Below are 57671 nucleotides of genomic sequence, written 5' to 3' on the forward strand. Positions count from 1 at the left end.
CAACTGGAGGGCGCGCTGGAACGTTTCCGACGCCGCGTCCAAGTTCTTGTCGAGCATAAGGCACATCCCACGAACAGCGAGGCACCTGCTATCCTCGCCGTCGAGCCGCACAGCGAGTTCTGTTTCTGTAGTTGCTTTTTCCAAAGCATGTGGGGCGAGCGTTTGCCAATAGACGCGAACGTGCATATGGCCCACCGCTGCATGAGCGCGGGCAAAGTTTGGATCAAGCTTCACCGCACTTTCGAATTCTGCCGTGGCTTGAGGAATATCATCGTTGCGCCAGCGATTGACGATTTCCATACCGCGCAAATAATGGTCGTAGGCGCCCAGGCTCTCAGTCGGTTTGCGCCGCGATGCTTTCAAGACGTCGGATTCAACATACCCCGGAACGGCGGCCACGATGCTTCGCGTCACTTCGTCCTGAACCGCGAAGATGTCGTCCAGGTCCCGGTCATAGCGTTCCGCCCAGACGTGACCACCGGTTTTTGCCTCAATCAGCTGGGCGGTTATGCGCACGCGCTTGCCCGCCTTGCGAACGCTGCCCTCCACCAAGTAGCGCACGCCAAGCTTTCGCCCCGCTTCTGCGATGTCGACGGGAGTTCCCTTGAACATGAAGGACGAGTTCCGAGCAATCACGAGCAGCGAACGGAAGCGCGACAGTTCCGCGATGATGTCCTCGGTGATGCCGTCCGAGAAATACTCCTGTTCCGGATCGCCGCTCATGTTGTTGAAGGGAAGCACGGCGATCGACGGTTTCTCATTGGCGACGGACTCTACTCCGACCGGTTGCAGTAGTGGCGCGTCGGGAAAGAGGTTGACGTTATAGACACGCACCGGTCGCTCGATGTTCTTGAGCGTCTGCTCGCCCATATCTTCAAAGGTAAGTGCGAGTCTGTTGCCGAGACTGTCCCGGACAGAGCCGGATACGGCAACACCGCCCGGCTTGGCGATGCTCTCGATCCGCGCCGCGATGTTTACGCCATCGCCGAAGATGTCGTCGTCCTCGATGATGATATCTCCGAGGTTGATCCCAATGCGGAACTCGATGCGCCTGTCCGCCGGCACGTCGGCATTACGCTCGCGCATCTTGTGCTGGATGTCGGTGGCGCAGGCCACGGCATTTACCACGCTGGGGAACTCTACCAGCAAGCCATCGCCGGTCAGCTTGACGATCCTGCCCTGATGCTCGGCGATCTTGGCGTCCACCAGTTCGTGGCGATGCGCCTTAAACGCCGACAGGGTACCGCTCTCGTCGCGACCCATGAGCCTAGAGTAGCCGACCACATCGGCCGCGAGGATGGCGGCAAGGCGACGCTGATTGCGTTCTTCGGCCATTGGCAATGCGGCAACCTAGAGCGAAGGAAATTGCGCGATTGTATGGGCCTTGAGGTGTGGAGTCTATCACACCTCTTGGCTGCTATAGGTTAGCTTCCACCTCGGTCGCACGGCGCCGAACGTCCGCTCTTGTACTTTGGACGCCATAAGTCGACGTTCCGAATCCGGCCCAGATTCGGTCATTCGGGTGCCCATCTTCATCCTGTCGGGTGAATCTAGAAACGGCTGAAAACCGCGATTCCTGTGGAATGGCGCGCCCGGCATAGCGAAGATGGGCACTCAGACCATTGGCAAATTGCGGTGTCACTTAACTCGTTTGCATGCTGATCGGCAAAGCGCAGCAGACCCGCTAGGTCAGGAGCCATTGATGTGAGGCGCGTGATCTGATTCAGGCTCCGCGACCCTAGACCCGCCTTTATCGTGGTCCCCAACCAGGCTTCCGATCAGGTTTCGGACCCAGCGGTGGCCCGCATGCCTATGACATCTCTCGTGCCAAATCAGACTGACATTGAATTGCTCACCTAGCCAGGGCAGATCAACCATCATGAGTTTTTCTGATTGCCTAATAAATAGGCGCCTTGGCACGAGTGCAACCAAATCACTATCTAAGACGATCTCCGGCAAGAGCAAAAAGGAGGCCGCTGACACGACGACATTGCGTCGGTAACCAAGTGTCGCCAAAGCACTGTCCACTGGCGTTTCGAAGTCGCCGCCCCGCGGTGACACCACGACGTGTTCCAATTCGACATATTCGTCTATTGTCATACCCGATTTTAGCCGAGGATGACCGTGTCTTGCTATGAGGACATAAGTTTCGTCGAATAAGTGACACGTCCGTAGGTGCGGGGCCGACCGCTCGGGAGTAGCGATAACAAGATCGACTTCTTTATTCCCCAATTGCTGCTCCACCAGCTCGGGCACCAGATGCCGTACGGCCACCCGTACTCCCGGCGCCGTCTGCCGGAGAGCCAAGACGAACGGCATCACCACTGCTGCCTGGATATAGTCAGAACAGCCGATCGATACGGTAAGCTCGGCCTTGCCGGGATCAAAGTCCTGATGAGAATGTAACGCGTTGCGCACGTGATCCAGCGCGTCTCTCAGTTGCGGTGCAAGTTCGATTGCCTTGGCGGTCGGGATCATGCCTCGACGAGTCGGGAGCAGAAGCGGGTCGTCAAACAAATCCCGAAGCCGTGCTAGTTGCGCGCTTACAGCCGGCTGACTGAGGTGCAGTTGATCTGCCGCTTTCGTTACGTTTTGTTCGGCAAGCAGCACTTCGAGCGTCGCCAAGAGATTGAGGTCGATGCGACTGTCATTCACCGTGTCTATTCCTAGTCGCCGTTTAATCATTTCTATATATGATGATCGCGGCGCTGCCCGTCAACGGCTTGGCCGCCTAATGGGAAGCTGTCTGTGTTGGCGTCGGGCCGCTGGCGCGAAAGCGATCGCTGCTGTTCTTACGATTGGTAGAGAGCCGCCAAACTGGAGCGGAGGGAGCCGTGCGGCACCGACGGGCCAATCGAACGCCCGCGTGAAAGTGCCAACGTGGCGATCAGCGGTTAGATATCCGCTATCTGGATAGCACGGGGCAAGATAATCGATTTCACAAATCTTAGTCAGATACTCATGTTGAGGCCAGCCGGGCTTCCAATCCCGAGCCGGAGGCATCGAGTGATCTCAGTCAGCATCCCATACACGACTAGCTTAGCGCGCGCTTTGGCGCGAACTGCTGCAACGAAACAAGCATTCTGCTGGTGATCGAGGAGCCTCGCCGCGCCGTCAACAGTGTAAGTATCGAAATCGATTTCGGCATCATCGAGCCGAGCGCGCCCGGGGGGGCACGCAAAATCCCCGAAAACGTCTGGGTCACCAACGCGCAAGCCCTGGCGCGCAATTGATACCGATCGGGAACATCAGACACAGCTCTCAACAACTACGGAGACCATCTCGTGAAAAGAAATATTCTCATCGTTTACGCACACCCTGAGCCCACTTCGCTGACACGGCAGCTGGTCGACGTGACCGCTGAGATGTTGTCGGCAGCGGGGCACACCGTGGTCCATTCGGACCTCTACGGCATGAAGTGGAAGGCGGGGTACGACGCCGATGACTTTCCGATGCGCAACAACCCTGAGCGACTGTCGTTCATCATGGAATCGGGCCATGCTTACGCAAGCGGGCATCAGACGCCCGACGTGATCGCCGAGCAGCAGAAGCTGCTCGCGGCCGATGCTGTGGTCCTGCAATTCCCGCTGTGGTGGTACGGCGTGCCCGCGATCTTGAAGGGCTGGATAGAGCGAGTCTATGCCTTCGGTTTTGCCTACGGCTATCAGAATGGCTCCAACGAGTTTCGCTTTGGCGACGGCATCCTCAAGGGCAAGCGAGCGCTGGTCAACGTGCAGGCAGGCGGCCCAGTGGCCGATTATGGCCCGCGGGGTATCAACGGGCCGATAGAGCAACTGTTGTTCCCGCTGACTCATGGCGCGCTGTTCTATCCCGGCATGGACGTGCTCCCGACGCACGCGGTCTATGGCGCGGGTCACGTTTCCACGGCGGAGCAAGTGGACGCGATCAAGGCAGCATGGCGTGTACGTCTCGCCGGGCTATTCACCGACAAGCCGATTCCCTTCCGTTCGCAAAACGGCGGCGACTTCCCCGATCGCCACACCATGGCCGACCACGTTGCGCCGGGCCAAACCGGCCTCGCCGCGCACTTTGCCGATCTGATCGACGCATAAAGAGCAACACTGATGTCGCCTGCATTGTTCGCGCTTGCCGTGGCGGCCTTCGCCATCGGCACGACGGAGTTCGTCATGATCGGGCTTGTCCCGGATGTCGCGCGCGATCTTACGGTAACGATACCCCAAGCCGGTCTGCTTGTGACTGGCTATGCCCTGGCCGCGACCGTTGGGGCGCCGACGGTCACGGCCCTTACTGGAAGGCTTCCCCGCCGCGGGCTTGTGGTTGGACTGATGAGCCTGTTCACGCCCGGTAATCTGCTTGGCGGCGCTGCACCGACTTATGAAGTGCTGCTGGCCGGGCGGATCGTGACAGGAGTGGCGCACGGCGTGGTCTTCGCCGTCGGCGCGCCGATTGCGATGAGCCTGGCGGATCGTGAGCGCGGCGCGCGGGCGGTGGCGACGATGTTCGCAGGGCTCACCCTTGCAATAGTCATCGGTGTCCCGTTCGGCACAATCGTCGGACAGAGCCTTGGGTGGCGTGCACCGCTGCTGGCGGTGGCTGTGCTCGGCTGCCTCACGGCAGCGCTATTGCGACTTTTGTTGCCGCGGGAAATTCCCCACGCTCCGCCCGCCAGTTTAAGGTCGCAGTTCGCCGTATTGGCGAAGCCCCGCCTCCTGGCGCTCTATTTCATCGCCATGACCGGGTTCGGCGGATCATTCGTGGTTTTCACCTTTCTCGCACCGCTGCTGACGGAGGTAACCCACGTGTCTCCTGCCGCAGTCAGCTTGGCGTTCATGGCATTCGGCGCAGCTGCGGTGGTCGGGAATTTTGGTGGGGGCCGGCTTAGCGATGCACTCGGCACGCGGCGCAGCCTGATGGCAGCGCTGGTCGGTCTAGTCCTGGCCCTTGCGACGCTGCCCTTTTCGGCCCCGCACGTCCTGACAATGTTCGCCAACCTGCTCCTCTGGTCTGCCTGCTGCTTCTGTCTTGGCCCGATCGTTCAGTCTGGCGTGGTCGCGGCCGCGGAAGAGGTCGCGCCCGACGCCGTCGCGACTGCTTCGGGTGGAAAGCGGACATTGCGCCTACGGCAACGCCGACCTGCATAGCAGACGTTTTGCCGTGGCGCCGTTCGCAAAAAGGATGGCGTTTCAGGAAACGTTGTGCGCAGCTTTCAGTTCAGTCGGTATTACCCTTCGGCGGTCAACGTCGTCAGCCGTTTAAGCGGAGAACATCATGATTTCACCCTACATAATAAACATTCCTGACGAACGGCTCGCCACGATCAGAGCCAAGGTCGAGGCTTATGACTGGAGCCAGCTGCCGAATGCGGGGGGCTGGTCAGCGGGGGTCGGGGTTGATGACCTCAAGCGACTCGCCGCGTATTGGCGGTACAGCTACGACTGGCGTGCGGTCGAACGGCGCCTCAACGCGCTGCCCAACTTCACGGCCGACGTGGAAGGCGAGCACCTCCACTTCGTTCATGTGAAGGGCGACGGCTCCAAGCCGCCCGTACTGCTTCTCCACGGCTGGCCGGGCTCGTATCTCGAGTTCGAGCGGCTGTTGCAGCCGCTCGCAGCGGACGGGCACGACGTTGTCGTCCCCTCGCTTCCTGGCTTCGCGTTCTCCAACCCGATCACGCGCCCGATCGGCCCGCGGCGGGCTGCTGCACTCGTGCATGGGCTGATGATACAACTTTTCGGCGACGCGCGGTATTTCGTTCAAGGGGGCGATTGGGGCCACGGCATCGCGGCCTGGGCAGCGCATGATCGACCGGACGCTCTGCTCGGCATTCATATCAACATGATGACCGTGCGTGCGGAGGATGCCGCTCCGACGACCGACGAGGAGAAGTCCTTCGCCGCCAAGCGTGCCGCGATTGCCGATCGGGAGAGCGCCTACTTTCACGAGCAGGAAACCCGTCCGCAGACGCTCGGCGTCGCGATGGCCGACAGCCCGGTCGGAGCGGCGGGCTGGATACTCGAGAAGTTCGGCAAGTGGGCCGATCTTCCGACAACCGCCGATGGCGACCCCGACATCTGGAGCAAATTTTCCGAGGAGGAACTCCTCACCAACATCATGCTCTACATCGCGCCGGCATCGTTCGTGACGGCAACCTGGATCTACTACGGCAGCCGGCTTGAGGAGTCGCGGATGCTTCCGGCCGGCACCCGCATCCAGGTGCCGACCGGCGTTGCGGCCTTCCCCGATCCAGTGTTCTTGCCGCCGCCGCGCTCGTTCGCGGAGAAGACCTACAACATCGTGCATTGGACCGACATGCCGCGGGGCGGGCATTTCGCCGCGCTGGAAGAGCCGGAACTGATGCTGGCCGACCTGCGCGCCTTTATCGCGACGGTGTCGGGAGCGCGCTTTGGCTGCTTTCGGGACCATGGATTGACTGCCTAAACGTCTCCAATTGGAAGCTTCCTGCCATTCGGAAGTGCCCGCCGCGCACGGCAGTTATCCAATCGCCAAGACCCGAAAGCTGACTGTCCGCTCACGGCCCCATTTCGGCCATCGAAGTCAAACCACCTTCCCACCCCTTCTCCGGATCACGCCGTCTCCTTGACCCGTGCGGCCAGAAAATCCGGCAGGTCGGCAACCGAATCCAGGATGACGTCGGCGATCTCGGCCAGCGATTCGCGGGTGCCGGTGCCGGAGAGCACGCCGACCGCGAGGCCGCAGCCGCCGGCGCGCGCCATTTCGAGATCGTGCCTGTTGTCGCCGACCATGGCGATCTCGCTTGGCTTCAGGCCGGTGAGGTCGCAAAAGGCCTGGATGGTGTCCGGGGCGGGCTTGGGATTGGCGACGGCGTCATATCCGTAAGCGGCGACGAACAGTTGCGCCACGCCGAGCGTGACCAGCGTTTTTTCGGCGCCGCTGGTCGAATCGTTGGTGGCGACGCCAAGCCGGTAGGATCGCTTGTACAGCAGGGCCAGCGTGTCGACGATATCAGGCAGCGCCACCGCCATCGCCGAGCCCTGAACCGAAGTGATCTCGTTGAAGCGGGCGACGGCCAGCATCTGATCCTCGTTGGACAGGCGCGGAAACCACAGTTCGACGACGTCGAGATTGGTGCCGGAGGCAAAGATGGAGTCGGGCTTGAAGCGCCGGTTGGCGAAATCGAAACCGGCGGCCGCGAGCAGCCTGTCGGCCTTCCAGCGATCGCCGTCGGCTGCATCCATGGCCATGAAATCGGCAACGTCGAGCCAGGTCGCGTTGAAATCGACAAGTGTCCCGTCCTTGTCGAACAATATTCCCTTGATGTCTGCCAAACTTTTCACTCCGAACCACGCAATTGGCGGATGTATCCCACAAGGCCAGCGGTCGACGCGTCGCGCTTGGCGGCACTTTCCTTGCCTTCCACGACAGGCAGGAGGCCGGTCGCCAGTTCCTTGCCGAGCTCTACGCCCCACTGGTCGAAGGAGTTGATGTTGAACAGCGTTCCCTCGACGAAGACGCGGTGCTCGTAGAGCGCGATCAGCCGGCCGAAGGTGCGCGGGTCGAGCTTGCGGTAGAGGATGGTCACCGAGGGCCGGTTGCCGGAGAAGACACGGTGCGGCGCGATGCGGTCGACATCGGCCGGCTTCATGCCCTTGGCCAGCATCTGCGTGCGTGCCTCGTCCAGCGTGCGGCCCTTCATCAAGGCTTCCGACTGCGCCAGGCAGTTGGCGAGCAGCAGGTCATGCTGATGCTTGAGATCAGGCTCGTGGCCGACCGCGGCGGCGAGGAACTCGACCGGGATCAGATCGGTGCCCTGATGCAGCAGCTGGAAGAAGGCGTGCTGGCCGTTGGTGCCGGGCTCGCCCCAGACCAGCGGCCCGGTCGGCGTCGTCACCGGCGTGCCGTCAAGGGTGACGCTCTTGCCGTTCGATTCCATGTCGAGCTGCTGCAGATAGGCCGGCAGCCGTGACAACCGCTGGTCGTAGGGGATGACCGCGCGGGCCGGATAGCCGCAGATCACGCGGTGCCACCAGCCGACCAGCCCCAGGAGCGCCGGCAGGTTCTTCTGGAGCGGCGCGGTGCGGAAATGCTCGTCCATCTCGTGCGCGCCGTCGAGGAAGGCGCGGAAATTCCTCGGGCCGATGGCGATCATGACCGGCAGGCCGATCGCGCCCCACAACGAATAGCGGCCGCCGACCCAGTCCCAGAAGCCGAAGACGCGATCCGGCGCGATGCCGAACTTGGCCACCAGGTCGAGCGCGGTCGAGACGGCGGCGAAATGCTTGCCTACGGCTTCCTTGCCGAGCGCTTTCTGCACCCAGTCGCGCGCCGTCTGCCCATTGGTCATCGTCTCGACCGTGGTGAAGGTCTTGGAGGCAATGATGAACAGCGTGGTTTCGGCGGACAGCCCCTTCAGCGTGTCGTGGATATGGGCGCCGTCAATGTTGGAGACATAATGCGCGCGCGGACCGTCATGATAGGGAGCGAGCGCCAGCGTCGCCATGGCCGGACCAAGGTCAGAGCCGCCGATGCCGATGTTGACGATGTCGGTGATCTTCTTGCCGGTGGCGCCTGTTGCCTTGCCCGAGCGGATCGCATCGGCGAAGGCGCCCATCGCGTCGAGCACGGCAATGACATCCGCCTTGACGTCCTGGCCGTCGACCGTGGCCCCCTTGCCGCTGAGGTTGCGCAGCGCCGTATGCAGCACGGCGCGGTCTTCGGTGACGTTGATCTTCTTGCCGGCGAACATGGCGGCGCGGCGTCCTTCGAGATCGGCGGCGGCGGCCAGTTTTTCCAGCAAATCCATGGTCGGCGCGTCGACGGCGCATTTCGACCAGTCGAGCAACAGGTCATCATCGGTGGCGGAAAATGTGTTGAAGCGCTGCGGATCGGCGGCGAAGACCTGGCGCATGTCGCCAGGCGCCGCGGCGCGATGATCGCGCAGGGCGGCAAGCTGTTTCTGGAAGGCTGACTGATCCACTGGCGGGGACTCCTGGCGTTTTGGACGCACCATATCAGACCGGATGTTTCCGGCGCGTGTCGTCGCGCCACAACTATTGAGCCGAATTCCATCCGGTCAATACGCGGCGATGACGCAGCGCATCACGATGCGATGACACAATGTATCGGGTGGCGAGGTGGCCGCGGCTTATTTCGAGCTTGAAGGATCACTGGCATAAATCCCAAAGATCAGAAAAATTGATTGGCGCAACCCCTTGTGCCACGGTTACGTTCGGCTGGTCCAGCCAAGCAAAAAAAGCTGGCCATCGAGGAACATCTTCCATGCCACAGAGAAACGACACGGCGATATGGTCCGGCCTGTTCCGGATTTCGGCTGAATCCGGCCAAACCCTCCAGGCGCAGATCCGCCAAGCCATCGTGGCCGCCATTCTGGACCGCCAGATCGCCGCTTCGATGCCGCTTCCCTCCTGCCGGATCCTGGCCGAGAAACTCGGCGTGGCGCGCGGAACGGTGGTCCTGGCTTTCCAGCAGCTCGTCGACCAGGGTTTCCTGGTGGCGCGCGAGCGGCGCGGCCATTTCGTCAATCCGGACGTGCTGGCGACACCCGCCAAGCCGCACCAGAAGGCGCCCGACCAGGCCAACGAGATCGACTGGAAGGCGCGCCGGCAGATCGCGGCCAGCGACATGCCGCCGCCGGCCAAGCACGAGAACTGGATCAAGTCGTCCTACCCCTTCGTCTACGGCCAGTTCGACCCGGCGCTGTTCCCGACCGCCGAGTGGCGCGAGTGCAACCGCATGGCGCTGGCCGTGCTGGAGATCCGCAACTGGGCGTCCGACATGGTCGACCGCGACGATCCGCTGCTGATCGAGCAGATCCAGGCACGGCTCTTGCCCAGGCGCGGCATCTTCGCCAATCCCGACGAAATCATCGTCACGCTGGGCGCCCAGAACGCGCTCTACATGCTGGCCTCGCTGCTGATGACCAAGGGCTCGAAAGTGGCGATGGAGGATCCGGGCTACCCCGATGCACGCTCGATCTTCCGCCTCGCGGGCGCCGACATCGAGCCGGTGCCGGTCGACCAGTCGGGTATCGTAACCTCTTCCATTCCCAATGATTCCGGCTTCGTCTTCGTCACCCCCAGCCATCATTGCCCGACCATGGTGCCGCTGTCGGCCGAGCGACGGCAGGACCTCCTGGCGCGCGCCAACCGGCACAACCAGATCATCATCGAGGACGGCTATGACAGCCAGCTTCTCGACGAGGCACCGCAGCAGGCGCTGAAGAGCCTCGACCGCTCCGGCCGTGTCGTCTATGTCGGCTCGATGTCGAAGACGCTGGCGCCGGGCCTGCGGCTTGGCTACATCGTGGCCTCGGCTGGACTGATCGCCGAACTCCGGGCGCTGCGCCGTTTCATGCTGCGCCATCCGCCGGCCAACAACCAGCGCGCCGTGGCATTGTTCCTCTCGCTCGGCCATCACGAAGCGCTGGTGCGGCGGCTGTCGAGCGCCTTCGACGAGCGGCGCAAGCGCCTGGTCCATGCGATTTCCGCCTTCTTGCCGGAGTGGCGCTCGACGGATTCGGCCGGCGGCACCTCGCTTTGGCTGGAAGGACCACGGGGTACCGATTCCCGCGGTTTGGCCGAGGCCGCCGCCTCGCGCAGCGTCATCATCGAGCCGGGCGACCGCTTCTTCGACCGTACCGAAAAGCCTTCGCGTTTCATGCGGTTGGGCATTTCCTCGATCGCGCTGCAGCACATCGAGCCCGGCATCCGGGAATTGGCCACCGCCGCTGGCCGCAGACCCGCCGCGGCCTGATCCATTCTTCGATCCTTTGACGGGAGCCGCCTTCAAGCGGCTCCCGCTCCCTTTTCTCTGGCATACTCGACTGAACCCGCTGGCTCATAGGCTGTGCCAATGCCGGCGGCATAGTCGTGGCACAAAGGGGAAGAAGCAGCCGATGGTGGACCAACCGCCGCGCTGTTTCTCAGGAAAGGTGGAGTGTTTTCCATGTCAGTGGTTCTTGAAAAGCAGGACGCGGCGGATCAACGCTCCCGCCGCTCCGGGGGGCGCGAAGCGCGTCGCGCGATGCGGGCAGCGCCGCTCGCCGACGACATCAAACCGGTGCGTGCCGGCCTCGAGGGCGGCAGCTACGGACCACTCAAGGGCAATGATCGCGAGCGTATCCACGAAGCGGTGCTGACGCTTCTGGAGACAGTCGGCTTCGCCAACGCCATCCCCTCCTGCATCGAGGCGCTGACCCAGGCCGGCGCCACCTATGGCGATGACGGCCGCATCCGGTTCCCGCGCGCGCTGGTGCTCGAGACGATCAAGAAGGCGGCACGGAATTTCACCTTGCACGGCCAGGATCCCAAACACGACATGGTGATACAGGGCAAGCGCGTGCATTACGGCACGGCGGGTGCCGCCGTGCATCTGGTCGATGTCGAGAAGCGCGAATACCGTGAGTCGCTGCTGCAGGACATCTATGACGCGGCCCGCATCGTCGAAGGGCTCGACAACATCCATTTCTTTCAGCGGCCGATGGTGCCGCGCGACATTCCCGATCCGCTCGAAATGGACTTCAACACGCTCTACGCCTGCGTGATGGGCACGTCCAAGCATGTCGGCACCTCGTTCACGGTGCGCGAGAACGTGCAGCCGGCGCTCGAAATGCTCTACGCGATTGCCGGCGGCGAGGACAATTTCCGCGCCAGGCCGTTCGTGTCGAACTCGAACTGCTTCGTCGTGCCGCCGATGAAATTCGCCGAGGATGCCTGCGGCGTGCTCGAAGCATGCGTCGAGGGCGGCATTCCAATCCTGCTGCTGTCGGCCGGACAGGCCGGCGCCACAGCGCCGGCGGCGATTGCCGGCGCCGTGGTGCAAGCGGTGGCCGAAGTGCTGGCCGGTCTGGTCTATGTCAACGCCATCAAGCCGGGGCATCCGGCGATCTTCGGCACCTGGCCGTTCGTATCGGACCTGCGCACAGGCGCCATGTCGGGCGGCTCGGCCGAACAGGCGGTGCTGACCGCCGCCTGCGCCCAGATGGCGCAATTCTACGACCTGCCGGGCGGCTCGGCCGCAGGCATGACGGATTCGAAGCTGCCCGACATCCAGTCCGGTTATGAAAAGGGCATCACCGACGTAATGGCCGGCCTTGCCGGGCTCAACCTGGTCTATGAATCGGCCGGCATGCATGCCTCGCTGCTCGGCTTCTGCCTGGAAAGCCTGATCATCGACAACGACATGCTCGGTCATTGCCTGCGCTGCGTGCGCGGCATCGAGGTGACCGACGAAGCGCTGTCGATCGCCACCATCGCCGATGTCTGCCTGAAAGGCCCGGGGCACTATCTCGGCAACGAGCAGACGCTGCGGCTGATGCAGACGGAATATTTCTATCCCGCCGTTGGCGACCGGTTTTCGCCGAAGGAATGGAATGAGAAGGGCCGGCCCGACATATTGCAGCGGGCGATCATCGAGAAGAAACGCATCCTTGCCGAGCGCTTTCCGCGCCATGTGCCGAAGCTGCTCGACGACAAATTGCGCGCCCGCTTCGGCGACATGATCAAGCTGCCGCGCGGCGGTATGGGCGGGTAGCCGCTCCTCGTCAAACAGTCTACTCGGCTGCCAGCCCGTAGTGTTCGACGACTTCGGCGTTGATCAGCTTGGCGTGCAGCGCCATCAGCACGATCTGGGCATCGAGGCCGTCGCCGGCTTCGAGAGCCGCCTCGATCCGGCGCTCCGCATCGAGCCGCTGTTGCGGACCTTGCGCCCGCTCGAAGGTTTCCGGTCCGGCGATGCAGTAGCTGAACAGGGTCGCCACCCGCGGATAGGCCCGCGGCGGCGGTTCCTCGGGCCAGTGGTCCTTCATCAGATTGACGATGGTGAGTTTTACGCCCTCCGGCACCAGGGCCGGATGCAGGTCGGCGCCGCGCAAGGCGGCATCGAGCTGCCGCAGATCACCCGAGCGGCCGAACATGCCGAGAAAGCCAAGAGAAGAGCGTCGTTGCGCCATGAGTGTCCAATCCGTTTTCCCACCAGTTAGGTGGTTGGCCGGCGGAATACAAAGATAGTGACCGGCGTCTATCCGCTCACCGCCAGCAGCAAGACGCCGGCCAGGGCCGACCCGGCAAGTGTCGGCAGCATGCCGACCTTCAGCCTGAGGATGGCAATCATGGCGGCGCAGGACAGCAGTGCGGCGCGCCAGTCGATCGACGACGGCACCGGCACGTTCATGCCGAGGCCCAACTTGCGCACGTCGTGGAAGATGACGTGCAAGGCAAACCATAGAGCCAGGTTCAGGATGACGCCGACCACGGCGGCGGTGATGGCGCCGAGCGCAGCCGACAGAGCCTTGTTGCCGCGCAGGGCCTCGATATAGGGCGCGCCGAGGAATATCCAGAAGAAGCAGGGCGTGAACGTAACCCATAAGGTCAGCAGCGCTCCAAGCGATCCGCCAAACAACGGGCCTATCGCGCCGGAGTGGCGAAAGGCGGCGATAAAGCCGACAAACTGCAACACCAGAATGAGCGGCCCCGGCGTGGTCTCGGCAAGCCCGAGGCCATCGACCATCTCGCCGGGCGCCAGCCAGCCGAAGGATTCGACGGCCGCCTGTGCGACATAGGCAAGAACCGCGTAGGCGCCGCCGAAGGTGACGACCGCCATCAGGCTGAAGAAACCGCCTATCTGCGTCCATACGCTGTTTGTCCCGGTGAGCGCCCAGAGCAACAGAACCGGCCCGAGCCAGATCGGCAGCCAGATCGCGATAATGCGCGGCGCATGCCATCTTGTCGGTCTGGCATGGGCCAGTTGGCCGCGCTCGAACATCAGGTCGACCGCGCCCTTGATGTCGGGAGCATCGTTCTTGCCGTGCGCCGCACCGGAAAACAGGGCTGGCGCGACGCGGTTTCCCGCCCATCCCACCAATCCCACAATCAGGACGATGAGCGGGAACGGAATGCTGAGGACATAGATGCCGAGAAAAGCGCAAAGCGCGATCGCCACCATCACCCGGTTCTTCAAGGCGCGGCGGCCGATGCGGATCACCGCCTCGACCACGACCGCGAGCACGGCGGCCTTGACGCCGAAGAACAGAGACTCGACCAGCGGGACATCGCCGTAGAGCGCATAGAGGATGCTCAAGGTGAGCATGACGAGTGCGCCCGGCACCACGAACAGGATGCCGGCGACGAGACCGCCGGCCGTCCTGTGCAGCAGCCAGCCGATGTAGATGGCGAGTTGCTGGGCTTCGGGACCGGGCAGCAGCATGCAGTAGTTCAAGGCATGCAGGAAACGCTGCTCGCCGATCCAGCGCCGATCCTCGACCAATTCCTTGTGCATGAGCGCGATCTGCCCCGCTGGCCCGCCGAAGCTCAGCAATCCGATCTTCGCCCAGAGTTTCGTGGCTTCGCGGAAGCTCGGGACCGCCGGCACCTCGACGATGTCTGCACTTTCTCCCGAAATGAGGCTGCTCATGTTGGCTTCGCCCCGCCCGGCCAGTTGTGCGTCTCCTCAGTGGCGTCGCGGCACCAGCGGAAGAACGCGTCATAGAGAACCATCCCCGCCTCCAGCTGTTCCAGATCGTCGCGGAACATGCGTGACAGGCCAAGCGAGGCGGCAAGGAATCCGGCGGCTTGGGGAACGAGATCGAGCCTGGCGGTGTCGGCCGCGCGCACGATCGTGGCAAGGCGATCGAGTGCCTGGGATTCCAGCCCGAACTCCTCGATCATCGTGTCGAAGGTGCAGCGTTCGCCGCGATGGCTCCAGAATACATTGTCGATGTCGAAGGGCACGGCCTGAAAGCGGTCCGCGACAGCAGGCACTTCGGCCGCCTCGACAAAGAGGAAGACCGCATGCGGATCGACGAAGCGCCGGATCAGCCAGGGGCAAGCGATGCGATCGACCTTGGGGCGAGCCCGCGTCACCCAGACGGTGCGGCCTTTTTCATCGCGGAACGGGATCTTGGCGGCGTGGACCAGTAGGCCGCCGGCATCACGCCAGGCCTCGAAACCGCCTTCGAGGGATTCGGCGGCAACGCCCTGGTGCCGCAGCCAGGCGGCCACGCCTTGCGAGAGCTTTTGCCCCTTCTGGCAGACCACGGCCACCTGGCTGCCGGCAAGGTCGGCTGCCCAGGTCGAGACGGTCTTGAAGTTGCGCCGGTGCGAGGCCGGCAGCGGGCGCGGGTCGGCATCGTAGTCCTCATCGAGGCGGACATCGACGATTACAGGCGCGCCGGGCAAACCAACCAGACGGGATAGTTGCTGTACGGTAATTTCGGTTGTTGACGGCATGGCGTCCACCTCCTGAAAAGAGAAGCTTGGACGCGAACATTGGGCTGACGCCTCACGGGGTGGTCGCGATGCACCCCTTGCGGTGATGTTGGAATTGTTGGGCGGTCTTGTCAAGGACGGAGCATTCCCGGCTACGCCGTCAGACCGGCGGCCTGATCGATCAGGCCGCCGGTCCTCGTCCATCCTCATCCGTGACCAGCCAGGAATAATCGATGACTATTCCGTGGAATAATCAGTGATTGTCGCGAGGCACGCCCATGGTATGGGCGACATCCTGGTATTTCACCGCCGGCTTCAGCACCATGCCGGCCGAGAACTGGTCGACCATGCCGCGCTGGATCTCCTGCCATGGCGTCTGGTGCTGGGGATAATGGTAGCCGCCATCTTTCTGCAGCTCGGCGCGCCGCCGCGTGATCTCGTCGTCGCTGACGAGGATGTTCGCGGTGCCTTTCCTCAGATCGATGCGGACGCGGTCGCCGGACTTGAGCAACGCCAGACCGCCGCCGACCGCGGCTTCCGGCGAGGCATTCAGGATCGACGGCGAGCCCGACGTGCCGGACTGGCGGCCGTCGCCGATGCAGGCCAGCGCGTGGATACCCTTCTTGATGAGGTAGGCCGGCGGCTGCATGTTGACGACCTCGGCGCCGCCGGGATAGCCGACCGGGCCAGCGCCGCGCATGAACAGGATGGTGTGCTCGTCTATGCCTTGCGCCGGGTCGTCGATGCGGGCGTGGTAATCCTCCGGCCCATCGAAGACCATGGCGTTGCCCTCGAAGGCTTCCGGGTCGTTCGGGTTCGATAGATAGCGCTCGCGGAATTCGGGCGAGATGCCGCTCATCTTCATGATCGCCGAATCGAACAGATTGCCCTTGAAGTTGATGAAGCCGGCATTGGCCTTCAGCGGCTCGGCCACGGTGCGGATGACGTCGGTGTTCTCGTTGGCGACCCCCTTGCAGTTGTCGCCGATCGACTTGCCGTTGACGGTCAGGGCATCGGGGTGCGGCAGCATTCCGGCCTTCATCAGCTCGGCCACCACGGCAGGCACGCCACCGGCATGGTGATAATCTTCGCCGAGATATTCACCCGACGGCTGCAGGTTGACGATGAGCGGCACCTTGAGACCGACCTTCTGCCAGTCATCATTGTCGAGCGGCACGCCGAGATGGCGGGCGATCGCGTTGAGATGGATCGGCGCGTTGGTGGAACCGCCGATCGCCGAATTGACGACGATGGCGTTTTCGAAGGCCTTGCGCGTCATGATGTCGGACGGTTTCAGGTCCTCGTGCACCATGTCGACGATGCGCTTTCCAGTCTCATAGGCGATCTGGCCGCGCTCGCGGTACGGCGCGGGGATGGCGGCCGAACCGGGCAACTGCATGCCGAGCGCCTCGGCCAGCGAATTCATCGTGGTGGCGGTGCCCATCGTGTTGCAGTAGCCCGTGGACGGCGCCGAGGAGGCAACGATGTCCATGAACTCGTCATAGTCGATCTCGCCGGCCGACAGGCGCTGGCGCGATTCCCAGACGATAGTGCCCGAGCCGGTGCGCTTGCCCTTGTGCCAGCCATTGAGCATCGGGCCGACCGACAGCGCGATGGCCGGGATGTTGACGGTGGCCGCCGCCATCAGCAAGGCAGGCGTGGTCTTGTCGCAGCCGATGGTCAGCACGACGCCGTCCAGCGGATAGCCATAGAGCACTTCGACAAGGCTGAGATAGGCGAGGTTGCGGTCAAGGGCGGCGGTCGGCCGCTTGCCGGTCTCCTGGATCGGGTGACAGGGGAATTCGAAAGGAATGCCCCCCATCGAGACGATGCCTTCGCGCACGCGCTTGGCGAGCTCGATGTGGTGCCGGTTGCAAGGCGAAAGATCAGAGCCCGTCTGGGCGATGCCGATCAGCGGTTTGCCCGACATCAGCTCGGCGCGTGTCAGCCCGTAATTAAGGTAGCGCTCGAGATAAAGCGCCGTCATTCCCGGATTGTCGGGATTGTCGAACCACTCCTGCGAGCGGAACTTTTTCTTTTTCGTAGGGGCGCCAGCCATCATGGTCTCCGTATTTGTATGACAAATCGATATGACAACGCGCGGATGCAGGCAAGGGGCACGCGTGATCTGAATCCGGACTTTGGTGCGATAGACAGCTATCGAGCCGCGCGCTACGACCAATCCGACATCGGCGATCGGGGAGGTTTTGATGGCTTTGGTGATCGAAGGCGAGGAACGTATCGCCGCACCCGTGCAGAAAGTGTGGGAAGCGCTGAATGACCCAACCGTCCTGAAGGACGCCATTCCGGGCTGCCAGAGCCTGGAAATGAAATCGGCGACCGAGATGGCGGCGACGGTGGTGCTGAAGATCGGGCCGATCAAGGCGACCTTCAACGGCGAAGTGACGCTGAAGAATCTCAAGCCCCCGCATGCCTACACCATCCAGGGCGAAGGCAAGGGCGGCATTGCCGGCTTCGCCAAGGGCGGTGCCGATGTCACCCTGACCGCCGACGGGCCGGACGCGACGGTCCTCAAATATGCGGCCAAGGCGGAAGTCGGCGGCAAGATCGCGCAGCTCGGCAGCCGGCTGATCGAATCGACCTCGAAGAAGCTGGCCGGACAGTTCTTTTCGGCATTCGGCGAGAAAGTCGGCGGCTGATCCCTTCCCCTCGAGGGTCACTCAAACACGATGCTCGGCACAGCCGCTTCGGCCGCGCCGCGTTCCTCGTTGACCCTGTCCCAGACCTTGGAAGCGATATCGCGATAGATTTTCGCCTCTGCGCCCTCGGGCTTGGAGACGACCACCGGCGTGCCGGCGTCCGAGCTCTCGCGAATGCCCATTTCCAGCGGCACCTCGCCGAGGAAGGTGACGCCCAGCCTCTCGGCCTCACGGCGCGCGCCGCCATGGCCGAAAATATCGTAGCGCTTGCCGGTATCCGGGGCGAGGAAGTAGCTCATGTTCTCGACGATGCCGAGCAGCGGCACATCGACTTTTTTGAACATATTGAGGCCTTTGCGGGCATCGATCAGCGCCAGGTCCTGCGGTGTCGAGACGATGACGGCGCCGGCCAGCGGCACCTGCTGGGCCATGGTGAGCTGGGCGTCGCCAGTGCCGGGCGGCATGTCGACGACGAGCACGTCGAGCCGCCCCCATTCGACCTCACGAAGCATCTGCGTCAGCGCCGACATCACCATCGGCCCGCGCCAGATCATCGGCGTCTCCTCATCGACGAGGAAACCCATCGACATCACCTTGAGGCCATAATTCTCCATCGGTTTCAGGATCTTGCCGTCGACCGTCTGCGGCCGGCCATGGATGTTGAGCAGCCTGGGCATGGACGGGCCATAGATGTCGGCATCGAGCACGCCGACCCGCAAGCCATTGGCGGCAAGACCGAGCGCCAGATTGACGGCCGTGGTCGACTTGCCGACGCCACCCTTGCCGGAGGCGACCGCGATGATCGCCTCGATGCCGGGCACACCGCGCTTGCCGTGGCTCTGCGAAGCAGGAGCATGCGGAGCCGCGCGCGGTGCGGCGGCGGGCGGTGCCGGCCTGGGTGCGGGGCGCGATGGAACCGGTGCCTCCATGCCGCCGCCTTTCTTTTCAGCCGTCAGCGCGACGACCGCGCCGGCAACGCCGGGAATGGCCTTCACCACCCGCTCGGCGGCGGCGCGCAACGGCTCCATCTCCGGGGCGCGCGCGGCGGGAACGGTGATCGAGAAGAACACTTTCGAATCGGCAATGAAAATCTCGGAAACCATGCCGAGGTCGACGATGTTGCCGGTGAAATCCGGCCCGTTCACCGTCTTCAGGCGCTCGGTGACGATTTCCTTGGTAATGGACATGGCGGTTATTCCCTGGCGTTCGGCTGCAGCTCACATAGTGCAGAACGCGGACGGCTCCAAGCGCCACGCCGCGACATCACCGGGCCAGGCTGAGCGCCAGGTAGGTGAGAGCGGAAATCGCCGCCGTCGCCGGCAAGGTGACGACCCAGGCGACAACGATGTTGCCGGCGATGCCCCAGCGGACGGCCGAGATACGCCGAGCCGCGCCGACACCGATGATGGCACCGGTGATCGTGTGCGTGGTCGAGACCGGGACGCCGAGCCAGGTGGCTGCGAACAGGGTGATCGCGCCGCCGGTCTCGGCGCAGAAACCCTGCATCGGATTGAGGCGCGTGATCTTCGAGCCCATTGTGTGGACGATGCGCCAGCCGCCCAAGAGCGTGCCCAGCGCCAGCGCCGACTGGCAGGTGAGGACGACCCACAGCGGTACATAGAACGAGGTGCCGAGCATGCCTTGCGAATAGAGCAGCACGGCGATGATGCCCATGGTTTTCTGGGCGTCGTTGCCGCCATGGCCGAGCGAATAGAGCGAGGCCGAAAAGAACTGCAGGACGCGAAACGTGCTGTCGACAGCGAATGGCGTCTGTCGCACGAACAGCCATGAAACCACCAGGACCAGGAGAAGCGCCAGGACGAAACCGGTTGCCGGCGACAGCACGATCGCGGCGACCGTCTTGCCCAGGCCCGACCAGACGATGGCGCCGAAGCCCGCCTTTGCGACCCCGGCCCCAACCAGCCCGCCGATCAGCGCGTGCGAGCTGCTCGACGGAATACCGGCGATCCAGGTGACGATGTTCCAGACAATAGCGCCGACCAGCGCCGAGAAGATCACCGCCGGGGTGACGACACTGACGTCGACGATGCCCTTGCCGACGGTCTCGGCGACATGAAGGCCGAAGAACAGGAAAGCGATGAAATTGAAGAAGGCCGCCCACAGCACCGCATAATGCGGCCGCAGCACCCGCGTGGAGACGATGGTGGCGATGGAGTTGGCCGCGTCGTGCAGGCCATTGAGAAAATCGAAGAACAGCGCCACGGCGACGAGGCCGACGAGCAGGGGAAAGGCGATGGTCGCTTCCATCGCTAGACGTTCTCGATGACGATGCCGCTGATCTCGTTGGCGACGTCCTCGAAACGGTCGACCACCTTCTCAAGCTGGCCATAGATTTCCGAGCCGATCAGATAGGCCATCGCATCACCGCCATTGTGGTGCTTGAACAAATCCTTCAAACCCTGCTCATGCAGGTCGTCTGCCCGGCCCTCGGCACGCATGACCTCCTCGGCGAGTTCATTGAGGCGTGTGCTGTTGGCGCCGACCTTGGCGAGCAGCGGGATCGCCTCCGCGACCAGCTTGGCGGTGTCGACGATGACGCCGCCCATTTCCTGCATCAGCGGATCGAATTCGCGCTTTTCGAACAGCCGCACCGTCTTGACGGTCTTGTGCATCGTGTCGATGGCGTCATCCATCGATTGGATCAGATCCTTGATGTCGCCGCGGTCGAAAGGCGTGATGAAAGACCGCCTCACCGCAAGCAGCACCTGCGCGGTTATGTCGTCCGCCTCGTTTTCGAGATCGATGATCTCCTGGCACCTGCGTTCGATATCCTTGCCCTGGAGAAGCAACTGGAGTGCCTCGGCGCCGGCGACCACGGTACGGGAATGCTGTTCGAACAGGTCGAAGAAGCGATCCTCGCGCGGCAACAGCTTGCGGAACCAGCCCAGCATGTTCGTCCCTCCCTGCGCACCAGTTGCATCCACATAGCGTCGCACGCGGCCGCAGGAAACAGTAAACCGGCTGAAAGATGTGGATCGGCGCCGTTTGAAGGCACAACTTGCAGCAAGGGCGCATGTCCTTGACGCTCGTCAAGCGGCTGGGCGGCCCTACTTCAGAAATGGCACGTTCGACGCAGTTCAATGACGAGGGAACAACCAGGAAAGGAGACGATCATGCTTGAAAACAGCAACGCAACAGCCAATCTCGCGGTCAGGGACCTTGCCAAGGCAAAGGCTTTCTATGAGGGGACGCTCGGCCTGAAACAGGTGCACGATGAGGGCGGCGAATTGATCGTGTACAAAAGCGGCGACACCACCATCAATGTCTATCGTTCCAAATTCGCGGGGACCAACAAGGCGACTGCGGTGACCTGGATGGTCGGCGACAAAATCGCCGATGTCGTCAACGCCCTCAGGTCAAAGGGTGTCACCTTCGAGCATTACGACATGCCCAGCCTGACGATGGAGGGTGACCTCCATGTCGGCGGCGGCATGAAAGTCGCATGGTTCAAGGATCCGGACGGCAATATCCTCAATCTCGTGGACCGGTAAATCCCGGGATCGGGCAGCGCGGCGCGAGAGTTTTCCTATGCATGCCGTCACCCCAAAACCGAAGTCACTTTTGGGCGACATGCATTGGATGATTGAGCACGGCACCATCTGGCGCGCCGCCGCCGCGCCGGATAGCCTCCGCCAATGATCGACAAGCTGGAATTCTTCATCGCGCTGGCCAGGGAAGAGCATTTCGGCCGGGCCGCGGAAGTGTGTGGCGTCACCCAGCCGACGCTGTCGGCCGGCATCAAGCAACTGGAAGGCCAGCTCGGCGTCATGCTCGTCCTGCGCGGCTCGCGCTTTCAGGGCCTGACGCCGGAGGGCAAGCAGGTGCTGGTATGGGCGCGCCGCATCGTCGGCGACTCCAGGACCATGCGCGAGGAAATGCGGGCGGCGCGCCACGGTCTCTCCGGCCGCATTCGTATTGCCGCCATCCCGACAGCATTGGCCATGGTGGCCAGATTGACGACGCCCTTTCGAGACAAGCACCCGGGTGTCACCTTTTCGGTGCTGTCGCGAACCTCTATCGAAGTGCTTTCGCTGCTCGGCAATTTCGATGTCGATGCCGGCATCACCTATCTCGACAACGAACCGCTGGGACGGGTGACCAGCGTGCCGCTCTATGACGAGCGCTACCAATTGATCACCGCAATCGGCAATCCCTATTCCGACCGCGACAAAGTGACATGGGCCGAGATCAGCCAGCTGCCGCTTTGCCTGTTGACGCCGGACATGCAGAACCGCCGCATCATCGACCAGCACCTGGCCGAAGCCGGCGTGCAGGTGCGGCCGACGCTGGAATCGAATTCGATGATCGTGCTGTTTTCGCACATCCGAACCGGCAAATGGTCATCGATCATGCCGCTCAACCTTGCGGAAACATTCGGTTTTTCCGAACCGATCCGGGCCATTCCGATCGTCGAGCCCGATGCCAGCCACACGGTCGGGCTGGTCGCCGCACCGCGTGAGCCGCACACGCCGCTGGTCCAGGCGCTGCTGGACGAGGCGATGGCGCTGGCAGACGATTTCCGGGCGCACCGCTAGGCTAGACAATGCTAGCTGAAGCCCATCGATAGAGATTTTCTATCGAGCAACGAAACCGCTTTATTGATTTCGCGGGTTTCCTCTGATTTTGTAAAGACTTAGCGCTAAAAGCTATCGACCAGGGAGGGCGCTGCATGACGATGCAGCCTGCAAGTACCGAGATCGCGTCACGCACTGCGGCGATTATCCAGGAGTTGAAGGACCTCGAGGGTCCGTTGCTGCCGATCCTCCACGGCATTCAGGAAGAGTTCGGCCACGTACCGCACGACGCCGTGCCCGTGATTGCCGATGGGCTGAACCTGTCCAGGGCCGAGGTGCACGGCGTCGTCACCTTCTATCACGACTTCCGCGCCCGCCCGGCCGGCCGGCACGTGCTCAAGCTCTGCCAGGCGGAAGCCTGCCAGTCGATGGGTTCGGACGCGGTCGCCGCCAGGATCAAGCAGTTGCTCGGTATCGATTTCCACGAGACCACGCGTGACGGATCGGTTACGCTCGAGCCGGTCTATTGTCTCGGACTGTGCGCCTGTTCGCCGTCGGCGATGCTGGACGGCGAGGTAATCGGACGGCTCGATGACGAAAAGATCGACGAGATCGTAGCAGAGGTGCGCTCATGACCCCCCGCATCTATATTCCCGGCGATTCCGGCGCGCTGGCGCTGGGCGCGGAAAAGGTCGCCAAGGCGATCGCAAACGAACTCGCCGAACGCGGCATCGAGGCCAAGATCGTGCGCAACGGCTCGCGTGGCGCCTATTTCCTCGAACCGATGGTCGAAGTGGCGACAGCCAGTGGCCGTGTCGCCTACGGGCCGGTGAAGCCGTCTGACGTGAAGAGCCTGTTCGACAGCGGCTTCCTCAAGGGCGGGCATCACAAGCGCTGGCTCGGCGCCCCGGACAAGATCCCGTTCCTCGCCAAGCAGACACGGCTGACCTTCGCGCGCTGCGGCATCAACGACCCGCTGTCGCTCGATGCCTACAAATCGCTCGGCGGATTGAAAGGCCTGCAGAATGCAGTGGCCATGGCGCCCGCCGACATCGTCAGCCAAGTGACCGACTCCGGACTGCGGGGGCGTGGCGGCGCCGGCTTCCCGACCGGTATCAAGTGGAAGACGGTGCTCGATACGACATCGGAACGCAAATACATCGTCTGCAACGCCGACGAGGGCGACAGCGCCACCTTCGCCGACCGCATGATCATGGAGGGCGACCCCTTCGTGCTCATCGAAGGCATGGCGATCGCCGGCATCGCCACCGGCGCGACCAAGGGCTTTGTCTACATCCGCTCGGAATATCCGCACGCGGTGGCAACAATGAACAAGGCCGTCGAGATTGCCCGCAAGCACGGCGTGCTCGGCGTCAATGTGCTGGGTTCGCCCAATGCCTTCGACATGGAAATCCGCGTCGGCGCCGGCGCCTATGTCTGCGGCGAGGAAACCTCGTTGCTCAACAGCCTGGAGGGCAAGCGCGGCGTGGTGCGTGCCAAGCCGCCGCTGCCCGCGATCCAAGGCTTGTTCGGCAAGCCGACGGTGATCAACAACGTCATCTCGCTGGCTTCCGTACCTATCATCATGGACAAGGGCGCCGCCTTCTACAAGGATTTCGGCATGGGCCGCTCGCGCGGCACGATCCCGATCCAGATCGCCGGCAACGTCAAGCAAGGCGGCCTGTTCGAAACCGCTTTCGGCCTTACGCTGGGCGAGATCGTCGACCATATCGGCGGCGGCACGTCCACCGGACGTCCGGTCAAGGCGGTGCAGGTTGGCGGCCCGCTCGGCGCCTACTTCCCGCGCGCGCTGTTCGACACGCCGTTCGACTACGAAGAATTCGCCAAGCGCGATGGACTGATCGGCCACGCCGGTATCACGATTTTCGACGATACCGCCGACATGCTGAAGCAGGCACGCTTCGCCATGGAATTCTGCGCCATCGAAAGCTGCGGCAAGTGCACGCCTTGCCGCATCGGCTCGACGCGAGGCGTGGAAACCATCGACAGGCTCGCCGCCGGCATCGAGCCGGAGAAGAACCTCGCTCTGGTCACAGACCTCTGCAACACGATGAAGTTCGGTTCGCTCTGCGCGCTGGGCGGCTTCACGCCCTACCCGGTGATGAGCTCGATCACGCATTTCCCCGAGGATTTCAAGCCCGCGCCGGCGCGCGTGGCTGCTGAATAGGAGCTGGCAGATGAACATCAAGGCCGACTTCCCGACGCTCATCGAAGAACTCGATTACGGAACGCCGCAATCGAAGGCTGAGAAACAGGTCACGCTGACCGTCGATGGCCGCAGCATCAGCGTGCCGGAAGGCACGTCGATCATGCGCGCGGCGATGGAAGGCGGGGTCGAAATCCCGAAACTCTGCGCCACCGACATGCTGGACTCCTTCGGTTCCTGCCGCGTCTGCCTCGTCGAGATCGAAGGACGCGGCGGCACACCGGCCTCCTGCACGACGCCGGTCGGCGAAGGCATGGTGGTGCGTACGCAGTCGGACAGGCTCGACGCCATCCGCCGCGGCGTCATGGAACTCTATGTCTCCGACCATCCTACCGGCTGGAACGAGAAGGCCGGAACCGGCGCCAGCGAGTTCGATGTGGTGGCGAAGTCCGTCGGCCTGACCGAAAACCGCTACGGCGTCGAGGGCCGCAACCACGTCAAGGAAGAAAATGGCGTCGCGCCGGGCCATGGCTCGCTGGCGGTCGACTACATCGCCCGCGACGAGAGCAACCCTTATTTCACCTATGATCCGGCGCAATGCATCGTCTGCTCGCGCTGCGTGCGCGCCTGCGAAGAGGTGCAAGGCACTTTCGCGCTGACCATCGAGGGTCGCGGCTTCGAATCGCGCATGGTCGCCGGCATGCACGAGGACTTCATCGCTTCCGAATGCGTGTCCTGCGGCGCCTGCGTGCAGGCCTGCCCGACCGATGCGCTGCGCGAGAAGACCGTGCTCGAAAAGGGCCTGCCGGAGCGCTCCGCCGTCACCACCTGCGCCTATTGCGGCGTCGGCTGCTCGTTCAAGGCCGAAGTGAAGGGCGACGAAGTCATCCGCATGATGCCCTACAAGGAAGGCATGGCAAACCACGGCCATTCCTGCGTCAAGGGCCGCTTCGCCTATGGCTACGCCACGCACAAGGACCGCATCCTGTCGCCGATGATCCGCGAAAAGGTCAGCGATCCCTGGCGCGAAGTGAGCTGGGAAGAGGCGATCGCCCATACGGCCAAGGAATTCCGCCGCATCCAGTACCAGTACGGCCGCACCGCGATCGGCGGCATCACCTCCTCGCGCTGCACGAATGAGGAGACCTATCTCGTCCAGAAACTGGTGCGGCAAGGCTTCCGCAACAACAATGTCGACACCTGCGCGCGCGTCTGCCATTCGCCGACCGGTTACGGCCTCGGCCAGACCTACGGCACCTCGGCCGGCACGCAGGACTTCGATTCGGTCGAATTCACCGACGTCGCCGTCATCATCGGCGCCAATCCGGCGTCCGCGCACCCGGTGTTCGCCTCGCGGCTGAAGAAGCGGCTGCGCCAGGGCGCCAAGTTGATCGTGCTCGATCCGCGCCGCACCGAGATGGTCAAGTCGGCGCATGTCGAAGCCGACTACCATTTGCCGCTGAAGCCCGGCACCAATGTCGCCGTGCTGACGTCGCTGGCGCATGTCATCGTCACCGAAGGCCTGTTCGACGAAGCCTTCATCCGCGAGCGCTGCGACTGGGCGGAATTCCAGGACTGGGCATCCTTCGTCGCCCTGCCGGAAAACAGCCCCGAAACCGTGGGTAAGCTGTCCGGCGTCGATCCCGAGCTGATCCGCGGTGCCGCGCGCCTCTACGCCAAGGGCGGCAATGGCGCGATCTATTACGGCCTCGGCGTCACCGAGCACAGCCAGGGCTCGACCACGGTGATGGCGATCGCCAACCTTGCAATGGCCACCGGCAATATCGGCCGGCCCGGCGTCGGCGTGAACCCGCTGCGCGGCCAGAACAACGTGCAGGGCTCGTGCGACATGGGCTCGTTCCCACATGAGCTGCCGGGCTACCGGCACATTTCGGGCGACGCGGTGCGCGACATCTATGAGAGCCTGTGGGGCGTGAAGCTGGACGACGAACCCGGCCTGCGCATCCCCAACATGCTGGATGCCGCCGTCGACGGCTCCTTCAAGGGCATTTACATCCAGGGCGAGGACATTTTGCAGTCCGATCCCGACACCAAGCATGTCGCCGCCGGCCTTGCCGCCATGGAATGCGTGGTCGTGCACGACCTCTTCCTCAACGAGACGGCGAACTACGCGCACGTCTTCCTGCCCGGCTCGACCTTCCTCGAGAAGGACGGCACCTTCACCAATGCCGAGCGCCGCATCAACATGGTGCGCAAGGTGCTGGAGCCGAAGGCGCGCTACGCCGATTGGGAGGCGACGCAGGAGCTCGCCCGCGCCATCGGTCTCGACTGGAACTATACGCATCCGGCCGAAATCATGGACGAGATCGCCAAGACGACGCCAAGCTTCGCCAATGTCTCCTTCGACCTGCTCGACCGCGTCGGCTCCGTGCAATGGCCCTGCAATGACAAGGCGCCGCTCGGCACGCCGATCATGCATGTCGACGGCTTCGTGCGCGGCAAGGGCAAGTTCATCCGGACCGAATATGTGGCGACGGACGAAAGAACCGGACCGCGCTTCCCGCTGCTGCTGACCACCGGCCGTATCCTCAGCCAGTACAATGTCGGCGCGCAGACACGGCGCACCGAAAACGTGAAGTGGCACTCCGAGGATCGGCTGGAAATCCATCCGCACGACGCAGAAAATCGTGGCCTGCGCGATGGCGACTGGGTGCGGCTGACCAGCCGTTCGGGCGAGACGACGCTGCGCGCGCTGATCACTGACCGGGTGTCGCCGGGCGTGGTCTACACCACCTTCCACCATCCCGACACACAGGCCAACGTCATCACCACCGACTTTTCCGACTGGGCGACCAACTGCCCGGAGTACAAGGTGACGGCGGTGCAGGTCGGCGCCTCCAACGGCCCGTCCGAATGGCAGCGCGACTATGACGAACAGGCCAAGCAGAGCCGCCGTATCGCTCCGCTGCAGGCGGCGGAGTAGTCTTGGCCGCGCGCCGCAAAGCGACAACGCAAATTTCGCGGCTGGCGCATCGCGCCAGCGGCACGGCCGCGGCCAACCGCATGGTGCCTGAAGAAACGCCGGTAGCGTTCTCCTTTGCCGGCACCACGCATGCGGTGATGATGGCGAGCCCAGCCGATTTCGAGGATTTCGCGCTCGGCTTTTCGCTGACCGAAGGCATCATCGCCGAGCCAGAAGAGATCGAAGCCATCGAAGTGGAAGATCACGGCGCCGGCATCGACATCCAGATCCGGTTGAAGGACCAGGCCAATACGCGTTTCGAGGCGCGGCGGCGGCGGCTTGCCGGACCGGTCGGCTGCGGGCTCTGCGGCATCGAATCCATCGAGGAAGCAATGCGCTCGGTCGATGCGGTCGGTGCGTCGAAACTTACGCTTGAGGCCGAAGACATCACCCGTTCGGTCAAGCTGTTGTCGAAGGTGCAGCCACTGCATACCGAGACGGGGGCCGTGCACGCCGCCGGTTTCTACGTGCCCGGCAAGGGCGTCGTCATGGCGCGCGAGGATGTCGGTCGCCACAATGCGCTGGACAAGCTGGCGGGCGCGCTGGCCAAGGCCAATATCGATGGCGCATCGGGCGCTGTCGTGGTGACCAGCCGTGTTTCGGTCGAGATGGTGCAGAAGACGGCGGCGATCGGTTCTGCCTTCATCATCGCCGTTTCCGCGCCCACCGCACTTGCCATCCGCACGGCGCAGGAAGCCGGCATGACGCTGGTGGCGTTGGTGCGCGGCGACGATTTCGATGTTTTTACCCACCCTGACCAGGTGATCTCCGGAGTTGCCCAGCATGTCGCATGACGAAGACCACATCATGAGCACCAGAGAAAAGCTGGTGCGCATGGCCAACCAAATCGCCGCCTTTTTCCACTCCAGGCCACGCGAGGAAGGCATTGCCGGCGTCGCCGAGCACATCAACAAGTTCTGGGAGCCGAGGATGCGGCGCCAGTTCTTCGAGATGCTGGACAGCGGCGGTGAGGGGTTCGACGAACTGGTTGTGGTCGCCTCGGCCAGGATCAAGCGGCCGATCACCCCGGCAGAGGCCGATCTCAAGCTCGGCCTCAAGGCCTTCCCGGCCGACGTCGCAGCCTCGCAAAAATAGCCGCCGGGCCGCGCCGTTTATATTCCGCGTCGCTAAAGTTTAGGCTGCCGCACCCGGCGCGGCTCTGCTATGGTTGGCGATCAGAAATCGTCAGGCCGGGCGGACAACCTCGTGAGGCCGATCGAGACCCGTTACGCCCTTAGCGGCGAGGTGCGGATCGCCTACCAGGTGGTCGGGCAGGGGTCGTTTGACCTCGTCTTCGTCCCCGGCTTCATTTCCAATCTCGACCTGCATTGGGAAGACGAGGTTATACCAGACTCTTGCGGCGGCTTTCGGCCTTCTCACGGCTGATCCTGTTCGACAAGCGCGGTACGGGTCTCTCGGACCGCGTCGATGTCCATCACCTGCCCAGCCTCGAGACCCGCATGGATGATGTGCGCGCGGTGATGGACGCAGTCGGCAGCGGCCGTGCCGCACTGCTCGGCGCTTCCGAGGGAGCGCCGCTGGCGATGCTGTTCGCCGCCACCTATCCGGAGCGGACGCGGGCCCTGGCGCTCTATGGCGGCTATGCGCATTTCCACAAATGGGTGATGCCGCCGGAACGCCTCAACGCCTTCATCGTTACGGCCGAGACTGCCTGGGGCACCGGTGCCACCTTGCCGAATTTCGCGCCGGGCCGGGTCGACGACGCGCATTTTACCCAGTGGTGGGCCCGTTTCGAGCGGCTGTCGGCGAGCCCGACGGCAGCGGCGGCGCTCGCGCGAATGAATGCGGAAATCGATATACGTGGAGTGTTGGCGGCGATCAGGGCGCCGACGCTGCTGATCCATCGCCGCAACGATGCGCGGGTCGATCCAGACGCCAGCCGCTTCCTGGCCAGGAAAATCCCGAATGCGCGGCTGGTCGAGATTCCAGGGCGCGACCATCCGATCTGGACCGGCGATGTCGACCGGGTGGCCGACCTGATCGAAGAATTCCTGACCGGCGAGCGCGCCGTGGCAGGAGCCGAGCGCGTCCTGGCCGCCCTTCTGGTGACACGCATCTACGACACTGCACGGCTGGGCGACAGGATGTGGAGCGAACGCAGCGAGCATTTCCACGAAACATGGCGGACACTTGTGGCGCGCCATGGCGGGCGCTGCGCGGACATGCACGGCGAAATGATGATTTCGCGCTTCGACGGCCCGGGGCGTGCCTTACGCTGCGCGGCGGCGCTACGCGACGCGGCGCAGCAAATCGGGGTGGCAAGCGCGCAAGGGGCGCATGTCGGCGAGATCGAATCGCGTGGGGCCCCAGCAGGATTGACGGGCCGCGTGACGATACAACTCGCTGCTCACGCAGGGCGCGGCGAGATATTGGCGTCGAGGCTGGTCGCCGATCTGGCAGTCGGCTCGGGACTTCATTTCGTCGATCGCGGGCGTGTCGACATCGACGAGTTGGAGGAGCCGCTGGCGCTCGTACTTGCGATGTCCGAACAGCACCTGGAGCCGGCGTGCCGGCCGAAGACCAGGGCGACCGAGCCGGCTTGCCTGACCACACGCGAGAGCGAAGTCGTGAATTTGATCGCCGATGGCAAGAGCAATGCGGCGATCGCCGCTGAACTCAGGCTGAGCGAGCACACGGTCAAGCGCCACGTCGCCAACATACTGCTCAAGCTCGACCTGCCATCGCGAGCGGCGGCAGCGGCATTTTCAATCAGGCACGCTGGCCCGGACGGGCCATGAGAGCCATGGCGCTTTCGGGCGAAGCGGCCATACCGATGTAAGCGCTATCAATCTCCCCCATGCAGGCCACGCGGATATCACCCGGAAGGCGCTGCGAACGGAGGATGAAATGCCCAAGTCAAAGCTGAATCTCAGATTACTTGTGATCGCGGCAGGCATTGGCGCGCTGTCAACGCTCTCTCCCGCAAAAGCCGAGGATGCATCGGCGACCGCCGCCTACAAGGACATCCAGGCGACGCTCGGCTCGGTGCCGGATATGTTCAAGACACTGCCCGACGTCGCCATCGCCGGCGCCTGGGCCGAGATCAAAGGCGTCCAGCTCAACCCCAAGACCGCGCTCGACGGCAAGACCAAGGAGTTGATGGGGCTCGCGGTCGCGTCGCAGATCCCGTGCCAGTATTGCATTTATTTCCACACCGAAGCCGCCAAGCTCAACGGCGCCAGCGACGAGGAGATCAAGGAGACGATCGCGATGGCGGCAATCGTTCGTCATTGGTCGACAATCCTCAACGGCAGCCAGGTCGATCTCGCGACCTTCAAGAAGCAGACCGACGACGTGTTCGCGGCCGTGAAGGCCAAGTCGCAGTGAAGCCCCCGGCCCGGCGATGAGCGCCGGGTCGCACCTCAAAGCATCAACCGCCCGATCGTGTAGATGGGCATATGGAGGATGAAATGCTGACCAAGACCCAAACGGTGGACGGCGCGGCGATAAAAAAGGCGATCGAAGGCCGTGACGGAAAGATGCTGTCGAGCTTCTATGCCGACGATGCGCTGGTGCGGGTGATCGACCGCAACAACCCGCCGAGCAAGCCACGCGAAATCCGTGGGCGCGCGGCGATCACGACGTTCTGGGACGATATCTGCAGCCGGGCGATGACCCACAAGGTCGACACCACCATCGCCAACGGCGACAGCCTCGCCTTCACCCAGGCCTGCGCCTATCCGGACGGCACGAAAGTGTTCGCCGCGGCAATGCTGGAGCTGAAGAACGGGCAGATCGCACGGCAGACCGTCGTGCAGGCCTGGGACGAGTAGATCAACCGCGGGCTCAACCGCAATCTCGGAGGAGAACCAACATGTTCAGCGCCAGATGGCAGATCGACGCCAGGTTCGGACACAAGCAGACCGTGCTCGAACTGCTCAGAAAATGGGAACTCGAGATCGGTTCGCAGGTCGGCCTCGCCGACCTCCAGTTCCAGATCATGACCGGCTCGATCGGCGCGCGGGAGGCGACGGTCGAATCCCACCACCAGGTCGAGAGCCTGGCCCAGCTGGAGGCGTTTTTCGCCAAGATCGGCAAGATCGACGCACACGTCAAATGGGGCAAGGAGATGGAGCCCTATGTCGTGTCGGGCACCAGCTTGTGGAACATCTATCGCATCGTGGAGTAGCAAACGCGGCCGCAGCTCTCCCCTTGCGGGAGAGGTCGGATTGCCCGGATTTGTCCTTCACAAATCGGTTGGCAATCCGGGTGAGGGGTAAGTTGGCGCCAAGCTGGAACACCCCTCATCCGTCTTGCCGCTTCGCGACAAGCCACCTTCTCCACAAGGGGAGAAGGGAAAGTGGCGACCGCCCGGCCCTTCGCTATGGCTCCGGGCGTTCGTCGCTCGAAAAGCCCCTTTAGGGGCTTTTCGTCCGCAGCGCGGACCGCTCCTCACCCATGCGCAACCATCACATGGCGCACGGCGGTATAGTCCTCCAGCGCATAGAGCGACATGTCCTTGCCGTAGCCGGACTGTTTCAGGCCGCCATGCGGCATCTCGTTGGTCAGCATGAAGTGGGTGTTGATCCAGGTGCAGCCATATTGCAGGCGCGCCGCTGTCGCCATGGCGCGCGAGACGTCCTTCGTCCACACCGACGAGGCCAGGCCGTAGTCGCTGTCGTTGGCCCAGTTCACCGCCTCGTCGACATCCGTGAAACGAGTGACCGAGACGACCGGGCCGAACACTTCGCGGCGCACGATCTCGTCTTCCTGCAGCGCGCCGGCGACGACTGTCGGCTGGTAGTAGAAGCCGGTGCCCTCGCCCGGCTTGCCGCCGGTGGTGATCTCGATGTGTTTCAGTTCCGAAGCGCGCTCGACGAAGCTCGATACGCGGTCGCGCTGGCGGCGCGAGATCAGCGGCCCGATCTCGTTCTCGGTGTCGTCCGGCTGGTTGTATTTGATGGTCGAGACGGCGGAAGAAAGATCGGCGACAAGCTTGTCGTAGATTTTCTTGCCGGCATAGATGCGGCAGGCCGCTGTGCAGTCCTGGCCGGCATTGTAGTAGCCGAAGGCGCGCAGGCCGTTGACGACGGCGCCGAGGTCGGCGTCGTCGAAGACGATGACCGGCGCTTTGCCGCCGAGTTCCAGATGCGTGCGCTTGACCGATTTGGCGGCGGCCTGCAGTACCTTCTTGCCGGTGGCGACGTCGCCGGTGATCGAGATCATATTGACCTTGGGGTGATTGATCAGCGTGTTGCCGACGCTGTCGCCCCGGCCGAGCACGACATTGACGACGCCCTCGGGAAGCACGTCGGCCAGAATCCTGGCCAGCTTCAACGTCGTCAGCGGTGTCTGTTCCGACGGCTTGAAGACCACGGTGTTGCCGCCGGCAATCGCCGGCGCCAGCTTCCAGGCCATCATCATCAGCGGATAGTTCCACGGCGCGATCGAAGCGACGATGCCGATCGCGTCGCGCCGCACCATCGAGGTATGGCCCGGCAGATATTCGCCCGCGACGACGCCGGGCATGGATCGCACCGCGCCGGCGAAGAAGCGGTAGCAGTCGACGATGGCCGGGATTTCGTCATTGAGCACGGCGTTGATCGGCTTGCCGCAGTTCAGCGCTTCGAGCGTGGCGAACTCCCTGGCCTCGGCTTCGATGCGGTCGGCGATCTTGAGCAGGTAGCCGGAGCGTTGCGCCGGCGTGGTGCGCGACCACGAGACGAACGCTTGTTCGGCGGCCGCCACGGCGGCCTCGATCTGTGCCTGGCTGGCTTCCGGCAGGTTGAGAATGGTCGCCCCGGTCTTCGGATTGAGGATCGGCTCGTCGGTCTCGGTGCCCTTTTCGAATTTCGAGCCGATCAGCATCTGGGTGTCCATCAGATTTCTCCCTTGGAAGGAGCGAATGAGGAGCAGCGAATAGCGAGCAGGGTTTGGCTGTCGATTTTTGCTACTCGCTACTCCCTATTCGCTTTTTTTCATTTCCCGCTTCCGGCGATCTGGTCGCCGTCGCGGGTCAGGTAGTAGGCAAAAAGGATCGGCAGCAGCGTCACCAGCACGACGACCATGGCCACGACATTGGTGACCGGTCGCTGGCGCGGGCGGATCAGTTCCTCCAGCATCCAGATCGGCACGGTCTGCTGCTGGCCGGCGGTGAAGGTGGTGACGATGACCTCATCGAAGGACAGCGCGAAGGCCAGCATGCCGCCGGCAAGCAGTGCCGTGGCGATGTTGGGCAGCACGACATGCCTGAAGGTCTGGAAGCCGTCGGCGCCGAGATCCATCGAAGCTTCGATCATCGAACCCGAGGTGCGGCGGAACCGGGCGACCGCATTGTTGTAGACCACGACCACGCAGAAAGTGGCGTGGCCGAGCACGATCGTCCAGAACGAGAACGGAATGTCGGCCAGCGCAAAGGCCGAGCGCAGCGCGATGCCGGTGATGATGCCGGGCAGCGCGATCGGGAGGATGACCAGCAGCGAGATGGTTTCGCGGCCGAAGAATTTCGTTCGCGACACGGCGGCGGCGCACAGCGTGCCGAGCACCAGCGCAATCGTGGTCGAGATGGCGGCGACGCGGACCGACAGTGACAGCGCTTCCCAGACATCGGGTCGGTTCCAGGTGACGGCGAACCATTGCGTGGTCAAGCCCGGCGGCGGCCAGACGAAGCTCTTCTCCTCGGTGGTGAAGGCATAGACGAAGATCAGGAGGATCGGCAGATGCAGGAAGAGCAGGCCGCAGGCGGCCGCGATCTTCAGGCCAAGGGGAGCCGACTGGCCGCGGTCAGAGCGCATCGAAGGCCCCCATGCGCTTGGCGCCCCAGAGGTAGAAACCCATGATGACGATGGGCACCACGGTGAAGGCGGCGGCGAGCGGGATGTTGCCGGCGGTACCTTGCTGCGAATAGACGGCCTGGCCGATGAACAGGCGCGAGGTGCCGATGATCTGCGGGATGATGTAGTCGCCCAGCGTCAGTGAGAAGGTGAAGATCGAGCCGGCGACGATGCCGGGCAGCGCCAGCGGGAACAGCACGTTGCGGAAGGTCTGGCCGGGCGAGGCGCCGAGATCGGACGAGGCCTCGACCAGATTGCCGGGCACGCGCTCGAGGGCCGCCTGCACCGGCAGGATCATGAAGGGCAGCCAGACATAGACGAAGACGATGAAGGTGCCGGTAAAGGACACCGACAGCGAATTGCCGCCGACCACGGGCAGCGAGAGCCAGCTATCGAGCAGCCACAGCAGGTGCAGCTTGGCGAGCAGCCAGGTCAAAATGCCTTCCTTGGCCAGGATCAGCTTCCAGGCATAAATCTTGACCAGATAGCTCGACCACAGCGGCAGCATGACGCCGAGATAGAACAGCGCTTTCCAGCGGCCGCGCGCGTAACGCGCGGCATAGTAGGCTATGGGGAAGGCGACGATAGCCGAGGCCAGTGTGACCAGTGCCGCCATCGTCACCGTGCGCAGGATGATGTCGAGATTGGCGGCCTGCAACAGGTCGCCATAGGTCTTCAGCGTGAACTGCCGGTTGATGAGGCCGGAGAACTCGTCGATGGAGAAGAAGCTCTGCGCCAACAGCGCGAACAGCGAGCCGATATAGACGATGCCGAGCCACAGAACCGGCGGCAGCAGCATGAGCAGCAGCAGGAGCTGCGGTCGGCGCCAGAACAGGTCCGACAGCGCGCCGCGCAGGCCGCCGCTGCCGGGCAGGATGGCTGGGGCGGGATTGGCGTTGAGGGCGGCGATGGTCATGGGACCACCCTGTGGCAGTGGGGCTTATAGGAGAGGCAGCGATCCTTCACGCCCCCCTCTGTCCTGCCGGACATCTCCCCCACGAGGGGGGAGATTGGCAGCTTCAGCGCCTCGCTCATTCCCGCAACGTTGCTGATTGGCGAAAGCAGTCGCGACATCCAATCTCCCCCCTCGTGGGGGAGATGGCCGGCAGGCCAGAGGGGGGCGCCGTAGAGCGCCACGCTGGAGACTCTAATCGCGCAAACCTTCATCATGCCGGCTCGTCCATCAGATGCAGATGCTCGCGATTGAAGGTGAGCACAACAGCCTCGCCTTCCCTAGGCAGCACTGTCCCCGCCGGCACCACGGCGTGCAGCTTCAACCCGTCGGCATCGAGCGCCAGCCTGGTGGTGGCGCCGAGATAGTTGGTCGAGACGAGACGCGCGGCCACGCCCTCGCCGCTCGCGGCGCGGCCGACGCGAATGGATTCGGGCCTGAGACTCCCCCAGCGGTGCTGGCCGGAATAACGCTGGACGAAGTCCGGCGGCAGCACGTTGGACGAGCCGACGAAATCGGCGACGAAGCGCGTGCTTGGGCGCTGATAGATGTCTTCCGGCGTGCCGATCTGCATAATCCTGCCGTCATTGAAGACGGCGACGCGGTCGGCCATCGACAGTGCCTCGCCCTGGTCGTGGGTGACGAAGACGAAGGTGATGCCGAGCGCCTTCTGCAGTGATTTCAGCTCCTCCTGCATGTTTTCGCGCAGTTTGAGGTCGAGCGCGCCGAGCGGCTCGTCGAGCAGCAGCACCTTGGGCTGGTTGACCAGCGCACGCGCCAGCGCGACACGCTGGCGCTGGCCGCCGGAGAGCTGGCCGGGCCGGCGCGCGCCGTAGCCGGGCAGCCGCACCAGTGACAAGGCTTCTTCCGCCGCCTTGTGCCGCTCGGCCTTGCCGACGCGCTTGACCATCAGTCCGTAGGCGACGTTGTCGAGCACATTGAGGTGCGGGAACAGCGCATAGTCCTGGAACACTGTGTTGACGTTGCGGCGATAGGGCGGCACGCCCTCGGCGCGCTCGCCGAAGATCGAGATGGAACCCGCCGTCGGCTGCTCGAAGCCGGCGATGAGACGCAGGCACGTCGTCTTGCCCGAACCCGATGGCCCCAGCATGGCGAAGAATTCGCCGGGCGCAATGTCGAGGTCGACCGCGTCGACAGCGCGAACACTGCCGAAATGGCGCGAGACTTTTTGAAAGGAAACGGCTGGGGTCATTGGGTGTCCTGATCTGTCAGGCTCGTCAAAAATTTCGGGGCGTTGGCGCTGCCCCTCATCCGCCTGCCGGCACCTTCTCCCCGTAATAGGGACGGGGAGAAGGGACGCGCTTCAACGCTGACGGTCCCCTCTCCCCGTTCTTCACGGGGAGAGGGTAAGGGTGAGGGGCAGCGTCAACTTATCAATAGATGCGCGGCGAAAATCACCGTCCGCCGATGACGCCGATATAATCCGACACCCAGCGATAGTAAGGCACGCACTGATCATTCTGGGTGACGCATTTCGAGACCGGCGTCTTCCAGAACTTGATCTTGTCGAAATTGTCGTAGCCGTTGGTCTTGCAGCCTTCCTCGCCGAGCAACTCGTTGCCCTTGCAGGCGGCGGGCACTACCGGCAGCGAGCCGAACCAGGCCGAGACATCGCCCTGCACCTTCGGCGCCAGCGAATGCTCTAGCCACATATAGGCGCAGTTCGGGTGCGCCGCGTCGGCTTCCATCATGGTTGTGTCGGCCCAGCCCGTGACGCCTTCTTCCGGCACGGTCGAGGCAACCGGCTTCTTGGCGGCAACCAGCGTGTTGACCTGGTAAGGCCACGAGCCCGAAGCAACCACGCCTTCGTTCTGGAAGTCATCGACCTGGATGGCGGCGTCATGCCAGTAGCGGCCGACCAGCGTGCGCTGGACGCGCAGCAATTCGAGCGCCGCCTTGTACTGGTCCTCGTTCAATTCGTAGGGATCCTTGATGCCGAGTTCCGGCTTGTGGAACATCAGGTAGTTGGCGGCATCGGCGATGTGGATCGGTCCGTCATAGGCCTGGACACGGCCCTTGTTGGACTTGCCATCCGGCAGCTTCATTTCCTCGAAAACGACATTCCAGCTCTTCGGCGCTTCCTTGAACACCTCGGTGTTGTACATCAGGATGTTCGGACCCCACTGGTAGGGAACGCCGTAATGCACTTTGTCGACGGTGAACCAGGGCGCGTCCTTGAGCCGGTCGTCGACCGTCTTCCAGCTCGCGATGAGATTGGTGTTGATCGGCTGCACGCGCTTGCCAGCGACGAGGCGCAACGAGGCATCGCCCGAAGCGGTGACGAGGTCGAAGCCGCCCTCGTTCATCAGCGACACCATCTCATCGGATGTATTGGCGGTCTTGACGTTGACCTTGCAGCCACTCTCCTTCTCGAAGGCGGTGACCCAGTCATAGCCCTTGTCGGTCTCGCCGCGCTCGATATAGCCCGGCCAGGCAACGATGTTGACCTGGCCTTCCCCCTTGCCCAGTTCCTTGACCTGGGCAACCGCCTGACCGGAGAAGGTCAGCGCGACCGTCAGCGCAGTGCATGACTTCAGGAATGAATTCATCATCGATCTCCCATTTTGGCGCGTGACCCTGAAACCGCTCCGGTTTTCGCCAGATCACGCGCGGACTGAAAAACGTGCCAGTTCGTCCAATGGACTGATGCCGCTCTGATGGCGGCTTTGGTCCCTGAACGGAAGGTGCTTGGAAAATACCGGTTTCGCAAATTCATTTGTCAGAAGGGTGATATCGGTTTTTCCGATACCCAGATACTCCCTAAGCAAGCGCTGTAACCAGCCAGCAGGCGGCATTGAAGCGAGCCTCACCGTCCTCCACGAAAGGCGCGAACGCAGCAGGCAACACCTTGGTGACTTTTTCGGCTGTTGCCCGGTCGACCTCGCGCAGCGCGGCGCCGACCGGTCCTAGCCGGGTGGCATAGGTCATCAGATCGCGTTGGGCGATCTGACACAGGACGTCCGCCTGTTCGACTTCGATTGACGCCCAGCCGCTCGCTCCAAGAATCCGCTTCACCTTGGCGGCATCGGCAAAGGCAAACTGCCCCGGCGCATCGGGGTCTGGCGCGGGTGCGGGCGGCAGGAAAGGCGCAGCCGCTCGCGCAGCGGTCGTCATGAAATCATTCTCGACCGGACTGCGCCAAGCAACAAAGGCGAGTTTGCCACGGCGCCTTGCGGCCTTTCTTATGTTGGTGAACGCGGCCACGGGATCATCGAAGAACATGACACCAAAGCGCGAGACAACAGCGTGGAAGTGCCCGGATTCGAACGCATATGCCTGGGCATCGCCCACTTTGAAACTTGCGTTTGCTACCTCTTCCACCCTCGAGCGTTTCTTCGCCAGGGCGACAAGCGGCTGCGAGATGTCGAGCCCAACACAATTTCCGTCGTTGCCCACGCGGCGCGCCATCGCCAGAGTTGTGGCGCCGGCGCCGCAGCCGATGTCCAGGACATTGCCCCCTTCCCCTGGATAGCCGGCATCGACTACCAGCCGCTCGAACGGCGCCAGTATCTCGTCGAGGATGGGCTGCATCTCGACCCAGGCCTTTCCGCTGGTATCGTTCCAGAGCGCGGCTTGCCGTGTGTTTGGCGGCGCAGATTGCGGCATAACGGACCTCGCTTTTGTGTTGCTCTCACCGATCGTCACGAGCACTCTACGAGTTCAAGCCGACTTGAGGTCAAGTATGAAAGATATGGACATTGCCGAAGTGTCCCGCCGCACCGGCGTGCCCGCCTCGACACTTCGCTACTACGAGGAGAAGGGCCTCATCGCCTCGATCGGCCGCCGCGGCCAACGCCGCTTGTTCGACCGGGCCGTCCTGGAACGGCTCGCCTTGATCGCGCTTGGACGCGCCGGTGGATTCGCACTGCACGAGATTTCCTCGATGCTGACGCCCGACGGCCTGCCGAAAATGGATCGAGGGCGCCTGGATGCCAAGGCGAACGAACTGGACCAAATCATCCAGCGCCTGACGGCGATCCGTGAGGCTTTGCGCCACGCCGCCCGATGTCCGGCCGCCCGGCCGATGGAATGTCTGGCGTTCCGCCGCGCTGTCAGGCTTGCCGGCGCCGGCCGCTTCGAGGTTGCTCCGATCGGGCCGTTCAGGGCGGAGGCGGTTTCCGTCGCAAAGCGCAAGCGCAAGTCTGGCGGCGTCAGCCTGGGGTAGGCCACACTAGCGGCGGACCGTCCGTTGCGACTGGGCAAGCCCGATGAAGTCGCGCGCCGCCTGCGGCAGGCTGGAGCCGCGCCGCCAGACCATGCCGACCTGCACCACCGGCAAGGCACCGGAAATGTCGCGCGATTCGATGCGGTCGCCTTCCAGCGACCAGGGCCGGTAGACGAGATCGGGCAGCAGCGCCACGCCGGCGCCGGTGGCGACGAGGCTGCGCACGGCTTCCACGGAACGGGTGCGGAAGGCGACATGCGGCCTGGCGCCGATCGCCGTCAGCAGCTTGCCGGTGTTCTCCTCGATCTCGTCGACGGTGAGCATGATCAGCGGTTCGGAGGCGATATCGCCGATGCCGATGATGTCGGCGCCAGCCAAGGGATGGCCGAGCGGCAGCCACAGCCGATAGGCCGAGACTTCGAGGATTTCCGATTGCAGGGCAGTGCGGTCGCGCAAATTGGAGGTGACCATGACGGCAATGTCGAGCTTGCCGCCGATCAGCAAATGTTCGAGGTAGTCGCCATTGTCCTCAATGGCCGACACCTCGACGCCGGGATAGGCGCGGCGGTAGCGGGAAAGCAGATCCGACAGCACATAGCCGGCGACCAGCGAGGTGACGCCGAGCTGCAGCCGGCCTCCCGCCACGGCCTGTTCGCCGGAAAAAGAGCGGCGGGCGTCGGACACGTCGGCGAGGATCTTTGTCGCGTGACGCAGGAACTGGTGGCCCTTGTGGGTGATATTGAGGCCGCGCGGATGGCGCTCGAACAGTTCGACGCCGAGATCGCTTTCAAGTTCCTTGATCGCTTCGGTGACCGACGATTGCGAGATGGAGAGGTTTTGCGCCGCGCGCGACACCGTGCCTTGCTCGGCAACGGCGACGAAGAACTGCAACTGGCGGATGGTGAAGGCCATGGCCGGACTAAACACCGGCAGGCAAGCGAAGGAAAGCGGATCGCGGAGCTTATCCCATGACCCGGTGGCGCGTTCAGCCGAGCATCAGCCTGATGCGGCGTCGCCATGTCGGGCCATAGCGCAACGCAAGCATGAAGGCCGCCTCCAGCGCCACGACAATAACGATGATGCGCAAGCCCACCGTGAAAGAATCCTGGCCGCTGCCGTGCATGAGATAGCCGGTCAGGAGAAAGCCCGCATTCCATATGGTGGCGCCAAGCAGCGTCGCGGCCGCGAAAGGCAAGGCAGGCAGACACAGCGCGCCAGCTGCGATCGGCAGGTAATTGCGCACGGTCGGGATGAACTGCGCCAGCAAGGATACCCTGACATGATTGCGGCGATAGGCCTGGCCAAGCTTGCGATAGGTTTCGGGGCGCAGGAAGACATATCTGCCGGCTCGTCCGATCAGCCTGTCGGCGCGGTCGAACCCGATCCGGCGGCCGACCCCATACCAGACAAGACAGCCAGCGAAGGAGGCGGAAGTCGTCACCGCCAACAGGATCGCCAGCGTCGCACCGTCAGGCGCGGCCGTCATGCCGAGAAACAGCAGCAACACATGCGAGGGCGGAATCGGCAGGATCTTCTCGGTGAAGGCAAGGCAAAAGACGCCGAACAGGCCGAAGCCGAGAATGACCGACAATGGTCCCGTCATGCGAAGCGCCAGTCATAGGTTCCGGCTGCCTTGATTCTGGCGATGCGATAGACCGTCGCCGGCGGGAAATTGCGGAACGTATGACCAACCCGCGTGACCTCGAGATCGAGCCGGTCGAGCAGCGACTGGTCGAACGGACAGCGCCGTCCGAGCGTGAACTGATAGAGGGCTCCGCCGGGACGAAGGTTCGCGAAAACACCTTCGAGAATGGCGAGCGTCTTGCGCGGCGAAATCAGCCGGAAAGGCAAGCCGCTGACGGCAGCGCCAATCACCGGCCGGTGGAAGAGCGACAGATGGCGCAGGCCGACAGCATCCATTTCAAAAATCCGGGCGGCAGGAAAACGACGCATGAGCAGCGCGGCGAAATCCGGATCGGATTCTATCAGCATCAAATCTTCCTCCTTCACCCCGCGCGACAGCAGCGCCCGTGTGAAAGGACCTGTTCCTGGACCGAGCTCCAGCACGGGGCCTGTCTCAGGTCCGATGTCACGGGTCATCAATGCCGCCAGGCTGGAGCTGGACGGCGTGACGGAGCCGACCCTGAACGGCGCGACGGTCCACGCCATGAGAAAAGACAGAGCATCATTTGCAGGCATGGTAACCTCAATCCCGTACAACAGCACCCCAACCAGTCTGGTGTGCCACCTGATTTCGCTTCAGCGTCATTTCCGCTTCAACGTCGGGCCCGACCTGTTGCATATTCGGGCCCGACGCCTTCACGCCGGCATGGGCGATTCGTGCCGACCGGCGCTGTTTGCCGCGACTGGGTTGCATAGACATTGCGCAATCTCGGAGAGCCAAAGAAAGCGCCTGTCGACCCCGGCCGTTCGGCTTTGCCATGTTTGCGCAATGTTGGCGCGGTAGCGCCCGAAGCTGTTGCCGTTGCTGGAGAACTGTCGATGCGAATCTTGCTGGTCGAGGACGAGCCCGAAATGGTCTCTGCCTTACGTGCCGCGCTGAAGCGCCACGACATGGTGGTCGATCATGCCGGCACGCTCATCGAAGCCGAAGGCTTCGTCGCCGCCGACAGCTACGACGCGATCCTGCTCGACCGCCAGTTGCCGGATGGCGACGGGCTGTCGCTGGTGCCCAGATTGCGTTCGGCCAAGAACACCACGCCAGTGCTGATGCTGACGGCGAGAGGCGACACAGCGGACAAGGTCGATGGGCTGGACATGGGCGCGGACGACTATCTGGCAAAACCATTCGCCTTCGAGGAATTGCTTGCCCGGTTGCGCGCGCTGCTGAGGCGTCCGGCACCGATGCAGTCGCAATTCATCCGCGCCGGCGACCTGGTGCTCGACGTCGGGCATCGCGAAGCGTCGATCCGTGCCGAACCGCTCAGCCTGCCGCGGCGCGAACTCCTGGTGCTGGAGGCGCTGATGCGCCGGACCGGCCGCATGGTGCAGCGCGAGGCGCTGATGGAGGCGGTGTTCGGCCTCGACGACGAGATCCAGTCCAACGCGCTCGACACCCACGTCTCGCGCCTGCGCCGCAAACTCGCCGATGCCGATGCCGGCGTGACGATCAATGGCATTCGCGGCGTCGGCTATCTCCTGCGCGAAACGACATGAGCGCCGAGCTATGAGCCTCAAGCGCCCGCGTTCGCTCAAATGGAGCCTGGTGCTGCGCATCGCCTTGCTGCAATGCGCGATGCTGACGCTGATCATCGTCGGCATTCTCGGCGCCATGCTGGCCACCGGCCTTATCCCGCATGACTACGAGGACGGCACGATGGACGTGCTGGCGGATGCGGTGACACGCGATGCCGGCGGCAAGCTTGTCATCACCGAGACGCCAGATATGGCAAAGCTGCGCTCGAACGTTCCGGACCTCTGGTTCATCATCCGCGACAAGCAAGGGCACCGACTGGAAGAAGGCAGGGTGCCGGCCATTTTCCAGCCCTTTGTCGGACTGCTGGACACTATCAGCGACGCCCGTATCGACCACGCAATCGGACAAGCCGCGCCGCCGGAGGGAAAGATCCGCTGGACCGATACGGCGGCCGGCAATGTCCAGATCTTCAGCGGCACCAAGGGCGGGCTTTCGCTGCTGCGCCTGCTCGGCCAGGCGCCGCAATTCTTCCTGCAAGGCATATTGCCGCTCGCCGGGCTGATGGCGTTGGCCACGCTGGTCGCGACACCATGGGTGGTGCGCGGCGCACTGTCAGGCCTTGGCCATGCGGCCGCAGAGGCCGAACGCATCGACATCGACCAGCGTGGCGTGCAGCTGCCGCTGAAGGATGTGCCAAAGGAAGTGACGCCGCTGGTCAAGGCGGTGAACGCCGCCCTTGCGCGCCTGGACAAGGGCTATGAACGCCACAAGCGCTTCCTGACCGACGCCGCCCATGAACTCAGGACACCGGTCGCCATCCTCAACACGCGCCTTGCCTCGCTGCCGGCGACGCCGGAGCGGGCAAGGCTGCTGCAGGATGCGGCACGGCTTTCGACGCTGACCGACCAGCTGCTCGACCTGCAGCGCCTCGACCGGCAGACAACGGCCTTCGAAAAGGTAGACCTCGTGGCGATCGCGCGCGGCGTCATCGTCGACCTCGCGCCGATGGCGTTCTCGGCCGGCTACGAAATGTCGTTCGAGCCGGAACGGGACACGCTTTTTGCCACCGGCGACCGCACCGCGATCGAACGCGCGGTGACCAACATCGTGCAGAACGCCATCGAGCATGGCGGCCGCGCCGGCAAGATCACCGTCAGCGTCACAATGCCCGCCATCATCGAGGTCCGGGACGAAGGCGACGGCGTGCCGCCGGGCGAGCGGGAGCGCATTTTCGAGCCCTTCTACCGGCTGCGTCCGCAGGATCACGGCGCCGGCCTCGGCCTCAACCTCGTGCAGGAAATCATGCATCTCCATGGCGGCCGCATCGAGATCCTTGACGGCAAACCGAGCGGCGCCTGCTTCAGGATGAGTTTTCGCGCTTTGCCGGCATAGCGTCGCCGTAAATCATTAAGCGACCTTCGCGTGTTTGACATCGCGAAGAATCGTAACTAATTAAGTTACATGAAACGCAACAGTCGCCTGTCTTCCACCCTGCACATTCTCGTCCACATGGCGGAGAAGCCCGAACAGGCGCTGACCTCCGAGCAGCTTGCCACCTTCATCCACACCAATCCGGTGGTGGTGCGCCGGACCATTGGCGGCTTGCGCGATGCCGGCATCGTCACCTCGTCGCGCGGGCATGGCGGCGGCTGGCTGCTCGGGCGCGCGCCCGAAAACATTTCACTGGCCGAGATCAGCGTGGCTCTTGGCGAGACGCTACTGCCCTTCAGCACCGGGCCGGAAAGCCCAGGCTGTCTGGTCGAGCAAGCGGTGATCGCCGTTCTCGACGATTTTCGCGTCGCGGCCGAGAAGCTGCTGGCGGAGAAGCTCAGCCGCATCACGCTGGCCGACCTGACCGCCGATTTCCGCCGCCGTTACGCCCTCATTGGAGTCTCCAGCCATGCAGTATGATCTTGCCGTCGTCGGCGGCAGCTTCGCCGGCCTGTCCGCCGCCATCCAGGCGGCGCGGGCGCGGCGCAACGTGCTGGTGATCGACGCCGGCCAGCCACGCAACCGCTTCGCCACGCATTCGCACGGCTTCCTCGGCCAGGACGGGCGAACGCCCGGCGCGATCCTCGACGATGCAAGGCGGCAATTGCTTGCCTATCCGACGGCCAGGCTTGTCACCGCACGTGCGGACAAAGCCATTGCCAACAGCACAAGCGATTTCGAAATCGCCGTCGATGGCGGCGACACATTCGGCGCCGCCCGGCTGGTGCTTGCCACCGGCGTTCGCGACATCCTGCCGGAGGTTCCCGGGCTCGCCGGACAATGGGGTAGGACCGTGCTGCACTGTCCCTATTGCCATGGCTACGAGGTTTCCGGCGGGCCGCTTGGCGTGCTCGCGACCGGTCCGATGTCCATACATCAGGCCCAGCTGATTTCCGACTGGGGTGACGTCACGCTGTTCGGCAACGGCCTGATCGAGCCCGACGCCGAGGAGATGCTTGCCCTGGAGGGCAAGAATGTCAGCTTTGAGCCCGCGCCGGTCAGCGAACTCGGGGAAGACGGCGCCGGCGGATTGGTTGTCCACCTCGACGGCGGCCGAAAGGCGGGCGTCAAGGCGATGTTCACCGCGCCCCGCAACACGATGGCGAGCCCGCTGGCAGAACAGCTCGGTTGCGACTTCAAGGACGGCCTGCTTGGCCCGATGATATCAGTCGATGACAGGCAGCAGACGACGATACCCAGCGTGTATGCCGCCGGAGACGCGGCACGCGCGATGCATAACATCGCCTTCGCCGTGTCGGGTGGCACTTTCGCGGGCGTGTGCGCCCATCAATCCTTGGTGTTCGGCTAAATTCCGGCTTCGCCGCGGGCGATGCTGAGCCGCGCGCCGGCCTGTGCGAGGGCGGCGGCAATGTCATGCGGCGGCGCGCGGTCGGTGGCGAGCTCGGAAAAGCCGTCGAAGCCACAGACCTGAACCAGACCCTGGCGGCCGAACTTCGTGTGGTCGGTGATGACCAGAGAACGCTGGCCGCGCGACAGCACCATGCGGGCGAATTCCGCCTCTTCCAGATCGTAGTCCATGACGCCCGTCAGCGCATCCACGGCGCCGATGGAGATAATGGCGTGGCTGACCGAGAAGCGGCTGACGAACTCGATGGCCGACGTCCCGAACGCGGCGCCTGAATCGCTGCGCAACTCGCCGCCGGCCATATAGACCTTGTTGCCGTTGATGGTGGCCAGCGTACGGGCGATATCGGACGAGTTGGTGACGACCGTCAGGCGCCGGTGGCCGAGCAGTTCGCGCGCCAGGAACGACGTCGTGGTGCCGGTGTCGAGCATGATCGATTCGCCGTCACGGATGGTGGCCGCGACCGCGCGGGCAATGCTGCGCTTGGCGTCGGCATGCTCACGCATGCGCCGTTCGAACGGCGCTTCGCCGATCATCGACGGCAGGCCGATGGCGCCATGCATCTTCAGAACCGAGCCGTCGCTGGTGAGCGGCTTGACGTCACGGCGTACGGTTTCGAGCGACACGCCCAACCGGTCGGCCAGGCTGGCGATGGTGACGGTTCCCTCTTCCTGCAGCAGCCGCAGGATTTCGCCATGCCGTTTCGAGTGGATCATCTGTGCGCATCCCGGAAAATTGACCGATTCTAGGGTATTCCTAACGCTTTTAAAGGAATTGCCCATGCTTTCGGGCAAAATACCCAAAAAAAGTCACATCTTTTTATTGACAGAAGGGCAACCCTGGCGTGAAATCCAACCTCAACAGGGGTTCGGAGCTGCGCGGGAGGGTAATTGGCAGGGCCGAAACTCACTGACCAGGCAGCCTGTAACGTGCCTGGCGCAAGGAATTTTCAGATCCGCGGGGGCGGATGCCGGGTTCAAAAACCTGGCCAAGGGGCTCGTCGGTGCGGTGCGGGATACCAATCCTGGCGTCCCGCACCGACGAGATTGTTTGCACTTCCCTCCGCCGTGGTTGCGCTGCCCGTGGCGCCGTGTCGAAGCCCAGCAAACCAGGTCAGCAAACCAGGGATGATTCCGTGATTGCCGAAGACCGCATCCGCGCCCTGCCCTGCTGGACGGGCGCCATCGAGATCGCGCCGCTGCCCGGCGGCTTGAGCAATGCCAATTATGTGGTCACCGACACGGCCGGCAAACATGTGGTGCGCTTCGGCCAGGACTATCCGTTCCACCATGTCTTCCGCGAACGCGAGGTGATGACCGCACGGGCGGCTCACGCCGCCGGCTTCGCGCCGGCGGTCCATTATGCCGAACCAGGAATCCTGGTAACGGCGTTTCTTGGCGCCAAAACCTATCTGGCCGAGGACGTGCGCGCCAATCTCGGCCGCGTCGCGGCGCTGATGCGCGGCTTTCACCGGGAGATGCCCAACCATATCTCCGGCGCCGGCTTCATGTTCTGGGTGTTCCACGTCATCCGCGACTATGCGCGCACGCTTGACGAAGGGGGCAGCCGCAAGCGCGGTGACCTGCCACGCTTCCTAGCGCTGGCCGACGAACTGGAGCGTGCGCAGAAACTGCTGCCGATCGTCTTTGGCCACAATGATCTCTTGCCGGCCAATATTCTCGACGACGGCAGCAGGCTGTGGCTGATCGATTTCGAATATGCCGGCTTCAATACTGCCATGTTCGACCTTGCCGGCGTCGCCTCGAACGCCGGCATGAGCGACGCGGAATCCTTCGCCTTCCTGACCGCCTATTTCATGAAGGAGCCGGACGAGGCGATCCGCCGCTCGCACGCCGCCATGCAATGCGCCTCGCTGCTGCGCGAGGCGATGTGGAGCATGGTGTCGGAGCTCTATCTCGACGCGCCCGGCATCGACTACGTCGCCTACACCGAGGAAAACCTGGTGCGGCTCGACGCGGCGCTGGAAAACTACCGGACAAAATACGGGATCCTGAAATCATGACCTTGCCTAGCCAGGCCGCGGTCGTCGTCATTGGCGGCGGCATCATCGGCTGTTCGACGGCCTATCATCTTGCGCGCGACCACAAGGTCGACGTGGTGCTGCTCGAACAGGGCAAGCTGACCTCGGGCTCGACCTGGCATGCCGCCGGGCTGGTGGGGCAATTGCGCTCTTCGGCCTCGATCACGCGAGTGCTGAAATACTCCGTCGACCTTTACAAGGGACTGGAGGCCGAGACCGGGCTCGCCACCGGCTGGAAGATGACCGGCTGCCTGCGGCTCGCCACCAATGCCGACCGCTGGACCGAGTACAAAAGGCTGGCGACGACAGCGAAGAGCTTCGGCATGGACATGCACTTGCTGTCTCCGGCGGAGGTCAAGGCGATGTGGCCGCTGATGGAGACCGGCGATCTGGTCGGCGCTTCCTGGCTGCCGACCGACGGCCAGGCGAGCCCTTCCGACATCACGCAGTCGCTGGCCAAGGGCGCGCGCATGCATGGCGCCAAGCTCTATGAGGACGTGCGCGTCACCGGCTTCGAGATGAAGGGCGACCGCATCACGGCGGTGAACACCGACCAGGGCGACATTGCCTGTGACAAGGTGGTGAACTGCGCCGGACAATGGGCACGGCAAGTCGGGGCCATGGCCGGCATCAACGTGCCGCTGCAGCCGGTGAAACACCAGTACATCGTCACCGAGAAGATCGCGGGGCTGGCAACCGACGCGCCGACGCTGCGCGACCCCGATCGGCGCACCTATTTCAAGGAGGAGGTCGGCGGCCTGGTGATGGGCGGCTATGAGCCTAACCCACAGGCATGGACGACAGGGGAGGTGCCCAATGACTGGGAGTTCCGGCTGTTCGACGACGACTACGATCATTTCGAGCAGCACATGATTCAGGCGATCGCGCGGGTGCCGGCGCTGGAAACCGTTGGCGTCAAGCAGATGATCAACGGGCCGGAAAGCTTCACGCCGGACGGCAATTTCATCCTCGGCGTAGCGCCCGAATGCGCCAACATGTTCGTCGGCGCCGGCTTCAACGCCTTCGGCATCGCCTCGGGCGGCGGCGCCGGCTGGGTGCTGGCGCAATGGGTGGTCGACGGCGAGGCGCCGCTCGACCTGTGGGTGGTCGACATCAGGCGCTTTTCCAACCTGCACCGCGACCGGCACTGGGTGTGCGAGCGCACGCTGGAAGCCTATGGCAAGCATTACACGATCGGCTTTCCGCACGAGGAGTATGCCAGCGGCCGGCCGCGCATCGTCTCGCCGCTGTATGAGCGGTTGAAACGGCAGCGCGCCGTGTTCGGCTCGAAGCTCGGCTGGGAGCGGCCGAACTGGTTCGCGCCGGAGAGCGTCGAGCCAAAGGACGTCTATTCGATGGGTCGGCAGAACTGGTTTGCTGCCGTCGGCGACGAGCACCGGCATGTGCGCGAACATGTCGGCATCTTCGACCAGTCGTCCTTCGCCAAGTACGAGCTGAGCGGCCCCGACGCGGCGAAGGCGCTGGACTGGATCTGCGCCAACGACGTCAGCAAGCCGGTCGGCCGGCTGACCTACACGCAACTTCTCAACACGCGCGGCGGCATCGAGGCCGACCTGACCGTGTCGCGGCTTGCCGAGGAGAAATTCTACATCGTCACCGGCACCGGTTTCCGCACTCATGACGCCTCGTGGATCAGCGATCATATTGGCGAGGGCCTCGATGCCAGGCTGACCGACGTCACCGAGGATTTCGGCACGCTGTCGCTGATGGGGCCGCGTGCCCGCGACGTGCTTTCGGCGGTGACCGGGAGCGATGTGTCGAATGCCAGCTTCCCGTTCGGCCATATCAGGGAGATCGTCATCGCCGGTCACACGGTGCGGGCGCTGCGCGTCACCTATGTCGGCGAACTGGGCTGGGAGCTGCACGTGCCGATCGCCGCCACCGGCGAAGTCTTCGACGCGCTGATGGCGGCCGGCAAAGAGCACGACATCCGGCCGGTCGGCTACCGCGCGCTGGAATCGCTGCGGCTGGAAAAGGGCTATCGCGCCTGGGGCTCCGACATCACGCCCAACGACACACCGCTGGAGGCCGGGCTCGGCTGGGCGGTCAAGCTCAGGAAGCACACCGACTTCGTCGGACGGCGTGCACTCGAGAAGGTTGGCGGCGCGTCCCTGAAGAAGCGCTTTGCCGGCTTCACGGTCGACGATCCGGAGATCGTGCTGCTCGGCCGCGAAACCATTCTGCGCGACGGCGAGCCAGTCGGCTATCTTACCAGCGGCGGCCATGGCTACACGGTGGGCAAGAATATCGGCTATGGCTATGTGCGCAGCGCCGACGGGGTGAGCGATGATTTCCTCGCCTCGGGCAGCTATGAACTGGTGGTCGCGATGCAGCGGACGCCGGCGAATATCCATCTCGAGCCACTATACGACCCGGCAATGGAGCGCGTGAAGGCTTAGCTTACGCGCAAGGCGAGGCCACGACTGGGCACGGTATCGGCCTCGCCAGGCATGGAGACGTAAGGGCGGGTTTCCTCGGCGCGGGTGACGAGGCCTTGCGCTTCGAGTTCGGCGATGCGCGCGGCAAAGCCCTGATCCCATAGCGTGTTCTTGACCGTCAGCACGATCACCCCGCCCGGCCGGCAGATGCGGATCAATTCGTCCAAGCCCTCGGCGCCGACATGACCCGAGGTGAAGACGCCGGCCGAGATGATGCCGGCATAGGCGTCGTCGGCAAAAGGCAAGGCGCCGCCGAGCGCCAGGCAATGCAGCGCCGAATAGACACCCTTGCGCGCGGCCTGATCCAGCATGCCTTGCGAGATATCCAGCGCCTCGACCTGGGGATAGCCGGCAATATCGAGCCATTCGCCGATCAGCCCGGTCCCTGCCCCGGCGTCGAGCAGCGGGGCTGACCCGCGCGGCAGATGACGGGCGAGCAAGGCAAGGCAGATCGTCGGGTGGCGGTAACCGGCCGCCGACATGTCGGCGTCGTAGGTCTGCGACCAGCGATCATAGAGTGCCGCCACCTCTTCCGGGCGCTTGGCCGCGTAGACTTCGCCGAGCGCGCCATGATGTTTGCTGTCCGCCACGTGCCCACCAACTCCTTCGTCTTGCCGGAATGATAGCCAAACGGTGAAAATTGTGGAACCGTTGCAGCGAAGAAATAACGCGTGGGGACGCAGGCATGGGGATAGACGAGGCGCGGGCAAGACTTGCCGCCATTCCGCTGCTGGCCGGCTACACCGGGCCGCTGGAACGGCTCGGCGGCCTGACCAATCTCGTCTTCAAGGCCGGCGATTACTGCCTGCGCATTCCAGGCAAAGGCACCGAGGAATATATCAACCGCGCCAACGAGGCGATAGCGGCGCGCGAGGCGGCAAGAGCCGGCGTTAGCCCCGAGGTGCTGCATGTCGATCCCGGTACTGGAGTCATGGTGACGCGCTACATCGCCGGTGCCGAGACGATGTCGCCGGAGAAATTCAGGGACCGGCAGGGCAGTCCGGCCCGGGCGGCCGAGGCCTTCCGCAAGCTGCATGCGTCCGGCGCGGTCTTCCCCTTCCGCTTCGAGCTGTTTTCGATGATCGACGACTATCTCAAGGTGCTGTCGACCAGGGATGTCGCCCTGCCCGCCGGCTATCACGACGTGGTGCGCGAGGCCGGCGGCGTGCGCGAGGCCTTGGCCGTCCGCCCCTTGCCTCTCGTCGCCTGCCATTGCGACCCGCTGTGCGAAAACTTCCTCGATACGGGCGAGCGGATGTGGATCGTCGACTGGGAATATTCCGGGATGAACGATCCGCTCTGGGACCTCGGCGATCTCAGCGTGGAAGGCAAGTTCGACGTCGCCCAGGACGAGGAGTTGATGCGCGCCTATTTCGGCGGCGAGGCGAAGCCGGCGGAGCGCGGCCGCGTCGCCATCTACAAGGCTATGTGCGACCTGTTGTGGACGCTGTGGGGGCTGATCCAGCTCGCCAACAACAATCCGGTGGACGATTTCCGCGCCTATGCCGACGGCCGCTTCGCGCGCTGCAAGGCGCTGATGGAGACGCCAGAGTTTTCCAGGCACCTTGCGGCGATACGCCAGGGCTAGTCACCCGAAATCCGGGCTTTAGTTGACACCCTTCGGCACGTTCTCCGGCGGCACCGTGGTATCGACCACCTTCTGGCGGTGGAAGATGAACAGGCCGGCGAGAACGATGATGCCCGAGCCGATCAGGATGCGCGGGCTGGGCACGTCGCCGAAGAATGCCAGCCCGAACACCACCGCCCACAGGAGCAGCGTGTAGTGCAGCGGCGCCAGCGTCGAGGCCGGCGCCAGTTTCAGCGCCCGGGTGATCATCAGATGCGCACCGCAGGAGACGATGCCGAGCAGCAGCATGGCGCCGAGATCGAGCGGCGACGGCGTCTTCCAGGCGCCGATGGTCAGCACGCCGCCAACCGCCAGCGTGCCGATCGTCTGCCATGTCACCAGATTGGTGTCGCTCGTGCCGCGCAGGCGCCGGTTGAGGATGATGGCGAAGGCGAAGGCGAGGCTGCCGACAAGCGCGAAACTCGACGACAGCGAAAACGCGGCGGAGGACGGTTTCAGCATGATCACCACGCCGCAGAAGCCGAGCAGGATCGCCACCCAGCGGCGCCAGCCGACCTTTTCGCCAAGCAGGAAATGCGACAGCGCCGCCACATAGATCGGCCCGGCCATGTAGAAGCTCATCACATCGGCAAGCGGCAGATAGACGACTGCGGCGTAGAACAAAGCGGTGTCGAGCGTAGTCGCCACAACGCGCAGGATCTGCAGCCCGGGCCGCTCCATCTGGAACAGTCTGCCAGCGCCCTGATTGGCGATCATCGGGCCGAGCACGATAAAGGCGCCGAGCGAACGGATCAGCACCACCTGGCCGACGGAAAAGCTGGCGACCAGCCACTTGCCCATCGCGTCGTTCAGCGCAAACAGGAAGTCGCCGGCCAGCATCAGCAGGATGCCGGCCAGGAGAACATTCCTGATTGGGGAATTCTGCGCCACGGGTTGCGTCATGCCGACCCCGATTCCTCCCTCGCCTGGGCCGCGTCGTAGACGGAAGCGGTGGCTTTGACGAGAAGAAATCAGGAATTGAGTAAGACCAGCGTCGGGAATCGGCTGTATCTAGGTGGATATATGTCTGCGGTTCACCTGACCCGGCCTGCCGGGAATGGACAGCCTGGTATCCTGCCTCATCCTTTCCGCCACCACCTTGCCCTTGGCGATGACGCAGATGCGCTCGGCGCGCAGGCGCAGCGCTTCGATCGGATTGCCGGCATCGAGGATCACCAGGCTGGCGCGCTTGCCGACCTCCAGACCGAGATGATCGAGGCCCATGATCGCGGCGTTGACGTTGGTGACCATGTCGAAACAGCGCGCCATGTCGGCGGGGCTCGACATCTGGGCGACATGCAGGCCCATGAAGGCGACGTCGAGCATGTCGGCGGTGCCCAGCGAATACCAGGGATCGAGCACGCAATCCTGACCCCAGCCGACACGGATGCCCAGCGCCAGCATTTCCTTGACCCGCGTCATGCCACGCCGCTTGGGGAAGGTATCATGGCGGCCCTGCAGCATGATGTTGATCAAGGGATTGGGGATCGCGGAGACGCCGGCCTCGGCGATCAGCGGCAGAAGCTTCGAGACATAGTAATTGTCCATCGAATGCATCGACGTGAGATGCGAGCCGGCCACCTTGCCCTGCAGGCCGAGCCGCTGCGTTTCATAGGCCAGCTGCTCGATGTGGCGCGACAGGGGATCGTCGGTCTCGTCGCAATGCAGGTCGACCATCAGGCCGCGTTGTGCGGCGATTTCGCACAGTTCGGTCACCGAGCGCGTGCCGTCGGCCATGGTGCGCTCGAAATGCGGAATGCCGCCGACGATATCGACGCCCATGTCCAGCGCGCGAATGGTGTTTTGGCGTGCCGTCGGCGAGCGATAGAAGCCGTCCTGCGGGAAGGCCACCAATTGCAGGTCGATATAGGGGGCGACGGTCTTCTTGACCTCCAGCAGCGCCTCGACCGCCAGCAGCCGGTCGTCGCAGACATCGACATGGGTGCGGATGGCAAGCAGCCCCATCGACACCGCCCAGTCGCAATAGGCGAGCGCGCGGTCGCGCACCGCTTCGTGCGTCAAGAGCGGCTTCAGTTCGCCCCACAGCGCGATGCCTTCAAGCAGCGTGCCCGATGCGTTGATGCGCGGTATGCCGTAGGACAGCGTGGCGTCCATATGGAAATGCGGATCGACGAAGGGCGGCGACACCAGATTGCCACGGGCGTCGACCTCGCTCCGCGCGGAACCCTCGAGCTTCGGCTCGATCGCCGCGATCGTCTCGCCGCTGATGCCGATGTCGGCGATGCCGCCATCCGGCAGTGTGCCGCCACGAACGATTAGGTCGAAATCCATTTCTCATCATCCCGCTTGAAGAATCACAGTCGCATCGTGTCTCAAAAGACAGCCTGCTGCAGCGGGTTTCTTTCCATGGTCGCGAAAGGTTCCCTCCGGCGGCAACTCCCTCTATAAGCCGCCTTCGTCATCCCGGCATCAAGGATCAGCCGTTGTTTCGTTTCTTCCGTTCGACGGAAAACCAGCGCCTCGTCGCAAGGCTGCTCAGGGAATCGTTCCGGCAGCACCGGGCCGGCTACGCCGCCGCCATCCTGTCGATGTTGGTGGTCGCTGGCACGACCGCCGCCAGCGCCTGGATCCTTAGCGTGATCACCAATGAGTTCGTGATCTACAAAAGAGTCGAGCGCGTCAACTGGATTGCTTTGGCGGTCGCCACGATTTTCATCGCCAAGGGCATCGCCAACTTCGTCCAGGCGTATTTCATGAGCCGGGTGGGCAACGCCATCATCGCCGACCGGCAGCGCAAGATCTACGACCGCATCCTGGCGCAAGGCATCGAATTCTACCACTCGACCTCGTCATCCGACCTCATCACCCGCATGACCAACAATGCACAGGCGGCGCGTAATGTGCTCGACCTCGTCGTCACATCCTACGTGCGCGATCTGGTGACGTTGATTGCCCTGGTGGCGGTCATGGTCTGGAAGCAGCCGGCGCTGTCGCTGATCTGCTTCGTCGTCGGGCCTCTCGCCATCTATGGCGTCAACCGCATCCTGAAGCGCGTCCGCAAGATTGCCGCGATGGAGTTCCGCTCTGTCGGCCAGATTGTCCAGGTGATGCAGGAAACCGCGATCGGCGTGCGCGTGGTCAAATCCTTCAATCTTGAAGGCTCAATGCGCAATCGCATGTACAAGGCGGTGTCCGATGTCGAGACCCGAGCCAACAACATCGCTGCGCTGGAGGCGGCGACAAGCCCGGTGATGGAGACGCTGGCCGGAATGGCAATTTCCGGGGCCATCTTCGTCAGCGGCTTCCTGGTCTTGCAGGGCGGCCAGATGCCCGGAGACATCATGACCTTCATCGGAGCGCTCCTATTTGCTTATGAGCCGGCAAAGCGCCTTGCGCGTGTGCGGGTATCGCTGGAAAGCGGCATTGTCGGCGTGCGCATGATGTTCGAACTCGCCGACCAGCCGCTGACGCTGGCGGAGAAGCCGGATGCCAAGCCGCTGCGAGCCGGGCCCGGCGAGATACGGTTCGACGCCGTCAGCTTCGCCTATCAGAACGGCCCGCCGGTGCTGGAAGGGTTCGACCTGACCCTTGAGGCCGGCAAGATGACGGCGCTGGTCGGGCCTTCCGGCGGCGGCAAGTCGACGATCCTCAACCTGATCATGCGCATGTATGACCCCAAGAGCGGCAGGGTGCTGCTCGATGGCCAGGACATTTCCCATGCCACGCTGGCCTCGCTCCGGGAAAAGATCGCCTATGTCAGCCAGGAGACGTTCCTGTTTGCCGGCACGATCATGCACAACATCCGGCTTGGGCGCGAGGGCGCGACCGACGACGAGGTGATCGCCGCGGCCAAGGCGGCCAACGCGCATGACTTCATCGTCGCGCAGCCGAAAGGCTACGAAACCGATGTCGGCGAGAATGGCGGCCTTTTGTCAGGCGGCCAGCGCCAGCGCATTTCCATCGCGCGTGCCATGCTGCGCAACGCGGAAATCCTGCTGCTGGACGAAGCGACCAGCGCGCTCGACGCAGAGTCGGAGGCGCTGTTCCGCGACGCGCTGCAACAGCTGACGGAAGGGCGCACCACGATCGTCATCGCGCACCGCCTGTCCACCGTGCACCAGGCCGACACGATCGTGGTGCTGGAAGCCGGCAAGGTGGTGGAAAGCGGGGCGCATCGTGCCCTGCTCAAGCAGGGCGGGCTTTACCAGAAGCTTTATGAATATCAGCTGATGCCGTGAGGGTGCCTTCGAATGTAGGTGCCAGACCCCCTCATCCGGCCCTCCGGGCCACCTTCTCCCCGAGGGGAGAAGAGGTCGTCAACGCGGGCGTCAGCCTCTTCTCCCCAACGGGGAGAAGGTGGCCGCGCAAGCGGCTGGATGAGGGGGCCGGCGCGAACCTTACTCCGGCACGTGCCTCACCGCGCCCTTGTCAGCGCTGGTGGCGAAGGCGGCGTAGGCGCGCAGCGCGGTCGTCACCTTGCGCTTGCGCTTTTCCTCCGGCTTCCAGGCGTTCGCGCCCTTGGCCTCCATCGCCGCACGGCGCGCGTCGAGTTCGGCGTCGCTGACAGCCAGGCGGATGGTGCGGTTGGGGATGTCGATCTCGATCGTGTCGCCTTCCTGCACCAGCCCGATCAGCCCGCCTTCCGCCGCTTCCGGCGAAGCATGGCCGATTGACAGGCCCGACGTGCCGCCGGAGAAGCGTCCGTCGGTGACCAGCGCGCAGGCCTTGCCCAGGCCCTTCGACTTCAGGTAGCTGGTCGGATAGAGCATCTCCTGCATGCCGGGGCCGCCGCGCGGACCCTCATAGCGGATGACGACGACATCGCCGGCCTTGATCTCGTTGGCGAGGATCGCCTTGACGCTGGCGTCCTGGCTTTCGAAGACGCGAGCCGGACCGGTGAATTTCAGGATCGACTCGTCGACGCCGGCCGTCTTCACGATGCAGCCGTCGAGCGCCAGATTGCCCTTCAGGACGGCGAGGCCACCATCCTTGGAGAAGGGCGTCTTCGCCGAGCGGATGACACCCGTTTCGCGGTTCGTGTCGAGCTCTTCCCAGCGACGGTCCTGGCTGAAGGCGACCTGCGTCGGCACGCCGCCGGGAGCGGCGAGGAAGAAGTCGCGCACATTCTGGCTCGAGGTGCGCGAAATATCCCAATGGTCGAGCGCTTCGCCGAGGCTCGCCGTATGCACGGTCGGCAGGTCGCGGTTGATCAGCCCGGCCTCGTCAAGCTGGCCGAGGATGGCCATGATGCCGCCGGCGCGGTGGACGTCTTCCATGTGCACGTCGGACTTGGCCGGCGCCACCTTGCACAGCACCGGCACCCGTCGCGACAGCCGGTCGATGTCTTCCATGGTGAAGTCGACCTCGCCCTCATGCGCGGCGGCCAGGATATGCAGCACGGTGTTGGTGGAGCCGCCCATGGCGATGTCGAGCGTCATGGCGTTCTCGAAGGCGCCCTTGGAAGCGATGCTGCGCGGCAATGCGCTCTCGTCATCCTGTTCGTAATAGCGCTGGGCGAGATCGACGACGAGATGGCCGGCCTCGACGAACAGCCGCTTGCGGTCGGCATGCGTGGCCAGTGTCGAGCCGTTGCCGGGCAGCGAAAGCCCCAGCGCCTCGGTCAAACAATTCATCGAATTGGCTGTGAACATGCCCGAGCAGGAACCGCAGGTCGGGCAGGCCGAGCGCTCGATGACCTTGACGTCCTCGTCGGAGATCTTGTCGTCGGCGGCCGCGACCATGGCGTCGACAAGGTCGAGCGCCTGGATCTTGCCGGCCAGCACGACCTTGCCGGCTTCCATCGGTCCGCCGGAGACGAAGACGGTCGGGATGTTGAGGCGCAGCGAGGCCATCAGCATGCCGGGGGTGATCTTGTCGCAGTTGGAGATGCAGACCATGGCGTCGGCGCAATGGGCGTTGACCATGTATTCGACGGAATCGGCGATCAGCTCGCGCGACGGCAGCGAATAGAGCATGCCGTCATGGCCCATGGCGATGCCGTCATCGACGGCGATGGTGTTGAATTCCTTGGCGACGCCGCCGGCCTTCTCGATCTCGCTCGCGACGAGCTGGCCAAGGTCCTTCAGATGGACATGGCCAGGCACGAA

At 63.7% G+C, this 57671-nt stretch carries 53 protein-coding genes (2 of these 53 only partly in view); 28 read left to right on the forward strand and 25 right to left on the reverse strand.

All coding sequences use genetic code 11. From position 1 onward, the window contains the following. Window positions 1-1335 carry the 5' portion of an adenylate/guanylate cyclase domain-containing protein gene (locus EN804_RS20935; RefSeq protein ID WP_135921136.1) on the reverse strand. It extends 417 nt beyond the left edge of the window, so the window shows 1335 of its 1752 coding nt (coding positions 1-1335); it begins with the start codon at window positions 1333-1335; its stop codon lies off the left edge, out of view. Between the two features lie 354 nt (window positions 1336-1689). Continuing rightward, entirely contained in the window at window positions 1690-2655 is a 966-nt protein-coding gene (locus tag EN804_RS20940; RefSeq protein WP_135921138.1) for a LysR family transcriptional regulator, read from the reverse strand. A 434-nt stretch (window positions 2656-3089) separates the two neighbouring features. Here EN804_RS20940 and EN804_RS37290 point away from each other — a divergent pair, with 434 nt between their 5' ends. The 4 genes from EN804_RS37290 to EN804_RS20955 all read left to right on the forward strand — a co-directional run bounded on the left by EN804_RS37290 (window position 3090) and on the right by EN804_RS20955 (window position 6420). Next, window positions 3090-3233, forward strand: a complete 144-nt coding sequence (locus EN804_RS37290; protein ID WP_189524542.1) for a hypothetical protein — start codon at window positions 3090-3092, stop codon at window positions 3231-3233. A gap of 51 nt (window positions 3234-3284) precedes the next feature. Continuing rightward, window positions 3285-4073: an NAD(P)H-dependent oxidoreductase gene (locus EN804_RS20945; protein ID WP_127278328.1), complete on the forward strand. Its 789-nt coding sequence runs from the start codon at window positions 3285-3287 to the stop codon at window positions 4071-4073. A 12-nt stretch (window positions 4074-4085) separates the two neighbouring features. Then, window positions 4086-5123 (forward strand): MFS transporter, encoded by a 1038-nt coding sequence (locus EN804_RS20950; RefSeq protein ID WP_135921140.1) that lies wholly within the window; start codon window positions 4086-4088, stop codon window positions 5121-5123. 127 nt (window positions 5124-5250) lie between these two features. Continuing rightward, entirely contained in the window at window positions 5251-6420 is a 1170-nt protein-coding gene (locus EN804_RS20955; RefSeq protein WP_135862190.1) for an epoxide hydrolase family protein, read from the forward strand. 146 nt (window positions 6421-6566) lie between these two features. Here the strand turns inward: EN804_RS20955 and EN804_RS20960 are convergent, their stop codons facing one another. Both EN804_RS20960 and pgi read right to left on the reverse strand, forming a co-directional pair. Beyond that, complete coding sequence (locus EN804_RS20960) at window positions 6567-7289, reverse strand: HAD family hydrolase (protein ID WP_135921142.1); 723 nt, start codon at window positions 7287-7289, stop codon at window positions 6567-6569. Window positions 7290-7294: 5 nt separating this feature from the next. After that, complete coding sequence (gene pgi / locus EN804_RS20965; protein WP_135921144.1) at window positions 7295-8938, reverse strand: glucose-6-phosphate isomerase; 1644 nt, start codon at window positions 8936-8938, stop codon at window positions 7295-7297. A 302-nt stretch (window positions 8939-9240) separates the two neighbouring features. On the opposite strand from pgi, the gene EN804_RS20970 reads away from it, so the two are divergent. Together EN804_RS20970 and EN804_RS20975 are read left to right on the forward strand one after the other, a co-directional pair. After that, window positions 9241-10734 carry a PLP-dependent aminotransferase family protein gene (locus tag EN804_RS20970; RefSeq protein WP_015314107.1) on the forward strand — a complete coding sequence of 498 codons (1494 nt, stop codon included), beginning with the start codon at window positions 9241-9243 and terminating at the stop codon, window positions 10732-10734. A gap of 192 nt (window positions 10735-10926) precedes the next feature. Then, window positions 10927-12513: a trimethylamine methyltransferase family protein gene (locus EN804_RS20975; RefSeq protein ID WP_135862197.1), complete on the forward strand. Its 1587-nt coding sequence runs from the start codon at window positions 10927-10929 to the stop codon at window positions 12511-12513. 19 nt (window positions 12514-12532) lie between these two features. On the opposite strand, the gene EN804_RS20980 is transcribed toward EN804_RS20975, so the two are convergent. The 4 genes from EN804_RS20980 to EN804_RS20995 all read right to left on the reverse strand — a co-directional run bounded on the left by EN804_RS20980 (window position 12533) and on the right by EN804_RS20995 (window position 17244). Beyond that, window positions 12533-12931, reverse strand: a complete 399-nt coding sequence (locus EN804_RS20980) for a hypothetical protein (protein WP_127276403.1) — start codon at window positions 12929-12931, stop codon at window positions 12533-12535. Window positions 12932-12999: 68 nt separating this feature from the next. Beyond that, a complete protein-coding gene (gene chrA / locus EN804_RS20985) occupies window positions 13000-14391 on the reverse strand; it encodes a chromate efflux transporter (RefSeq protein WP_135862199.1) in 1392 nt (463 codons plus the stop codon). Then, window positions 14388-15206, reverse strand: a complete 819-nt coding sequence (locus EN804_RS20990; protein ID WP_135862201.1) for a sulfurtransferase/chromate resistance protein — start codon at window positions 15204-15206, stop codon at window positions 14388-14390. Before EN804_RS20990 ends, chrA begins: the two co-directional genes overlap by 4 nt. 232 nt (window positions 15207-15438) lie before the next feature. Next, window positions 15439-17244 carry an IlvD/Edd family dehydratase gene (locus EN804_RS20995; RefSeq protein WP_135862204.1) on the reverse strand — a complete coding sequence of 602 codons (1806 nt, stop codon included), beginning with the start codon at window positions 17242-17244 and terminating at the stop codon, window positions 15439-15441. 151 nt (window positions 17245-17395) lie between these two features. Between EN804_RS20995 and EN804_RS21000 the strand changes: the two genes are divergently transcribed. Next, entirely contained in the window at window positions 17396-17845 is a 450-nt protein-coding gene (locus tag EN804_RS21000; RefSeq protein WP_135921146.1) for a carbon monoxide dehydrogenase subunit G, read from the forward strand. A 17-nt stretch (window positions 17846-17862) separates the two neighbouring features. Here EN804_RS21000 and EN804_RS21005 read toward each other — a convergent pair whose 3' ends face one another. From EN804_RS21005 to EN804_RS21015, 3 genes are all read right to left on the reverse strand, one after another. After that, window positions 17863-19032: an Mrp/NBP35 family ATP-binding protein gene (locus tag EN804_RS21005; protein WP_127276413.1), complete on the reverse strand. Its 1170-nt coding sequence runs from the start codon at window positions 19030-19032 to the stop codon at window positions 17863-17865. Between the two features lie 76 nt (window positions 19033-19108). Continuing rightward, window positions 19109-20113, reverse strand: coding sequence for an inorganic phosphate transporter (locus EN804_RS21010; protein ID WP_127870681.1), 1005 nt, complete (start codon window positions 20111-20113; stop codon window positions 19109-19111). A gap of 2 nt (window positions 20114-20115) precedes the next feature. Then, a complete protein-coding gene (locus tag EN804_RS21015; RefSeq protein WP_135862208.1) occupies window positions 20116-20757 on the reverse strand; it encodes a DUF47 domain-containing protein in 642 nt (213 codons plus the stop codon). Between the two features lie 222 nt (window positions 20758-20979). Here EN804_RS21015 and EN804_RS21020 point away from each other — a divergent pair, with 222 nt between their 5' ends. From EN804_RS21020 to EN804_RS21070, 12 genes are all read left to right on the forward strand, one after another. After that, window positions 20980-21357, forward strand: coding sequence for a VOC family protein (locus tag EN804_RS21020; protein ID WP_135921148.1), 378 nt, complete (start codon window positions 20980-20982; stop codon window positions 21355-21357). Between the two features lie 144 nt (window positions 21358-21501). Then, window positions 21502-22401: a LysR family transcriptional regulator gene (locus EN804_RS21025; RefSeq protein ID WP_127276421.1), complete on the forward strand. Its 900-nt coding sequence runs from the start codon at window positions 21502-21504 to the stop codon at window positions 22399-22401. A gap of 134 nt (window positions 22402-22535) precedes the next feature. Then, window positions 22536-23015 carry a formate dehydrogenase subunit gamma gene (locus EN804_RS21030; RefSeq protein WP_127276423.1) on the forward strand — a complete coding sequence of 160 codons (480 nt, stop codon included), beginning with the start codon at window positions 22536-22538 and terminating at the stop codon, window positions 23013-23015. Next, complete coding sequence (locus EN804_RS21035) at window positions 23012-24568, forward strand: NADH-quinone oxidoreductase subunit NuoF (protein ID WP_135921150.1); 1557 nt, start codon at window positions 23012-23014, stop codon at window positions 24566-24568. The genes EN804_RS21030 and EN804_RS21035 overlap by 4 nt, the downstream gene beginning before the upstream one ends. A gap of 10 nt (window positions 24569-24578) precedes the next feature. Continuing rightward, entirely contained in the window at window positions 24579-27491 is a 2913-nt protein-coding gene (fdhF, locus tag EN804_RS21040; protein ID WP_135921152.1) for a formate dehydrogenase subunit alpha, read from the forward strand. Between the two features lie 2 nt (window positions 27492-27493). Further along, a complete protein-coding gene (gene fdhD, locus EN804_RS21045) occupies window positions 27494-28324 on the forward strand; it encodes a formate dehydrogenase accessory sulfurtransferase FdhD (RefSeq protein ID WP_135921154.1) in 831 nt (276 codons plus the stop codon). Next, entirely contained in the window at window positions 28314-28625 is a 312-nt protein-coding gene (locus tag EN804_RS21050) for a formate dehydrogenase subunit delta (RefSeq protein WP_135882945.1), read from the forward strand. The genes fdhD and EN804_RS21050 overlap by 11 nt, the downstream gene beginning before the upstream one ends. Window positions 28626-28736: 111 nt before the next feature. Further along, the gene (locus EN804_RS38070) at window positions 28737-28916 is read left to right on the forward strand and encodes a hypothetical protein (protein WP_246693458.1); all 180 of its coding nucleotides are present in this window, start codon (window positions 28737-28739) and stop codon (window positions 28914-28916) included. After that, on the forward strand, window positions 28886-30289 hold the full coding sequence (locus EN804_RS21055; protein WP_245525112.1) for an alpha/beta fold hydrolase: 1404 nt from the start codon (window positions 28886-28888) through the stop codon (window positions 30287-30289). The genes EN804_RS38070 and EN804_RS21055 overlap by 31 nt, the downstream gene beginning before the upstream one ends. Before the next feature lie 109 nt (window positions 30290-30398). Next, window positions 30399-30878, forward strand: coding sequence for a carboxymuconolactone decarboxylase family protein (locus EN804_RS21060; protein WP_135862227.1), 480 nt, complete (start codon window positions 30399-30401; stop codon window positions 30876-30878). A gap of 83 nt (window positions 30879-30961) precedes the next feature. Beyond that, window positions 30962-31324 (forward strand): nuclear transport factor 2 family protein, encoded by a 363-nt coding sequence (locus EN804_RS21065; RefSeq protein ID WP_135862229.1) that lies wholly within the window; start codon window positions 30962-30964, stop codon window positions 31322-31324. Window positions 31325-31365: 41 nt separating this feature from the next. After that, a complete protein-coding gene (locus EN804_RS21070; protein WP_135916812.1) occupies window positions 31366-31680 on the forward strand; it encodes a hypothetical protein in 315 nt (104 codons plus the stop codon). A 263-nt stretch (window positions 31681-31943) separates the two neighbouring features. Here the strand turns inward: EN804_RS21070 and EN804_RS21075 are convergent, their stop codons facing one another. From EN804_RS21075 to EN804_RS21105, 6 genes are all read right to left on the reverse strand, one after another. Beyond that, on the reverse strand, window positions 31944-33371 hold the full coding sequence (locus EN804_RS21075; protein ID WP_135921156.1) for a gamma-aminobutyraldehyde dehydrogenase: 1428 nt from the start codon (window positions 33369-33371) through the stop codon (window positions 31944-31946). Between the two features lie 98 nt (window positions 33372-33469). Then, window positions 33470-34285, reverse strand: a complete 816-nt coding sequence (locus EN804_RS21080) for an ABC transporter permease (RefSeq protein WP_135921158.1) — start codon at window positions 34283-34285, stop codon at window positions 33470-33472. Beyond that, entirely contained in the window at window positions 34275-35240 is a 966-nt protein-coding gene (locus EN804_RS21085) for an ABC transporter permease (protein WP_127279627.1), read from the reverse strand. Before EN804_RS21085 ends, EN804_RS21080 begins: the two co-directional genes overlap by 11 nt. A gap of 250 nt (window positions 35241-35490) precedes the next feature. Then, window positions 35491-36489: an ABC transporter ATP-binding protein gene (locus EN804_RS21095; RefSeq protein ID WP_127873568.1), complete on the reverse strand. Its 999-nt coding sequence runs from the start codon at window positions 36487-36489 to the stop codon at window positions 35491-35493. 202 nt (window positions 36490-36691) lie between these two features. Then, window positions 36692-37846 carry an ABC transporter substrate-binding protein gene (locus tag EN804_RS21100; RefSeq protein WP_135921160.1) on the reverse strand — a complete coding sequence of 385 codons (1155 nt, stop codon included), beginning with the start codon at window positions 37844-37846 and terminating at the stop codon, window positions 36692-36694. Window positions 37847-38057: 211 nt separating this feature from the next. Continuing rightward, complete coding sequence (locus tag EN804_RS21105; protein ID WP_246693459.1) at window positions 38058-38948, reverse strand: methyltransferase domain-containing protein; 891 nt, start codon at window positions 38946-38948, stop codon at window positions 38058-38060. A gap of 31 nt (window positions 38949-38979) precedes the next feature. Between EN804_RS21105 and EN804_RS21110 the strand changes: the two genes are divergently transcribed. Then, window positions 38980-39462: a helix-turn-helix domain-containing protein gene (locus EN804_RS21110; RefSeq protein WP_135921162.1), complete on the forward strand. Its 483-nt coding sequence runs from the start codon at window positions 38980-38982 to the stop codon at window positions 39460-39462. A 6-nt stretch (window positions 39463-39468) separates the two neighbouring features. On the opposite strand, the gene EN804_RS21115 is transcribed toward EN804_RS21110, so the two are convergent. The 3 genes from EN804_RS21115 to EN804_RS21125 form a co-directional block, all read right to left on the reverse strand. Further along, complete coding sequence (locus tag EN804_RS21115) at window positions 39469-40374, reverse strand: LysR substrate-binding domain-containing protein (protein ID WP_135921164.1); 906 nt, start codon at window positions 40372-40374, stop codon at window positions 39469-39471. A gap of 73 nt (window positions 40375-40447) precedes the next feature. Then, complete coding sequence (locus EN804_RS21120) at window positions 40448-41065, reverse strand: DedA family protein (protein WP_135921166.1); 618 nt, start codon at window positions 41063-41065, stop codon at window positions 40448-40450. Next, a complete protein-coding gene (locus EN804_RS21125; RefSeq protein ID WP_135921168.1) occupies window positions 41062-41661 on the reverse strand; it encodes a phospholipid methyltransferase in 600 nt (199 codons plus the stop codon). Before EN804_RS21125 ends, EN804_RS21120 begins: the two co-directional genes overlap by 4 nt. A gap of 303 nt (window positions 41662-41964) precedes the next feature. Between EN804_RS21125 and EN804_RS21130 the strand changes: the two genes are divergently transcribed. From EN804_RS21130 to EN804_RS21145, 4 genes are all read left to right on the forward strand, one after another. Beyond that, window positions 41965-42639 carry a response regulator transcription factor gene (locus tag EN804_RS21130; protein ID WP_127280137.1) on the forward strand — a complete coding sequence of 225 codons (675 nt, stop codon included), beginning with the start codon at window positions 41965-41967 and terminating at the stop codon, window positions 42637-42639. 10 nt (window positions 42640-42649) lie between these two features. Further along, on the forward strand, window positions 42650-44011 hold the full coding sequence (locus tag EN804_RS21135; protein WP_135921170.1) for a HAMP domain-containing sensor histidine kinase: 1362 nt from the start codon (window positions 42650-42652) through the stop codon (window positions 44009-44011). 69 nt (window positions 44012-44080) lie between these two features. Then, on the forward strand, window positions 44081-44530 hold the full coding sequence (locus EN804_RS21140; RefSeq protein WP_135921172.1) for an Rrf2 family transcriptional regulator: 450 nt from the start codon (window positions 44081-44083) through the stop codon (window positions 44528-44530). Beyond that, window positions 44520-45419 (forward strand): NAD(P)/FAD-dependent oxidoreductase, encoded by a 900-nt coding sequence (locus tag EN804_RS21145; protein ID WP_127280251.1) that lies wholly within the window; start codon window positions 44520-44522, stop codon window positions 45417-45419. Before EN804_RS21140 ends, EN804_RS21145 begins: the two co-directional genes overlap by 11 nt. Here the strand turns inward: EN804_RS21145 and EN804_RS21150 are convergent. Continuing rightward, the gene (locus EN804_RS21150) at window positions 45416-46192 is read right to left on the reverse strand and encodes a DeoR/GlpR family DNA-binding transcription regulator (RefSeq protein WP_135882955.1); all 777 of its coding nucleotides are present in this window, start codon (window positions 46190-46192) and stop codon (window positions 45416-45418) included. The genes EN804_RS21145 and EN804_RS21150 overlap by 4 nt on opposite strands. A gap of 419 nt (window positions 46193-46611) precedes the next feature. Between EN804_RS21150 and EN804_RS21155 the strand changes: the two genes are divergently transcribed. Beyond that, window positions 46612-47499 (forward strand): phosphotransferase family protein, encoded by an 888-nt coding sequence (locus EN804_RS21155; RefSeq protein WP_127280249.1) that lies wholly within the window; start codon window positions 46612-46614, stop codon window positions 47497-47499. Further along, a complete protein-coding gene (locus EN804_RS21160) occupies window positions 47496-49937 on the forward strand; it encodes an FAD-dependent oxidoreductase (protein ID WP_135921174.1) in 2442 nt (813 codons plus the stop codon). Before EN804_RS21155 ends, EN804_RS21160 begins: the two co-directional genes overlap by 4 nt. Here the strand turns inward: EN804_RS21160 and EN804_RS21165 are convergent. Then, window positions 49934-50566 carry a class I SAM-dependent methyltransferase gene (locus EN804_RS21165; RefSeq protein WP_127278645.1) on the reverse strand — a complete coding sequence of 211 codons (633 nt, stop codon included), beginning with the start codon at window positions 50564-50566 and terminating at the stop codon, window positions 49934-49936. The two genes, EN804_RS21160 and EN804_RS21165, sit on opposite strands and share 4 nt — an antisense overlap. Before the next feature lie 95 nt (window positions 50567-50661). Here EN804_RS21165 and EN804_RS21170 point away from each other — a divergent pair, with 95 nt between their 5' ends. Then, entirely contained in the window at window positions 50662-51564 is a 903-nt protein-coding gene (locus EN804_RS21170; protein WP_127278646.1) for a phosphotransferase family protein, read from the forward strand. An 18-nt stretch (window positions 51565-51582) separates the two neighbouring features. Here the strand turns inward: EN804_RS21170 and EN804_RS21175 are convergent, their stop codons facing one another. Both EN804_RS21175 and EN804_RS21180 read right to left on the reverse strand, forming a co-directional pair. Next, the gene (locus tag EN804_RS21175; RefSeq protein ID WP_135921176.1) at window positions 51583-52506 is read right to left on the reverse strand and encodes a DMT family transporter; all 924 of its coding nucleotides are present in this window, start codon (window positions 52504-52506) and stop codon (window positions 51583-51585) included. Window positions 52507-52614: 108 nt separating this feature from the next. Then, entirely contained in the window at window positions 52615-53895 is a 1281-nt protein-coding gene (locus tag EN804_RS21180; protein WP_135921178.1) for an amidohydrolase family protein, read from the reverse strand. Between the two features lie 152 nt (window positions 53896-54047). Here EN804_RS21180 and EN804_RS21185 point away from each other — a divergent pair, with 152 nt between their 5' ends. Next, window positions 54048-55802, forward strand: a complete 1755-nt coding sequence (locus EN804_RS21185; RefSeq protein WP_135921180.1) for an ABC transporter ATP-binding protein — start codon at window positions 54048-54050, stop codon at window positions 55800-55802. A 159-nt stretch (window positions 55803-55961) separates the two neighbouring features. Here EN804_RS21185 and ilvD read toward each other — a convergent pair whose 3' ends face one another. Beyond that, window positions 55962-57671, reverse strand: partial view of a dihydroxy-acid dehydratase gene (gene ilvD / locus EN804_RS21190; protein WP_135921182.1) — the 3' portion only. Its footprint extends 135 nt past the window's final position; the window shows 1710 of its 1845 coding nt (coding positions 136-1845); its start codon lies beyond the right edge, outside the window — the gene reads right to left on this strand; the stop codon is at window positions 55962-55964.

Source organism: Mesorhizobium sp. M8A.F.Ca.ET.161.01.1.1, from assembly GCF_004792105.1.
Taxonomy (GTDB): domain Bacteria; phylum Pseudomonadota; class Alphaproteobacteria; order Rhizobiales; family Rhizobiaceae; genus Mesorhizobium.

What these genes read in the sequence shown, in the direction of transcription:
- EN804_RS20950 (WP_135921140.1), top strand. Translation starts at nt 4,086, where the DNA reads ATGTCGCCTGCATTGTTCGCGCTTGCCGTGGCGGCCTTCGCCATCGGC.
- EN804_RS20955 (WP_135862190.1), top strand. Translation starts at nt 5,251, where the DNA reads ATGATTTCACCCTACATAATAAACATTCCTGACGAACGGCTCGCCACG.
- EN804_RS20970 (WP_015314107.1), top strand. Translation starts at nt 9,241, where the DNA reads ATGCCACAGAGAAACGACACGGCGATATGGTCCGGCCTGTTCCGGATT.
- EN804_RS20975 (WP_135862197.1), top strand. Translation starts at nt 10,927, where the DNA reads ATGTCAGTGGTTCTTGAAAAGCAGGACGCGGCGGATCAACGCTCCCGC.
- EN804_RS20980 (WP_127276403.1), bottom strand. Translation starts at nt 12,931, where the DNA reads ATGGCGCAACGACGCTCTTCTCTTGGCTTTCTCGGCATGTTCGGCCGC.
- chrA (WP_135862199.1), bottom strand. Translation starts at nt 14,391, where the DNA reads ATGAGCAGCCTCATTTCGGGAGAAAGTGCAGACATCGTCGAGGTGCCG.
- EN804_RS20990 (WP_135862201.1), bottom strand. Translation starts at nt 15,206, where the DNA reads ATGCCGTCAACAACCGAAATTACCGTACAGCAACTATCCCGTCTGGTT.
- EN804_RS20995 (WP_135862204.1), bottom strand. Translation starts at nt 17,244, where the DNA reads ATGGCTGGCGCCCCTACGAAAAAGAAAAAGTTCCGCTCGCAGGAGTGG.
- EN804_RS21000 (WP_135921146.1), top strand. Translation starts at nt 17,396, where the DNA reads ATGGCTTTGGTGATCGAAGGCGAGGAACGTATCGCCGCACCCGTGCAG.
- EN804_RS21005 (WP_127276413.1), bottom strand. Translation starts at nt 19,032, where the DNA reads ATGTCCATTACCAAGGAAATCGTCACCGAGCGCCTGAAGACGGTGAAC.
- EN804_RS21010 (WP_127870681.1), bottom strand. Translation starts at nt 20,113, where the DNA reads ATGGAAGCGACCATCGCCTTTCCCCTGCTCGTCGGCCTCGTCGCCGTG.
- EN804_RS21015 (WP_135862208.1), bottom strand. Translation starts at nt 20,757, where the DNA reads ATGCTGGGCTGGTTCCGCAAGCTGTTGCCGCGCGAGGATCGCTTCTTC.
- EN804_RS21020 (WP_135921148.1), top strand. Translation starts at nt 20,980, where the DNA reads ATGCTTGAAAACAGCAACGCAACAGCCAATCTCGCGGTCAGGGACCTT.
- EN804_RS21025 (WP_127276421.1), top strand. Translation starts at nt 21,502, where the DNA reads ATGATCGACAAGCTGGAATTCTTCATCGCGCTGGCCAGGGAAGAGCAT.
- EN804_RS21030 (WP_127276423.1), top strand. Translation starts at nt 22,536, where the DNA reads ATGACGATGCAGCCTGCAAGTACCGAGATCGCGTCACGCACTGCGGCG.
- EN804_RS21035 (WP_135921150.1), top strand. Translation starts at nt 23,012, where the DNA reads ATGACCCCCCGCATCTATATTCCCGGCGATTCCGGCGCGCTGGCGCTG.
- fdhF (WP_135921152.1), top strand. Translation starts at nt 24,579, where the DNA reads ATGAACATCAAGGCCGACTTCCCGACGCTCATCGAAGAACTCGATTAC.
- EN804_RS21050 (WP_135882945.1), top strand. Translation starts at nt 28,314, where the DNA reads ATGTCGCATGACGAAGACCACATCATGAGCACCAGAGAAAAGCTGGTG.
- EN804_RS21060 (WP_135862227.1), top strand. Translation starts at nt 30,399, where the DNA reads ATGCCCAAGTCAAAGCTGAATCTCAGATTACTTGTGATCGCGGCAGGC.
- EN804_RS21065 (WP_135862229.1), top strand. Translation starts at nt 30,962, where the DNA reads ATGCTGACCAAGACCCAAACGGTGGACGGCGCGGCGATAAAAAAGGCG.
- EN804_RS21070 (WP_135916812.1), top strand. Translation starts at nt 31,366, where the DNA reads ATGTTCAGCGCCAGATGGCAGATCGACGCCAGGTTCGGACACAAGCAG.
- EN804_RS21075 (WP_135921156.1), bottom strand. Translation starts at nt 33,371, where the DNA reads ATGGACACCCAGATGCTGATCGGCTCGAAATTCGAAAAGGGCACCGAG.
- EN804_RS21080 (WP_135921158.1), bottom strand. Translation starts at nt 34,285, where the DNA reads ATGCGCTCTGACCGCGGCCAGTCGGCTCCCCTTGGCCTGAAGATCGCG.
- EN804_RS21085 (WP_127279627.1), bottom strand. Translation starts at nt 35,240, where the DNA reads ATGACCATCGCCGCCCTCAACGCCAATCCCGCCCCAGCCATCCTGCCC.
- EN804_RS21095 (WP_127873568.1), bottom strand. Translation starts at nt 36,489, where the DNA reads ATGACCCCAGCCGTTTCCTTTCAAAAAGTCTCGCGCCATTTCGGCAGT.
- EN804_RS21100 (WP_135921160.1), bottom strand. Translation starts at nt 37,846, where the DNA reads ATGAATTCATTCCTGAAGTCATGCACTGCGCTGACGGTCGCGCTGACC.
- EN804_RS21110 (WP_135921162.1), top strand. Translation starts at nt 38,980, where the DNA reads ATGAAAGATATGGACATTGCCGAAGTGTCCCGCCGCACCGGCGTGCCC.
- EN804_RS21115 (WP_135921164.1), bottom strand. Translation starts at nt 40,374, where the DNA reads ATGGCCTTCACCATCCGCCAGTTGCAGTTCTTCGTCGCCGTTGCCGAG.
- EN804_RS21120 (WP_135921166.1), bottom strand. Translation starts at nt 41,065, where the DNA reads ATGACGGGACCATTGTCGGTCATTCTCGGCTTCGGCCTGTTCGGCGTC.
- EN804_RS21125 (WP_135921168.1), bottom strand. Translation starts at nt 41,661, where the DNA reads ATGCCTGCAAATGATGCTCTGTCTTTTCTCATGGCGTGGACCGTCGCG.
- EN804_RS21130 (WP_127280137.1), top strand. Translation starts at nt 41,965, where the DNA reads ATGCGAATCTTGCTGGTCGAGGACGAGCCCGAAATGGTCTCTGCCTTA.
- EN804_RS21135 (WP_135921170.1), top strand. Translation starts at nt 42,650, where the DNA reads ATGAGCCTCAAGCGCCCGCGTTCGCTCAAATGGAGCCTGGTGCTGCGC.
- EN804_RS21140 (WP_135921172.1), top strand. Translation starts at nt 44,081, where the DNA reads ATGAAACGCAACAGTCGCCTGTCTTCCACCCTGCACATTCTCGTCCAC.
- EN804_RS21145 (WP_127280251.1), top strand. Translation starts at nt 44,520, where the DNA reads ATGCAGTATGATCTTGCCGTCGTCGGCGGCAGCTTCGCCGGCCTGTCC.
- EN804_RS21150 (WP_135882955.1), bottom strand. Translation starts at nt 46,192, where the DNA reads ATGATCCACTCGAAACGGCATGGCGAAATCCTGCGGCTGCTGCAGGAA.
- EN804_RS21160 (WP_135921174.1), top strand. Translation starts at nt 47,496, where the DNA reads ATGACCTTGCCTAGCCAGGCCGCGGTCGTCGTCATTGGCGGCGGCATC.
- EN804_RS21170 (WP_127278646.1), top strand. Translation starts at nt 50,662, where the DNA reads ATGGGGATAGACGAGGCGCGGGCAAGACTTGCCGCCATTCCGCTGCTG.
- EN804_RS21175 (WP_135921176.1), bottom strand. Translation starts at nt 52,506, where the DNA reads ATGACGCAACCCGTGGCGCAGAATTCCCCAATCAGGAATGTTCTCCTG.
- EN804_RS21180 (WP_135921178.1), bottom strand. Translation starts at nt 53,895, where the DNA reads ATGGATTTCGACCTAATCGTTCGTGGCGGCACACTGCCGGATGGCGGC.